This is a genomic window from Rhodobacter capsulatus (assembly GCF_052363185.1).
Lineage (GTDB): Bacteria > Pseudomonadota > Alphaproteobacteria > Rhodobacterales > Rhodobacteraceae > Rhodobacter > Rhodobacter capsulatus_E.
Window position 1 is genome coordinate 421,803 of record NZ_CP198955.1, and the last position, 55,478, is coordinate 477,280.

Annotated in this window: 51 protein-coding genes and 1 pseudogene (2 of these 52 cut by a window edge); 27 read left to right on the forward strand and 25 right to left on the reverse strand. The window is 67.2% G+C overall.

Features of this window, described 5'->3' with window-relative positions; translation table 11 throughout:
- A protein-coding gene (locus tag ACTTAG_RS02190; RefSeq protein ID WP_444463974.1) for an MBL fold metallo-hydrolase crosses the window boundary here: on the forward strand, positions 1-864 show its 3' portion. The gene continues 189 nt to the left of window position 1, outside the view; 864 of the gene's 1,053 nt are visible here — the last part of the coding sequence; its start codon lies beyond the left edge, outside the window; the stop codon is at positions 862-864.
- Between the two features lie 109 nt (positions 865-973).
- The gene (locus ACTTAG_RS02195) at positions 974-1,606 is read left to right on the forward strand and encodes a hypothetical protein (RefSeq protein WP_444463975.1); all 633 of its coding nucleotides are present in this window, start codon (positions 974-976) and stop codon (positions 1,604-1,606) included.
- 6 nt (positions 1,607-1,612) lie between these two features.
- Here the strand turns inward: ACTTAG_RS02195 and ACTTAG_RS02200 are convergent, their stop codons facing one another.
- Together ACTTAG_RS02200 and ACTTAG_RS02205 are read right to left on the reverse strand one after the other, a co-directional pair.
- A complete protein-coding gene (locus ACTTAG_RS02200; protein WP_444463976.1) occupies positions 1,613-1,954 on the reverse strand; it encodes an AzlD domain-containing protein in 342 nt (113 codons plus the stop codon).
- Entirely contained in the window at positions 1,951-2,670 is a 720-nt protein-coding gene (locus ACTTAG_RS02205) for an AzlC family ABC transporter permease (protein WP_444463977.1), read from the reverse strand. Before ACTTAG_RS02205 ends, ACTTAG_RS02200 begins: the two co-directional genes overlap by 4 nt.
- Positions 2,671-2,782: 112 nt before the next feature.
- On the opposite strand from ACTTAG_RS02205, the gene ACTTAG_RS02210 reads away from it, so the two are divergent.
- Positions 2,783-3,367, forward strand: a complete 585-nt coding sequence (locus tag ACTTAG_RS02210; protein WP_444463978.1) for a GNAT family N-acetyltransferase — start codon at positions 2,783-2,785, stop codon at positions 3,365-3,367.
- A 244-nt stretch (positions 3,368-3,611) separates the two neighbouring features.
- Here the strand turns inward: ACTTAG_RS02210 and ACTTAG_RS02215 are convergent, their stop codons facing one another.
- Positions 3,612-5,090, reverse strand: a complete 1,479-nt coding sequence (locus ACTTAG_RS02215; RefSeq protein WP_444463979.1) for an NAD-dependent succinate-semialdehyde dehydrogenase — start codon at positions 5,088-5,090, stop codon at positions 3,612-3,614.
- A gap of 88 nt (positions 5,091-5,178) precedes the next feature.
- Between ACTTAG_RS02215 and ACTTAG_RS02220 the strand changes: the two genes are divergently transcribed.
- Complete coding sequence (locus ACTTAG_RS02220; protein WP_444463980.1) at positions 5,179-5,952, forward strand: alpha/beta hydrolase; 774 nt, start codon at positions 5,179-5,181, stop codon at positions 5,950-5,952.
- Between the two features lie 63 nt (positions 5,953-6,015).
- Here ACTTAG_RS02220 and ACTTAG_RS02225 read toward each other — a convergent pair whose 3' ends face one another.
- A complete protein-coding gene (locus tag ACTTAG_RS02225; protein WP_444463981.1) occupies positions 6,016-7,002 on the reverse strand; it encodes a P1 family peptidase in 987 nt (328 codons plus the stop codon).
- A complete protein-coding gene (locus tag ACTTAG_RS02230) occupies positions 6,999-8,594 on the reverse strand; it encodes a GMC family oxidoreductase (protein ID WP_444463982.1) in 1,596 nt (531 codons plus the stop codon). Before ACTTAG_RS02230 ends, ACTTAG_RS02225 begins: the two co-directional genes overlap by 4 nt.
- A 109-nt stretch (positions 8,595-8,703) precedes the next feature.
- Between ACTTAG_RS02230 and ACTTAG_RS02235 the strand changes: the two genes are divergently transcribed.
- The 6 genes from ACTTAG_RS02235 (at position 8,704) to panC (ending at position 14,148) form a co-directional block, all read left to right on the forward strand.
- Positions 8,704-9,141, forward strand: coding sequence for a DUF1178 family protein (locus tag ACTTAG_RS02235; protein WP_444463983.1), 438 nt, complete (start codon positions 8,704-8,706; stop codon positions 9,139-9,141).
- Between the two features lie 56 nt (positions 9,142-9,197).
- Positions 9,198-9,842: an SDR family oxidoreductase gene (locus ACTTAG_RS02240; RefSeq protein ID WP_444463984.1), complete on the forward strand. Its 645-nt coding sequence runs from the start codon at positions 9,198-9,200 to the stop codon at positions 9,840-9,842.
- Positions 9,843-10,061: 219 nt separating this feature from the next.
- On the forward strand, positions 10,062-11,267 hold the full coding sequence (locus tag ACTTAG_RS02245; RefSeq protein ID WP_444463985.1) for an aminopeptidase P family protein: 1,206 nt from the start codon (positions 10,062-10,064) through the stop codon (positions 11,265-11,267).
- Between the two features lie 170 nt (positions 11,268-11,437).
- On the forward strand, positions 11,438-12,286 hold the full coding sequence (locus ACTTAG_RS02250; protein ID WP_444463986.1) for a L,D-transpeptidase: 849 nt from the start codon (positions 11,438-11,440) through the stop codon (positions 12,284-12,286).
- 201 nt (positions 12,287-12,487) lie between these two features.
- Positions 12,488-13,312 (forward strand): 3-methyl-2-oxobutanoate hydroxymethyltransferase, encoded by an 825-nt coding sequence (gene panB, locus ACTTAG_RS02255; RefSeq protein WP_444463987.1) that lies wholly within the window; start codon positions 12,488-12,490, stop codon positions 13,310-13,312.
- Complete coding sequence (gene panC, locus ACTTAG_RS02260; protein WP_444463988.1) at positions 13,309-14,148, forward strand: pantoate--beta-alanine ligase; 840 nt, start codon at positions 13,309-13,311, stop codon at positions 14,146-14,148. The genes panB and panC overlap by 4 nt, the downstream gene beginning before the upstream one ends.
- A gap of 104 nt (positions 14,149-14,252) precedes the next feature.
- Here panC and ACTTAG_RS02265 read toward each other — a convergent pair whose 3' ends face one another.
- Positions 14,253-14,504, reverse strand: a complete 252-nt coding sequence (locus ACTTAG_RS02265) for a hypothetical protein (protein ID WP_444463989.1) — start codon at positions 14,502-14,504, stop codon at positions 14,253-14,255.
- 126 nt (positions 14,505-14,630) lie between these two features.
- Here ACTTAG_RS02265 and ACTTAG_RS02270 point away from each other — a divergent pair, with 126 nt between their 5' ends.
- The 3 genes from ACTTAG_RS02270 to ACTTAG_RS02280 all read left to right on the forward strand — a co-directional run bounded on the left by ACTTAG_RS02270 (position 14,631) and on the right by ACTTAG_RS02280 (position 16,106).
- The gene (locus ACTTAG_RS02270; RefSeq protein ID WP_444463990.1) at positions 14,631-15,383 is read left to right on the forward strand and encodes a M48 family metallopeptidase; all 753 of its coding nucleotides are present in this window, start codon (positions 14,631-14,633) and stop codon (positions 15,381-15,383) included.
- A gap of 145 nt (positions 15,384-15,528) precedes the next feature.
- A complete protein-coding gene (locus tag ACTTAG_RS02275) occupies positions 15,529-15,846 on the forward strand; it encodes a DUF6455 family protein (RefSeq protein ID WP_444463991.1) in 318 nt (105 codons plus the stop codon).
- Positions 15,846-16,106, forward strand: coding sequence for a DUF6455 family protein (locus ACTTAG_RS02280; RefSeq protein WP_444463992.1), 261 nt, complete (start codon positions 15,846-15,848; stop codon positions 16,104-16,106). The genes ACTTAG_RS02275 and ACTTAG_RS02280 overlap by 1 nt, the downstream gene beginning before the upstream one ends.
- 30 nt (positions 16,107-16,136) lie before the next feature.
- Here the strand turns inward: ACTTAG_RS02280 and ptsP are convergent.
- A pseudogene (ptsP, locus tag ACTTAG_RS02285) lies at positions 16,137-18,379 on the reverse strand (phosphoenolpyruvate--protein phosphotransferase).
- A 41-nt stretch (positions 18,380-18,420) separates the two neighbouring features.
- Positions 18,421-19,680, reverse strand: coding sequence for an aspartate kinase (locus tag ACTTAG_RS02290; RefSeq protein WP_444463993.1), 1,260 nt, complete (start codon positions 19,678-19,680; stop codon positions 18,421-18,423).
- A 177-nt stretch (positions 19,681-19,857) separates the two neighbouring features.
- On the opposite strand from ACTTAG_RS02290, the gene ACTTAG_RS02295 reads away from it, so the two are divergent.
- Positions 19,858-21,366 carry a pyruvate kinase gene (locus tag ACTTAG_RS02295; RefSeq protein WP_444463994.1) on the forward strand — a complete coding sequence of 503 codons (1,509 nt, stop codon included), beginning with the start codon at positions 19,858-19,860 and terminating at the stop codon, positions 21,364-21,366.
- A gap of 36 nt (positions 21,367-21,402) precedes the next feature.
- Here the strand turns inward: ACTTAG_RS02295 and hpbA are convergent, their stop codons facing one another.
- Positions 21,403-23,439, reverse strand: a complete 2,037-nt coding sequence (gene hpbA, locus ACTTAG_RS02300) for an N-methyl-L-proline N-demethylase HpbA (RefSeq protein WP_444463995.1) — start codon at positions 23,437-23,439, stop codon at positions 21,403-21,405.
- Between the two features lie 115 nt (positions 23,440-23,554).
- Here hpbA and ACTTAG_RS02305 point away from each other — a divergent pair, with 115 nt between their 5' ends.
- Positions 23,555-24,187 (forward strand): TetR/AcrR family transcriptional regulator, encoded by a 633-nt coding sequence (locus tag ACTTAG_RS02305; RefSeq protein WP_444463996.1) that lies wholly within the window; start codon positions 23,555-23,557, stop codon positions 24,185-24,187.
- 25 nt (positions 24,188-24,212) lie between these two features.
- Here ACTTAG_RS02305 and ACTTAG_RS02310 read toward each other — a convergent pair whose 3' ends face one another.
- Both ACTTAG_RS02310 and ACTTAG_RS02315 read right to left on the reverse strand, forming a co-directional pair.
- A complete protein-coding gene (locus ACTTAG_RS02310; RefSeq protein WP_444463997.1) occupies positions 24,213-27,281 on the reverse strand; it encodes an efflux RND transporter permease subunit in 3,069 nt (1,022 codons plus the stop codon).
- A 10-nt stretch (positions 27,282-27,291) separates the two neighbouring features.
- On the reverse strand, positions 27,292-28,404 hold the full coding sequence (locus ACTTAG_RS02315; protein WP_444463998.1) for an efflux RND transporter periplasmic adaptor subunit: 1,113 nt from the start codon (positions 28,402-28,404) through the stop codon (positions 27,292-27,294).
- 288 nt (positions 28,405-28,692) lie between these two features.
- On the opposite strand from ACTTAG_RS02315, the gene ACTTAG_RS02320 reads away from it, so the two are divergent.
- The 3 genes from ACTTAG_RS02320 to ACTTAG_RS02330 all read left to right on the forward strand — a co-directional run bounded on the left by ACTTAG_RS02320 (position 28,693) and on the right by ACTTAG_RS02330 (position 29,994).
- The gene (locus ACTTAG_RS02320) at positions 28,693-29,055 is read left to right on the forward strand and encodes a hypothetical protein (RefSeq protein ID WP_444463999.1); all 363 of its coding nucleotides are present in this window, start codon (positions 28,693-28,695) and stop codon (positions 29,053-29,055) included.
- Positions 29,056-29,187: 132 nt separating this feature from the next.
- A complete protein-coding gene (locus ACTTAG_RS02325) occupies positions 29,188-29,370 on the forward strand; it encodes a CTP synthetase (RefSeq protein WP_444464000.1) in 183 nt (60 codons plus the stop codon).
- Positions 29,371-29,505: 135 nt separating this feature from the next.
- Positions 29,506-29,994 carry a cytochrome b gene (locus ACTTAG_RS02330; protein ID WP_444464001.1) on the forward strand — a complete coding sequence of 163 codons (489 nt, stop codon included), beginning with the start codon at positions 29,506-29,508 and terminating at the stop codon, positions 29,992-29,994.
- A 2-nt stretch (positions 29,995-29,996) separates the two neighbouring features.
- Here ACTTAG_RS02330 and ACTTAG_RS02335 read toward each other — a convergent pair whose 3' ends face one another.
- A complete protein-coding gene (locus ACTTAG_RS02335) occupies positions 29,997-30,779 on the reverse strand; it encodes an alpha/beta fold hydrolase (RefSeq protein ID WP_444464002.1) in 783 nt (260 codons plus the stop codon).
- Positions 30,780-30,861: 82 nt separating this feature from the next.
- Positions 30,862-32,154: a serine hydroxymethyltransferase gene (glyA, locus tag ACTTAG_RS02340; protein ID WP_444464003.1), complete on the reverse strand. Its 1,293-nt coding sequence runs from the start codon at positions 32,152-32,154 to the stop codon at positions 30,862-30,864.
- Between the two features lie 182 nt (positions 32,155-32,336).
- Between glyA and ACTTAG_RS02345 the strand changes: the two genes are divergently transcribed.
- On the forward strand, positions 32,337-33,098 hold the full coding sequence (locus ACTTAG_RS02345; protein ID WP_444464004.1) for an NAD kinase: 762 nt from the start codon (positions 32,337-32,339) through the stop codon (positions 33,096-33,098).
- Here ACTTAG_RS02345 and ACTTAG_RS02350 read toward each other — a convergent pair.
- The 4 genes from ACTTAG_RS02350 to ACTTAG_RS02365 form a co-directional block, all read right to left on the reverse strand.
- Positions 33,095-34,459, reverse strand: a complete 1,365-nt coding sequence (locus ACTTAG_RS02350; protein WP_444464005.1) for a sigma-54-dependent transcriptional regulator — start codon at positions 34,457-34,459, stop codon at positions 33,095-33,097. The two genes, ACTTAG_RS02345 and ACTTAG_RS02350, sit on opposite strands and share 4 nt — an antisense overlap.
- Positions 34,456-35,988 (reverse strand): hybrid sensor histidine kinase/response regulator, encoded by a 1,533-nt coding sequence (locus tag ACTTAG_RS02355; RefSeq protein WP_444464006.1) that lies wholly within the window; start codon positions 35,986-35,988, stop codon positions 34,456-34,458. The genes ACTTAG_RS02350 and ACTTAG_RS02355 overlap by 4 nt, the downstream gene beginning before the upstream one ends.
- A gap of 145 nt (positions 35,989-36,133) precedes the next feature.
- Positions 36,134-38,029 (reverse strand): propionyl-CoA synthetase, encoded by a 1,896-nt coding sequence (locus tag ACTTAG_RS02360; protein ID WP_444464007.1) that lies wholly within the window; start codon positions 38,027-38,029, stop codon positions 36,134-36,136.
- 202 nt (positions 38,030-38,231) lie between these two features.
- The gene (locus ACTTAG_RS02365; protein WP_444464008.1) at positions 38,232-40,511 is read right to left on the reverse strand and encodes an NADP-dependent malic enzyme; all 2,280 of its coding nucleotides are present in this window, start codon (positions 40,509-40,511) and stop codon (positions 38,232-38,234) included.
- 141 nt (positions 40,512-40,652) lie between these two features.
- Here ACTTAG_RS02365 and ACTTAG_RS02370 point away from each other — a divergent pair, with 141 nt between their 5' ends.
- The 5 genes from ACTTAG_RS02370 (at position 40,653) to ACTTAG_RS02390 (ending at position 45,978) form a co-directional block, all read left to right on the forward strand.
- The gene (locus ACTTAG_RS02370; protein WP_444464009.1) at positions 40,653-41,045 is read left to right on the forward strand and encodes a cytidine deaminase; all 393 of its coding nucleotides are present in this window, start codon (positions 40,653-40,655) and stop codon (positions 41,043-41,045) included.
- Entirely contained in the window at positions 41,045-42,364 is a 1,320-nt protein-coding gene (locus tag ACTTAG_RS02375; RefSeq protein ID WP_444464010.1) for a thymidine phosphorylase, read from the forward strand. Before ACTTAG_RS02370 ends, ACTTAG_RS02375 begins: the two co-directional genes overlap by 1 nt.
- The gene (locus tag ACTTAG_RS02380; RefSeq protein WP_444464011.1) at positions 42,364-43,575 is read left to right on the forward strand and encodes a phosphopentomutase; all 1,212 of its coding nucleotides are present in this window, start codon (positions 42,364-42,366) and stop codon (positions 43,573-43,575) included. Before ACTTAG_RS02375 ends, ACTTAG_RS02380 begins: the two co-directional genes overlap by 1 nt.
- 11 nt (positions 43,576-43,586) lie before the next feature.
- Positions 43,587-44,219 carry a uracil phosphoribosyltransferase gene (gene upp / locus ACTTAG_RS02385; RefSeq protein WP_444464012.1) on the forward strand — a complete coding sequence of 211 codons (633 nt, stop codon included), beginning with the start codon at positions 43,587-43,589 and terminating at the stop codon, positions 44,217-44,219.
- A gap of 79 nt (positions 44,220-44,298) precedes the next feature.
- Positions 44,299-45,978 carry an SPOR domain-containing protein gene (locus ACTTAG_RS02390; protein WP_444464013.1) on the forward strand — a complete coding sequence of 560 codons (1,680 nt, stop codon included), beginning with the start codon at positions 44,299-44,301 and terminating at the stop codon, positions 45,976-45,978.
- 52 nt (positions 45,979-46,030) lie between these two features.
- On the opposite strand, the gene ACTTAG_RS02395 is transcribed toward ACTTAG_RS02390, so the two are convergent.
- Entirely contained in the window at positions 46,031-47,056 is a 1,026-nt protein-coding gene (locus tag ACTTAG_RS02395; RefSeq protein WP_444464014.1) for a hypothetical protein, read from the reverse strand.
- 209 nt (positions 47,057-47,265) lie between these two features.
- Here ACTTAG_RS02395 and ACTTAG_RS02400 point away from each other — a divergent pair, with 209 nt between their 5' ends.
- Both ACTTAG_RS02400 and ACTTAG_RS02405 read left to right on the forward strand, forming a co-directional pair.
- A complete protein-coding gene (locus ACTTAG_RS02400; RefSeq protein WP_444464015.1) occupies positions 47,266-48,177 on the forward strand; it encodes a DMT family transporter in 912 nt (303 codons plus the stop codon).
- A gap of 9 nt (positions 48,178-48,186) precedes the next feature.
- Positions 48,187-48,834 carry a sulfotransferase family 2 domain-containing protein gene (locus ACTTAG_RS02405; protein ID WP_444464016.1) on the forward strand — a complete coding sequence of 216 codons (648 nt, stop codon included), beginning with the start codon at positions 48,187-48,189 and terminating at the stop codon, positions 48,832-48,834.
- 5 nt (positions 48,835-48,839) lie between these two features.
- Here ACTTAG_RS02405 and ACTTAG_RS02410 read toward each other — a convergent pair whose 3' ends face one another.
- The 7 genes from ACTTAG_RS02410 to ACTTAG_RS02440 form a co-directional block, all read right to left on the reverse strand.
- Positions 48,840-49,628 (reverse strand): amino acid ABC transporter permease, encoded by a 789-nt coding sequence (locus ACTTAG_RS02410; RefSeq protein ID WP_444464017.1) that lies wholly within the window; start codon positions 49,626-49,628, stop codon positions 48,840-48,842.
- The gene (locus ACTTAG_RS02415; protein ID WP_444464018.1) at positions 49,625-50,401 is read right to left on the reverse strand and encodes a transporter substrate-binding domain-containing protein; all 777 of its coding nucleotides are present in this window, start codon (positions 50,399-50,401) and stop codon (positions 49,625-49,627) included. Before ACTTAG_RS02415 ends, ACTTAG_RS02410 begins: the two co-directional genes overlap by 4 nt.
- Before the next feature lie 60 nt (positions 50,402-50,461).
- The gene (locus ACTTAG_RS02420) at positions 50,462-51,490 is read right to left on the reverse strand and encodes a HesA/MoeB/ThiF family protein (RefSeq protein ID WP_444464019.1); all 1,029 of its coding nucleotides are present in this window, start codon (positions 51,488-51,490) and stop codon (positions 50,462-50,464) included.
- 3 nt (positions 51,491-51,493) lie between these two features.
- On the reverse strand, positions 51,494-51,961 hold the full coding sequence (dut, locus tag ACTTAG_RS02425) for a dUTP diphosphatase (protein WP_444464020.1): 468 nt from the start codon (positions 51,959-51,961) through the stop codon (positions 51,494-51,496).
- Positions 51,962-52,047: 86 nt separating this feature from the next.
- Complete coding sequence (gene coaBC / locus ACTTAG_RS02430; RefSeq protein WP_444464021.1) at positions 52,048-53,244, reverse strand: bifunctional phosphopantothenoylcysteine decarboxylase/phosphopantothenate--cysteine ligase CoaBC; 1,197 nt, start codon at positions 53,242-53,244, stop codon at positions 52,048-52,050.
- A 51-nt stretch (positions 53,245-53,295) separates the two neighbouring features.
- Entirely contained in the window at positions 53,296-54,105 is an 810-nt protein-coding gene (locus ACTTAG_RS02435; RefSeq protein ID WP_444464022.1) for a ChaN family lipoprotein, read from the reverse strand.
- Positions 54,102-54,980, reverse strand: coding sequence for an RNA polymerase factor sigma-32 (locus ACTTAG_RS02440; protein WP_444464023.1), 879 nt, complete (start codon positions 54,978-54,980; stop codon positions 54,102-54,104). The genes ACTTAG_RS02435 and ACTTAG_RS02440 overlap by 4 nt, the downstream gene beginning before the upstream one ends.
- Positions 54,981-55,157: 177 nt before the next feature.
- Between ACTTAG_RS02440 and ACTTAG_RS02445 the strand changes: the two genes are divergently transcribed.
- Positions 55,158-55,478: the 5' end (the start) of a glutathione S-transferase gene (locus ACTTAG_RS02445; RefSeq protein WP_444464024.1), read on the forward strand. 366 nt of this gene lie beyond the right edge of the window; the window shows 321 of its 687 coding nt (coding positions 1-321); the start codon lies at positions 55,158-55,160; its stop codon lies off the right edge, out of view.

Below are 55,478 nucleotides of genomic sequence, written 5' to 3' on the forward strand. Positions count from 1 at the left end.
TGCCGGGCGGCGCTGCAACAGGCGCTGGATGGCCCGCTTTCGGGCAAGCCGGTGACGCGGGTCATCGTCACCCATTACCACCCCGATCACATCGGTCTGGCGGGCTGGCTGCAGACCCGCGGTGCCGAGCTTTGGACGACGCGGACCAGCTGGCTTTTCGCCCGCATGCTGATGCTGGATGAACAGCCCCTGCCGGTGCCCGAAACGCTGGCCTTCTGGAAGGCCGCGGGGATGGACCCCGACCTGTTGGCGCGGCGGGCGCAGGAACGGCCCTTCAACTTTGCCGATTGCGTGCATCCGATGCCGCTTGGCTTTCGCAACATGGTCGAGGGCGATCTGATCCATTCCGCCGGGCGGCGCTGGCGGGTGCGGATCGGGCAGGGCCATGCGCCCGATCACGCCACGCTCTGGAGCGAGGACGACGGGCTGATTCTGGGCGGCGATCAGCTTTTGCCCGGGATCTCGGCCAATCTGGGCGCCTATGCCACGGAACCGCTTGCCGATCCGGTGGCCGACTGGCTGGCCGCTTGTCGCACCTTCCAGCCGCTCGCGCGGGAAGATCAGCTGATCCTGCCCGGCCACAAGCTGCCCTTCCTGGGCCTGCCGCTGCGCCTGCATCAGATGATCGAGAACCACGAGGGCGCGCTGACCCGCCTCCGCGCGGTTCTGGCCGAAGCCCCGCGCAGCGCCACCGAGTGCTTCCCGGTGCTTTTCAAGCGCCCCGTCGGCGAAGCGGAATACGGCATGGCGCTGGTCGAGGCGGTGGCGCATCTCAACCACCTGTTCCTGCGCGGCGAAATCACCCGGCAGGCCCGCGACGGCGTCTGGCACTGGGCGGCCCCCCCGGCGCGTTGCAGCGAATAGACACCGGGGCGGAAAACGCCCCGCAAGGTTCCGACGCCGGTTGCCCTTGCCCGCGCCGCATGCTTAACCCCTTCGCGAGTGACGAATTTCCTGCTGCGGAGGTCCCCGGATGCGCCGTCTTCTTCTGTGTCTGGGCCTGCCGCTTGCGCTGGCGGCCTGTGGGGCCGAACCGAAATGGGCCCCGGACGAGGCCGTGCAGGCCGCGCGCTTCTCGACCGGTAATCCGCCTTCGGTCACGCTTTTCACGGTGATTTCCACCAACACCGGCTCGGGCGGGCATTCGGCGCTGATGATTGATGGCAGCCAGCGGGTGATCTTCGATCCGGCCGGGACCTGGTATCACCCCTCGGTGCCGGAACGGAACGATGTCGATTTCGGCATCACCGAGCGGATGTATAAATTCTACATCGACTATCATGCCCGGGAATCCTGGTATGTGCGCGAACAGCGCGTGGCGGTGACCCCGGCCCAGGCCGAGGCGCTGCTGGCGCGGGTGCAGGCGAACGGGGCGGTGCCCAAGATGATGTGCGCCAATGACACTTCGGCGGTGCTGCGCAGCATTCCCGGCTTTGAAAGCATCCCCGGAACCACCTCGCCGCTGAAACTGGCGAAAGCCTTCGGCCAGTTGCCGGGCGTGATCACCGAGGATCACTATGACAACGATCCCGACGACAATTCCGGCGTGCTGATGATCCAGCAGGCGCCGGTGCAGCATGGCACCGGGCTGCGCAAGACCGACTGAGCCGCCTCAGCCCAGCAGCCAGAGCGCCAGGTAAAGCGACGCAAGACCACCCAGGATCGCGGCCAGAGTGTTGCGGCTGGCAAGGCCCACGGCCAGCGTCGCCCCGGCCGCGATCAGCCGGGCCGGATCGGGATGGCCCCCCGTCGCCGCGGGCCACAGCACAAGCGGGGCGACAAGGCCGGGCAGCACCGCGACGGCGGTGTAGCGCAGATGCCGCAGCGCCCATTCCGGCAGGTGCCGGTTGCCGATCCAGCCAAGGAACGAATAGCGCAGCACGAAGGTGCCGACGCCCAGCGCCAGGATGATCAGCCAGATCTTCGGATGGCCGTAAAGCTCTGCCGGGGTCATCGCGCGGCCCTCCTGCGGATCAGCCAAAGCTCGGTCTGTGCGCCTGCCGCCATTGCGGCCAGCGCGGCGAGGATCAGCCCGGTGCCCGCGGGCAGGAAGGCCAGCGCCAGCGCCATGATGATCGAGACGGCGGCGGCGACCAGATGCGGCAGGGACCGCAGCATTGGCGCGATCATCGCCAGAAAGGTCACCGGCACGGCGAAATCCAGCGCGAAGGCGGGCGGGATCGCCTTGCCCAGCCAGGCCCCGGCAAGGGTGGATACATACCACAGCGGACAGACCGGCGTGCAGGCCCCGGCGTAATAGGCAAGCTTCTGGGCGAGGCTCTGTTTCGGGGCGCGCTCGTAATCGGCATTCGACAGCGCAAAGACCTGATCGACCATGAAATAGGCGACCAGCGCCCGCGCCCAGGTCGGCGCCGCCCCCAGATGCGGCGCCAGCGAGGCCGAATACATCGCCATGCGCAGATTCACCGCCAGCGAGGCCAGGATCACCATCACCGTGCTGGCGTGATCGGTCATCAACTGCACCGCGGTGAATTGCGAGGCGCCGGCGATGACCAGGATGGAAAAGCCCATGACTTCGGCCAGGGTCAGCCCGGCCTCGCTGCCCGCGACACCGAAGAGAAGGCCGAAAGGCAGGATGACCAGAATGAAGGGCAGGCTTTGGCGGCAGCCGCGCCAATAGGCGGCAGAGGGCGGGCTTTGGTCGGTCATCTCGGGGGCTTGTCTGCAAGGGGGCAATGCGCGATTCCTAGGGGCAGCTTTCGGCCGCGCCAAGCGGGCGATTGTATCGGAGGCAATTCACCGGGGGCGGGGGGACGCGCGGATGAAGGTGCGGCTGCACCAGGGGCTGACGGCGGCGCAGCGGCACGAGGCGGCGGCGCTCTACTGGCGGGCCTTCGGCGCGAAGCTGGGCCGGGTGATGGGGCCCGAAGCCAAGGCTCTGGCCTTCATCGAGCGGGTGATCGACCCGGGCCATGTGATCGCGGCGGTGGATGGGCGCGGCCATGTGCTGGGGGTGATCGGTTTTCGCACCACCAAGGGCGCCTTTGTCGGCGGCGACCGCGCCGATCTGCGGGCGGTCTATGGCCGGTTTGGCGCCTTCTGGCGGGGGGTTGCGCTGCAGGCCTTGGCGCAGGATCTGGCGCGCGAGACGCTTTGCGTCGACGGCTTTGCGGTGGCCGAGCCCTTGCGCGGCCAGGGGCTGGGCGCGGCGCTGATCGAGGCGCTGTGCGCCGAGGCGCAGGCGCGCGGCTACCGGATCGTGCGTCTTGACGTGGTGGATGAAAACCTGCGCGCCCGGGCGCTTTATGACCGGCTGGGCTTTGCTGTCACCGGCCGCGTCGATCGCTGGCTGACGGCGGTTGTCTTTGGTTACCGCACCGCGGTGGCGATGGAGCGGCGCCTGTGAACGGCCGGGCGAGGGGGGGGTATTTCGCCTCGGCTGCGCCGAGGCGACCCGCCGGGGGCTCCGCCCCCGGACCCCCGGGATATTTGGACCAAGGTGAAAGAGGGGGTGGGGCACAAGCCGGACAGAGCCGATCACGACTCTGCAAAGCCTTCTTTTTCTTGGCGCAAATACGCTGGGGGGTCCGGGGGGCTTCGCCCCCCCCGGCGGGTCGCCGCGCGCCAGCGTGGCGAAATCTGCCTGCCCGTCAGATCGACAGGCAGATGTATTTCAGCTCAAGGTAATCCTCGACGCCATGATGGCTGCCCTCGCGGCCAAGGCCCGATTGCTTGACGCCGCCAAACGGCGCCACCTCGGTCGAGATGATCCCGGTGTTCACGCCGACGATGCCATATTCCAGCCCCTCCTGCACCCGGGTGATCCGGCCGATGTCGCGGGCGTAGAAATACGACGCCAGACCGAAGATCGTGGCATTGGCCTTTTCGATCACCTCGGCCTCGGTCTCGAACTTGAACAAGGGCGCGACCGGGCCGAAGGTTTCCTCGGTCGCCACTTTCATCTCCTGCGTGACGCCGGTGACGACGGTCGGCTGGAAGAAGGTGCCGCCGAGTTCATGCCGCGCGCCGCCGGTGACGATGGTGCCGCCGCCCGCCACCACATCGGCGATATGCTCTTCGACCTTCTCGACCGCATCGGCCGAGATCAGCGGCCCGGTGGTCACGCCGTCCTTCAGACCGTCGCCGACGTTCAGCTTGCGCACCGCCGCCGCCAGTTTTTCCGCAAAGGCGTCATAAACGCCCGCCTGCACATAGATCCGGTTCGCGCAGACGCAGGTTTGCCCGTTGTTGCGGAACTTCGACATCATCGCGCCCTCGACCGCCGCATCCAGATCGGCGTCGTCAAAGACGATGAAGGGCGCGTTGCCGCCCAGCTCCATCGAGCATTTCATCACCTGTTCCGCCGCCTGCCGCATCAGGATGCGCCCGACCTCGGTCGAGCCGGTGAAGGTCAGCTTCCGCACCGCATGATTTTCGCAGAATTCCTTGCCGATATCCGAGGCGCGCGAGGAGGTGATGACCGAGAGAATCCCCTTCGGCAGACCGGCGCGCTCGCCCAGAAGCCCCATCGCCAGCGCCGAAAGCGGCGTTTCCGAGGCCGGGCGGCAGACGAAGCCGCAACCCACCGCGATCGCGGGGCCGGCCTTGCGCGCGATCATCGCATTCGGGAAGTTCCAGGGCGTGATACTGCCCACCACCCCGATCGGCTGTTTCAGCACGGTGATGCGCTTGTCGCGCATGTGGCCCGGGATCGTCTCGCCGTAGATGCGCTTGGCTTCCTCGCCGAACCATTCGATGAAGGAGGCGCCATAGGCGATCTCGCCGCGGGCTTCGGGCAGGGGCTTGCCCATTTCCGCGGTCAGGATCAGCGCCAGATCCTCCTGGTTCGCCATCATCAGCTCGAACCATTTGCGCATCACCGCGGCGCGTTCCTTGCCGGTGCGGGCAGCCCAGTCCTTCATCGCCACTTCGGCGGCCTTGATCGCGCGGGCGGTTTCCACCCGGCTCAGGTCCGGCACGGTGCAGATCACGTCGCCCCGGGCCGGGTTCGTCACCCCGAAGGTCTTGCCGTCATCGGCATCGACCCAGTCCCCGGCGACAAGCGCCTTGGTGACCAGAAGGCTCGGGTCCTTGAGCAGCGATTTCAGATTGGTGGCGGTGTCGAGCATGGCGCATCTCATGGTTTGAGGGATATGAGAGGGAAGCACGGGGCGGCGCGGATGTAAATTGGCCGCCGTGGAAAGAAAGGGTAAGGAAGTGACCGATCTGGACGATGCCTATGCCAATATGCCTTACATCCCCGGGGGCGCCGACTATCCGGCGCGCTGGGCCAGGGCCGCGGCCGAGTATCGCGACGAGGCGATGATGGTGCAGGTGGGCTACGGCCCCGGGGTGCGGCGGCAGATCGACCTGTTCCTGCCGATGGGGGCGCAAAAGGGGCTGATCATCTTCGTGCATGGCGGCTACTGGATGAAGTTTTCCCCGCAGGATTTCTCGCATCTGGCCAAGGGCGCGGTCGAGGCGGGCTGGGTCGTCGCGATGCCGGGCTATGATCTGGCGCCCGAGATGCGGATCGAGCAGATCACCGCGCTGATCGCGATGGCGGTGGCGGAGCTGGCGCGCCGCTTCAGCGGGCCGATCCGGCTGGTCGGTCATTCCGCGGGCGGGCATCTGGTGGCGCGGATGCTGGCGCCGGGGATGCTGCCTGAAGAGGTGGCGAAGCGGATCGAGAAGGTGGTGCCGATCTCGCCGGTCTCGGACCTTTCGCCGCTGTTGCGGACCTCGATGAACGAGACCCTGCGGCTTGATGCGGCCGAGGCCACCCGCGAGAGCCCGGTGCATCAGCCGGTGCCGGGGGTGCCCGTGCATGTCTGGGTTGGCGGGGACGAGCGTCCGGCGTTTCTGGATCAGGCGCGGGGGCTGGCCGAGGCCTGGGCCTGTCCGCTGACGATTGACCCCGGGCGGCACCATTTTGACGTGATCGAGGGGCTTGAAGGCGAAAGCCCGTTGCTGGCTGCGGTGATCGGTTAGGGGGGCTCTGCCCCCCGCTGCGCCCCCCCCCCGGGATATTTGCGCCAAGGTGAAAGGGCAGGGTCAGGAGAGATTTTGCCAGCTGGGTTGCCGGTCGCCCGGATGGGGCGTGGCGGCGAAGACCGCGCGGGCGATGGCGCGGGCAAGGCAGGCGCTGGCGGCATGGCCAAGCTGGAATGGATCGGTGAGCGGATCGGCGAGGGGCCGCGCGCCGGTTGCCGCGGCGAAGACCAGATCGCCATCGAGCGGCGTATGGCTGGGCACCAGCGCCCGGGCCATGCCGTCATGCGCGGCGACGGCCAGCCGATGCGCCTGTGCCTTGGTCAGCGCCGCGTCGGTCGCGACGATGGCGATGGTCGTGGCCTCGCCCATGCGTTTCATCGGCAAGGGGTCGGCTTGGGCGGGGTAACGGGGCGCGGGGCCGAGGCCGCCGAATTCGTCGCCGATTTCCCAGGGCGCGGCCCAGAAATGCCGGGTCTCGCCCACGGTGGCCGAGCCGAGCGCATTCACCGCGACCAGCGCGCCCACGGTGAAGCCGCTGTCGAGCACCGCCGAGGCCGAGCCGAGCCCGCCCTTGAGGTTCCCCGTCAGGGCGCCAAAGCCCGCCCCTGCCGAGCCGATCGCGAAATCTTCCGCCGCCGCGGCAAGGGCGGCGCTGCCCAGCCCCGCATAGGGGTTTTCCGACCAGCCCTTGTCGCCGCCATTCAGAAGGTCAAACAGGATCGCCGCGGGCACGATCGGCACCAGCGCCGGGCCGACGGCAAAGCCCCGCCCCATCGCCCGCAGCCCCGCCATCACCCCCGAGGCGGCATCAAGGCCGAAGGCCGAGCCGCCCGAGAGCACCAGCGCATCGACGCTTTCAACCAGCTTGTCGGGGGCGAGCAGGTCGGTTTCCCGCGTGCCCGGCGCGCCGCCCATCACATGCACGGCGGCGGTGAAGGGGCGGCCCGCCGTCAGAACCGTGACGCCCGAACGCAGCGCCGTGTCATGCGCATTGCCGACCCGCAGCCCGGCGACATCGGTGATCAGATTACGGGGTCCGGGTCTCATGCCTTTGAATCCTCCAAAATCATCCGTGCGGCTTTCTCGGCGATCATCATCACCGGCGCGGCGGTGTTGCCCGAGGGGATCGTCGGCATCACCGAGGCATCGGCGATGCGCAGCCCCCCGAGCCCGCGCAGACGCAACCGCGGATCGACGACGGCCGCCGCATCCGGCCCCATCCGGCAGGTGCCGACCGGGTGAAAGATCGTCGTGCCGATATCGCCCGCGGCTTTCACCAGATCGTCCTCGGTCTGGGCGGCCTCGCCGGGCAGGTATTCGCCGCGGGCGAAGCGGGCAAAGGCCGGTTGCGCCGCGATCTTGCGGGTCAACCGCAGGCTTTCGGCCGCCACGCGCCGGTCGGTTGCGGTTGACAGGTAATTCGGCGCGATCACCGGCGGGCTGCGGAAATCCGGCCCGCGCAGATGGCTTTCGCCGCGACTGTCGGGGCGCAGGTTGCACACGCTGGCCGTCATCGCCGGGAACGGATGCAGTGGATCGCCGAATTTATCGAGGCTCACCGGCTGCAGATGCCATTCCAGATCCGGGGTTTCCCGGTCGGGGAAAGAGCGGGCGAAGATCCCCGCCTGGCTGGGCGACATCGCCATCGGACCGGAGCGGAACGCCGCATATTCGGCCGCGATCTTCGCCTTGCCCCAAAGCGTCGCGGCCATGGTGTTGAGCGTCTTCACCCCCGCCACCTTGAAGATCATCCGCAATTGCAGATGGTCTTGCAGGTTCCGGCCCACCCCGGGGGCCGCAAGCTGCTGTGCGATCCCGTTTGCCGCCAGAATCGCGGGATCGCCAATTCCCGAAAGTTCAAGAATTTGCGGCGTGCCGATGGCGCCTGCCGCCAGCACCACCTCGGTCGCCTGAACCTGATGCGCCGCGCCGCCCAGATGATAGCGCAGGCCGGTCACCCGCCCCTCGGAGATCTCCAGCCGTTCCACCTGCGCGCCGGTCAGCACGCGCAGGTTCGGCCGCGTCCTCACCGGCTTGAGGAACGCCGAGGCGGCCGACCAGCGCCAGCCGTTCTTTTGCGTGACGTCGAAATAGCCCGCGCCCTCGTTGGTGCCGCGGTTGAAATCCTCGGTCCGGGGAATGCCCGCCTGTTCGGCCGCTTCCAGAAAAGCATCGAGCACGTCCCAGCGCACCCGCGCCCGTTCGACCCGCAGGGGACCGCCCGCGCCATGCAGATCATCGGCGCCGCGGTGGTAATCTTCGTGATCGCGGAAAAGCGGCAGCACATCCGCCCAGCCCCAGCCGGTGCAGCCCCTCTGCGCCCAGCCGTCGTAATCGCGCGCCTGACCGCGCATGTAGATCATGCCGTTGATCGCGGAACAGCCGCCCAAGATACGCCCGCGCGGGTAAAGCAGGCTGCGCCCGTTCAGCCCCGGCTCGGCTTCGGTGCGAAAGCCCCAGTCGGTGCGGGGATTGCCGATGCAGTAAAGATACCCCACGGGGATATGCACCAAGGGGTAGCTGTCGCGCCCGCCCGCCTCGAGCAGCAGCACCCGGTTGCGCGGATCGGCGCTGAGCCGGTTCGCCAGAACGCAGCCCGCGCTGCCCGCGCCGACGATGACGTAATCGTATCTTTCCATGCGCATTTCCCCCCGAGGTTGATCTTCTCAGCCGCGCTGCGCCCGCGCAAGGGCGCTTGCATTTTCCGGGCCAAGCCTGTCAGATGGGGCCTTCGAAACGGGCCCGATGATGATCCGCTACACCCTCAAATGCGACAAGGAGCACAGCTTCGACAGCTGGTTCGCCTCGGCTGCGGCCTTCGAGGCCCTGCAGGCGCGCGGCATGGTCAGCTGCACCATCTGCGGCTCGACTGCGGTGGAAAAGGCGCTGATGGTGCCCGCCGTGCGCCCCGCCCGCAAGGCGGCCAAGCCGCCCGCGACCGAAACGCCGCTGAGCGCGCCGCAAACCGGCATGGAGGAGGCCTTTGCCGCGATGCGTCAGGCGGTGGAGGCGAATTCCGATTATGTCGGCGTCAATTTCGTCTCCGAGGCGCGGGCGATGCACGAGGGCGCCAAGCCCGAACGCGCGATCCATGGCGAGGCCCGGCTCGACGAGGCCAAGGCGCTTCTGGATGACGGTATCCCCGTGATGCCGCTGCCCTTTTTGCCCAAAAGGTCGCGGAATTGATTCAGGTCCTTGCGCTTGCCTGAACGCTGGCCATGATGGCCGGACAGGAGGCGACCATGACAGTTCTCATCACCGGGGCGAACCGCGGCATCGGCGCCGCGCTTCTGGCCCATTACCGCCACACCGACACCGCGGCCTTCGGCACCGCGCGCAATCCCGAGGGCGATCTCTTGCCGCTCGACGTCACCCAGCCCGACAGCGTCAAGGAACTGGCGCGGCGGCTGAACGGGCTGCCGATCGGGCTTCTGGTCTGCAATGCCGGGGTCTATGCCGATCTGGGGCAATCGCTGGAAAACGGCTATGCGCCGATGCTTTGGGCGCGCAGTTTCTCGACCAACGTGATGGGCGTGTTCCTGACGATTCAGGCGCTGTTGCCGAACCTGCGCGCGGCGCATGGCAAGGTGGCGATCCTGTCCTCGGCGATGGGGTCGGATGCCCGCGCGCCCGGCGGCAGCTACATCTACCGCGCGTCGAAGGCGGCGGTGCTGAACCTTGGCCGCAATCTTGCCGCCGATCTGCGCCCCGAGGGGATCGCGGTCGGCATCTATCACCCCGGCTGGGTCAAGACCGACATGGGCGGGCCGAAAGCCGAGATCACCGTGGCGCAATCGGTGGCCGGTCTGACGACACGGTTCGATGCGCTGAACCTGACCAATTCGGGCTGTTTCGAAAGCTATGACGGGGCGGTGATTCCGTTCTGAGCCGCGATTCGAAAGGCGGACGGCCCTGCCCGCGGGCATCGGCCGTCCGCCCCGATCCGTCCGAAACGCCCTTGTCAGCCGTTGCCCCCTTTGGCATTCTTGCCCCGAGCCGTGGCGATGGCGTCGCCACAGGGCAGTGCCCGATGCTTGCGGGGTTCCCCCCGCTTACGTCCTGAACGCCGGGATCTTTCGGGGTCCCACGGGCCCAAAGGACAGATCATGCAACGACCCGAATTCTATACCTGCGAAAACGGCCCCAAGGCGGTGCTGCCTTTCGACGCCGCCGAATATGACGCCCGCCTTGCAGGGCTGCGCGACATCCTGGAGCTGCACAGCCTCGATGCCGTGCTGCTGACCTCGATGCACAACATCGCCTATTACTCGGGCTTTCTTTACTGCAGCTTCGGGCGCCCCTACGGTCTGGTGGTGACGCGCGACCGATCCGTGGTGATCTCGGCGGGGATCGACGCGGGGCAGCCCTGGCGGCGCTGCCATGGCGAAAGCCTGACCTATACCGACTGGGCGCGCGACAATTACTGGCGCGCGGTCGCCCATGTGATCGGCACCGGCAAGGCGGTGGGCTGCGAGGCCGATCATCTGACGATGCTGAACGCGGAGAAGTTCAGCCATTTCCTGAAACCGAAGCGCGGATTGGACATTGCTCCGGCGACGATGACGCAAAGGATGGTGAAATCGCCTGCCGAAATCGCCCTGATCACCCACGGCGCCGCGGTGGCCGATGTGGGTGGCTTTGCGATCCGCGACACGATCAAGGCAGGCCTGCGCGAGATTGACGTGGCGATGGCGGGCCGCGACGCGATGGAGGTCGAAATCGCCAAGCGCTTCCCCGAGGCCGAATACCGCGATACCTGGGTCTGGTTCCAGTCCGGGCTGAACACCGATGGCGCGCACAATCCGGTGACGGGGCGGGTGCTGAAACACGGCGACATTCTCAGCCTCAACTGCTTCCCGATGATCTCGGGCTATTACACCGCGCTGGAACGCACGATGTTCCTGGGCGCGGTCGATCCGGCCAGCCTGAAGATCTGGGAGGCGAACGTGGCCGCGCATGAATACGGCATGTCGCTTCTGGTTCCGGGCGCCGTATGTTCCGAGGTGACGCAGAAGATCAACGCCTTCTTTGCAGACCGCGACCTGCTGCAGTATCGCACCTTCGGCTATGGCCATTCCTTCGGCGTGCTGTCGCATTACTACGGCCGCGAGGCGGGGCTTGAACTGCGCGAAGATATCGACACCGTGCTGGAACCCGGCATGGTGATTTCGATGGAGCCGATGCTGACCCTGCCCGAGGGCCTGCCCGGCGCGGGCGGTTACCGCGAACACGACATTCTGGTGATCGGCGAAACCGGCGCCGAGGACATCACGAAATATCCCTATGGCCCCGGCTTCAACGTCATCGGCTGAACAAGGGGGCGGCGAAAGCCGCCCCTTTCGCCACAAGCCCGCGGAATCTTCACGATTTTTCACGGTCCCGTCAGCGCGGGGCTTGACCTTGCGGCGGTGCGGCCCCCTGATCGCGGTCAATACTCCGCGTTTGCGGGGGGATTCGCTCATTTCTCGACAGGTGCTGCCCCGTGTCCCGTCTACCGTTTCGATTCCATGCCCCGCTTGCGGGGGTTCTGGCCCTTGTCCTTCTGGCGGGCTGCGCGGCCGATCCCAAGGCCGTCGCCAATGCGCCGCTGCGGGGCGTGCCGCTGGAATATCAGGCCCGCCCCGATGGGGAGCGCGTCGTGCCCGCGGTCAACCCGGTCTATCTGACCGAACGCAACCGCCGTCGCTGGGTCGAGTATGCCGGGCCCGAGGGCAAGGACACGATCGTCATCGACCCCTATGCGCGGCTGCTCTATCACGTCGTCGAACCGGGCAAGGCGATGCGCTTCGGCATTGCCGTGGGCAAGGCCGGCCGGGGCTTTTCGGGCAATGCCGTCGTCGGCCGCAAGGAGAGCTATCCCTCCTGGCAACCGACCGCGCGGATGGTGCGTGCCGATCCGGCGCTGTATGGGCCGCTGGCGGGCGGGCTGCGCGGCGGGCTTGACAACCCCTTGGGCGCACGGGCGCTTTATCTCTATCGCAACGGCCGCGACACCTATTACCGCATCCATGGCACGATGGACCCGAGCTCGATCGGCAAGGCCACCTCGGCGGGCTGCATCCGGCTGTTCAACCAGGACATCATCGACATGTTCGACGAGGCGCCGATGGGCACCCGCGTCAAGGTCCGCAGCCGCGCCGAAAGCCTGGCGCTGGAAGGCCCGATGCACGAGCTGCACACCGGCTATGTCGTTCCCGAGGCCGAGGTCGAGCTGATCGCCGCCGATCAGGCCGCCTGGGAAGCCGGTCAGATCGTCGATCCGGCGGTGCTGGAGGCGCAGCAGCACGACGCCGCGGTGGCCGCTGCCCGGCTGGCGGGCGCCGGAAACTGAACGCAGGGGGCGACACCCGACCCCGGCGCGCCCGTGCTGCGGCGGCCGGGGCTCCGCCCCGGACCCCGGGATATTTGCACCAAGGTGAAACGGGCAGGCAGGCCCGGTTGGCGGCCTCGGCCGATGCTGCGTCGCGGCGTTGTCACTTTGCATTTACGGAAGGGAACGGGTAGGAAGCGTCCGAGGAAGAGGGAGGTGACCATGAGTGCGACCGCAAGCCTGAAACGGCTGATGCCTTCGGATATTCTGGCGCTGAAGGGCCAGGCGCCGGTGGTGGTGCTGACCGCCTATACGACGCCCGTCGCGCGGCTGGCCGATCCGGCCTGTGACGTGCTGCTGGTCGGCGATTCGGTGGGGATGGTGCTGCATGGCCTGCCCTCGACCCTGGGCGTGACGCTGGAGATGATGATCCTGCACGGCCGGGCGGTGATGCGCGGATCGGAGCGGGCGCTGGTGGTCATCGACATGCCCTTTGGCAGCTACGAGGAAGGGCCGGAGCAGGCCTTCCGCAATGCGGCGCGGCTGATGGCGGAAACCGGCGCCGGGGCGGTGAAGCTGGAAGGCGGCGTGCATATGGCCGAGACGATCGCCTTTCTGGTCGCCCGCGGCATTCCGGTGATGGCGCATATCGGCCTCACGCCGCAATCGGTGAACACGCTGGGCGGCTACAAGGTGCAGGGCCGCGGCGCGGGACGCGACCGGCTGAAGGCCGATGCGCTGGCGGTGACCGAGGCGGGGGCGTTTTCGGTGGTGCTGGAAAAGGTGCCCGCGGCACTGGCGGGCGAGATTTCGGCGATGATCGCGATTCCGACGATCGGCATCGGCGCCGGGGTCGATTGCGACGGTCAGGTGCTGGTGATCGACGACATGCTGGGCCTCTTCACCGATTTCCGGCCGAAATTCGTCAAACGCTACGCAGAGCTGGGCCAAACCGCCGCCGAGGCGGTCGCCGCCTATGCCAGCGAGGTCCGCGCGCGGACCTTCCCCACGCCGGACCATTCCTTTTTCGACGAGGTGAAGAAATGACGCAAGTGATCCGCACCTCGGACGAGCTGCGCGAGAAGGTGGCGACCTGGAAGCGCTCGGGGATGCTGGTCGGTGTCGTGCCGACAATGGGGGCGCTGCATGACGGCCACATGTCCCTGGTGCGCGAGGCCCGCAAGCAATCCGACCGGGTGATCGTGACGATCTTCGTCAACCCGATGCAGTTCAACAACAAGGACGATCTGGAGAAATACCCCCGCGACGAGGATCACGATCTGGCGCTGCTCGATGCCGAGGGGGTGGATGTGCTCTTCGCGCCGGGCGTGCAGGAGGTCTATCCGGATGGTTTCGCCACGGTGGTTTCGGTCTCGGGCGTGTCGGAACCGCTGGAAGGCGCCTTCCGCCCCGGCCATTTCGAGGGCGTGGCCACGGTGGTGACGAAGCTTTTCGGCATGACCCAGGCGGGCCGCGCCTTCTTTGGCGAGAAGGACTGGCAGCAGGTGCAGGTGGTCAAGCGGATGGTCGAGGATCTGAACGTGCCGATCCGCATCATCCCCTGCCCGACGATCCGCGAGGAGGACGGGCTGGCGATGTCGTCGCGCAATGTGCGGCTGAGCCCGGAGCAGCGCGCGCTGGCGCCGCGGCTTCATGCGGAGATGCAAAGGGCGGCGGCGGCGATCCGCGCGGGCGCCCCGGTGGCCGCGACGCTCGACGCGGCGAAGGCCGCGATCAGCGCGGCGGGTTTCGGCGCCTGGGATTACCTCGATCTGCGCAGCGCCGAGGGGCTGCGGCCGATGACCGAGCTTTCCGAACCGGCGCGGATGCTGGCCGCCGTCTATCTGGGCGATGTGCGGCTGATCGACAATATCGCCGTGTGACAAAGGCCGGGGGCGCTGCCCCCCGACCCCCGGCGTATTTGCACCAAGAAAAAGACCATGGCTTTTCCTGGTCCAAATACGCCCTTGCGCGGGCGGGGACGGGCTCAGGCCTTTGTTCTGGATTGCAACCGATAGACGCCTTCGGGCAGGTCGAGCGCGGCCGCCAGTTCGCGCAGCTGCGCATGCGAAAAGACCACCCGCATCACCGTTTCCGTGGTGTCGTCCATCTGCTCGACCACCACGCATTCCTCGAAGGACTGGATGGTGATGTCTTCCTGCAGATAGTCGCGCGGATCGTCGCCCTCGTCGACGAGGGTGATCACGGTGGCGTCGAATTCGTGCTCGATGGTGAACATGCGATCATGCTAGCGCGGGCGGCGGCGCGGGAAAAGGGCAAACATTTCGGTGATCGGGCCGAAGGCGATTGCGCCCGGACGCCGCCCCGCTAGTATCGGCGCATGCCCGTTCTGGTCCCGCGATCCATGCTGCGTTCCCTGTCTGTCCTGCTTGCCCTGCCGCTGCTGCTGGCCGCCTGCGAGGCCCCGCAACCGGGGAGGGGCGGCGCGTCTTTGCCGCGCCCCAAGGCGCCGGTGGTGACGGTCGAGGCCGGTCCCGATGCGCATACGGCGGCGGTGAATTTCCTGGCGGTGGCGCGGGACATGGAACCGCGGATCGAAACCGAATGTCTGGCCCGGACCCGGGGGCGGATGAATTGCGACTATCAGGTGATGGTCGACGAGGGCCGCGACCCGCAGCCGAATGCGTTTCAGACCCTGGATGACCGGGGCCGCCCGATCGTCGCCTTCAACCTGGCGCTGATCGCCGAGGCGCGCAACCGTGACGAGCTGGCCTTTGTCATGGGGCACGAGGCGGCGCATTACATTCTGGGCCATCTGGAGCAGAAAAGCTCGGATGCCTCCAAGGGCGCGCTGATTCTGGGGGCCCTGGCGGCGGCCCCGGGGGCGGATGCCGATGGCGTGGCCCAGGCGCGCGATTTCGGCGCGGAAATGGGCGCGCGGGCCTATTCGAAGGATTACGAACTGCAGGCCGACGCGCTGGGCACGGTGATTGCCTGGAACGCGGGCTATGACCCGGAACGCGGCGCGCTGTTCTTTACCCGGCTGCCCGATCCGGGGCACAGCTTCCTGGGCACCCATCCGGCAAATGGCGAGCGCATCGCGGTGGTGCACCGGGTCGTCACCGCGCTGCGCCGGGGCACGTTCCGCGGGTTTTGACCCCGGGCGGCGCCCAAAGGGCGGGCATCTCCTCCCGCACGCGCGGGAACACCGGCAGCCTCGCGCAAAGATTGATCTGAATCATGGCAATGCGACGCCCGCAGCGGATGCTTGATGCGACCCTGCCCGGAACAAGGAAGTGCCCATGCTCGGACGCAAGACCCTCAATCGGCATGCCGCCCTGATGAACCGCATGGCGCAGGCCCTTGGCGTCAATCTCACCGAGATGATGCTGCAGGGCAAGCTGGGCGGCGAGGACTGGCGCGAGGCGGTGGTGCGCTGTGCCGGATGTGCCGAGCCGACCGAATGCCTGCACTGGCTTTCGGCGCGGGACGACGACTCCGGTCGGGCCCGGCAGGCGGCAGAGGCGCCGGACTATTGCGCCAACCGCGAGATGATGGCCCGCCTGCGCGCGGCCTTGACGACGGAACAGGTTCTTGCAGATGCCGAAGGAGGCAAGTGATGGGCATTCAGGGCAATATTGATCTCTATTTCTGGATCGCCCGTGGCATGGCGCGGCGGATGGGGGTGAACCTGACCGATGCGATGCATGACGGTCTGCTGACGCAGGCGGATTTCGCGCAGATGATCAACATGTGCCGGTCCTGCGCCGGGTCGGACGGCTGCCTGACCTTCCTGTCGGAACCGTCCGAAGAGCGCGGCTCGGCGCCGGACTGGTGCGGCAATGGCAATGTGCTGCGCGAATTGAGCGGGATGTGCTGAGCCCGGCAGGCGATCCCGCCGCCGGATCGCCTATTGGCTGGCCAGATAGGCCGTCACCGCCGGGCGCACGGATTGCGCGCCGCCGTTGCGGGCCGCGTCGATCACCGCTTTCAGCTCGGTCAGATCGGCGCGGCGCAAAAAGATGCTTGACCGGCCCGATCGAGGCCGGGCGCATCGAGAGCGTGCGGATGCCCAGCGCGGCAAAGGTCAGCGCCTCGATCGGGCGGCCCGCATCCTCGCCGCAAAAGCTGAGCGCGGTGTCATTGGCGACGCAGCGCGCGATGATCTTTTTCGATGAAGCGCAGGAAGCTGGTGTCCAGCGTGTCATAGCGCCGCCGCACCCGTTCGTTTTCGCGGTCGGCGGCAAAGAAGAACTGCTTCAGGTCGTTGCCGCCGATCGAGATGAAATCGCAGCCGGCAAAGAAACTGTCGGGCGCAAAGGCGAGCGAGGGCGTCTCCAGCATCGCCCCCACCCGCAGATCCGAGGGCACAGGCCGGCCAAGCGTCGCCTCGCGGTCGATTTCGCGCAGAAGCGTGGCTTTCGCCGCGTTGAATTCGTCGGGCGTGGCGACAAAGGGGAACATGACCGACAAGGGCCGCCCCTCTGACGCGCGGATCAGCGCCTGCAGCTGCATCCGCAGCACGCCGGGCTTGTCCAAGCCCAGCCGGATCGCCCGCCAGCCCATTGCCGGGTTCGGTTCCTCCTGCGGCTTCATGTAGGGCAGAACCTTGTCCGAGCCGATGTCGAGGGTGCGGAACTGCACCTTCGCCCCCTGCGCCGCGTCGATCACCCGCTTGTAAAGCGCCGCCAATTCCCCCCGCCGCGGCACGCGCGAGCGGATCAGGAATTGCAATTCGGTCCGGAACAGCCCGACGCCATCGGCGCCCGAACCGCGCAGCGAGGGCAGATCGGCCATCAGCCCGGCGTTCATCATCAGGCTGACGCGGTTGCCCGCCCGGTCCACCGCGGGCTGGTTGCGCAGATCGGCGTAGCGTTTCTGCGCCTCGGCCTGCATCGCGATCTTGTCGCGAAAGGCGGCGGCCACGCTTTCCTCGGGGCGCAGGTGCACGATGCCCTGATCGCCATCGACCAGAATCGCATCGCCGTTCAGCGCCTCGTTGGTGAGGCGCGCCGCATGGATCACCAGCGGAATCGCCAGCGCCCGGGCGACGATGGCGGCATGCGAGCCGACCGAGCCTTCCTCCAGCACCACACCCTTCAGCTTGCGGCCGTAATCCAGCAACTCGGCCGGGCCGATGTTGCGCGCCACCAGCACCGGGTTTTCCGGCAGTTCGGCGCCGGTGTCCTTGCCCTGCCCGGTCAAAAGCCGCAACAGCCGGTTCGACAGGTCGTCCAGATCATGCAGCCGTTCGCGCAGGTAAGCATCGGTGGATTGCTCCAGCCGCGCCCGCGCCGTCGATTGTTCCTTTTCCACCGCGGCTTCGGCGGACAGGCCAAGGTCGATGTCCTCGCTCATCCGGCGGACCCAGCCGCGCGAATGGGCCAGCATCTTGTAGGCTTCCAGAACCTGCCGCTGTTCCTTGTCCATGCTGGCCGAGCCGATCAGCATGTCGTCGATCTGCGCCTGCAGCGTCGAGACCGCCTCGTCCAGCCGGGCCTTTTCCGCATCGGGATCATCGCCGACCGGGTTCGTCACCACCACGCGCGGCTCGTGCAGCCAGACCCGGCCCTCGGCCGCGCCCTCCTGACCGGTCGAGCCGCGGAACATCACGGGGAAGCGATGCGCCGCGCCGATGCCGCCCTGATCGCCGGTAAAGGCGCCCAGTTCGGTCATTTCCGCCAGCACCATCGCGACGACTTCCAGCCCGTAGACCTCGTCGTCGGAGAAAAGCCGCGCCTCGCGCGATTGCACGACCAGAACCCCCAGCTTCTCGCCGACGCGCTGGATCGGCACGCCAAGGAAGCTGGAATAGATCTCTTCGCCGGTTTCCGGCATGTAGCGGAAACCGGGCTCGGCGGGGGCATTGGCGGTATTCGCGGGCTGGCCGGTGCGGGCAACGCGGCCCACCAGACCCTCGCCCAGCCGCATCCGGGTCTTGTGCACGGCCTCGGGGTTCAGCCCCTCGGTCGCGCAAAGCTCCAGCGTTTCGGGATCGCGGAACAGATAGATCGAGCAGACCTGCGTGCGCATCGAATGGGCGATCAGATGGGTGATCCGGTCCAGCCGGTCCTGTCCGTCGCCGGGGGTGGCCAAAGTATCGCGCAACCGGCGCAACAGCGTGCGGCTGTCACTTTCGCTGCGATCCACCATGGCCTAGACGCCCCCGTTTCCCAGAGGCCTGATCCTTCGGGTCAGGCCTTCTCCAACTCGAACGCATCATGGAGGGCCTGCACGGCCAGTTCCATATATTTCCGATCAATCAGCACGGAAATCTTGATCTCCGAGGTCGAGATCACCTTGATGTTGATGTTTTCCGCGGCAAGCGCCTCGAAGGTGCGCGCGGCGACGCCCACTTGCGACCGCATGCCGATGCCGACGACCGAGACCTTGGCGACATCGGTGTCGATGATCAGCTCGTCATATTTGATCTTGCCCGCGGTCCTGGCATCTTCCAGCGCCTTTTGCGCCCGGGCCACCTGATTGATCGGGCAGGAAAAGGTCATGTCGGTGACGGCGCCCGGGTGGTTGTCGTCATAATCCTTTTCCGAGATGTTCTGCACGATCATGTCCACGTTCACGCCGGCTTCGGACAGCGGCCCGAAGATCGCCTGCGCGACGCCGGGGCGGTCTTCGATGGTGAAGAGGGTGATCTTGGCCTCGTCGCGCGAATAGGCGACCCCCGAGACGACTTTCGATTCCATGATTTCATCCTCCCCGCAGACAAGGGTTCCTGAAGTTTCGTCGGTTTCCTCGAAGGAGGACAGCACCCGCAGCCGCACGCCAAAGCGCATCGCCAGTTCCACCGACCGCGTTTGCAGCACCTTGGCGCCAAGGCTGGCGAGTTCCAGCATTTCCTCGAAGGCGATCTTGTCAAGCTTGCGCGCCTTCGAGCTGATCCGCGGATCGGTGGTGTAAACCCCATCCACATCGGTGTAGATGTCGCAGCGTTCCGCGTCGAAAGCGGCGGCAAAGGCCACCGCCGTCGTGTCGGACCCGCCACGGCCCAGCGTGGTGATGCGGTTTTCCGCCGACAGGCCCTGGAAGCCCGCGACGACCGCGACCTTCATGCCTTCGGCGAATTTCGTGTCGATATTCTCGCGCGGGATCGACTTGAACCGGGCCGAGCCATGCGCCGAGGTGGTGTTGATCGGCACCTGCCAGCCCTGCCAGCTGCGCGCCGGGATGCCCATTTCCTGCAGCCGCAGGGCCATCAGACCGGCGGTGACGTTTTCGCCGCTGGCCACCACGGCATCATATTCGCGGGCGTCATACAGGGGCGAGGTGCCCTCGACCCAGCCGACCAGCTCGTTCGTCTTGCCCGACATCGCCGAGACGATCACGATGACATCGTAGCCACGGTCGACCTCGCGCTTGACCTTCGTCGCCGCATTCGCGATGCGGTCGAGATCCGCCACCGAGGTGCCGCCGAATTTCATCACGAGAAGCGGCATCTTCCCCCCCAATTCTGGTCCGGACCCTGCGCCCGGCGTCGCGCTTCTGCTATCGGAAGGGGGCGAAGCTTGCAAGGGTTTGCCTGCGGCCAAACGCCCGCGGGCCTGTCATGGCCGCGTCATTCCCCTGTCATGCGCGCCGGGCAGACTTGCGACCGAACAGGGCAGGAGGATGTGATGAGTCTCGATGAGGTTGAATACCGCGAAAGGCGGGCGCAGGCGCGCGGATTGCAACGCGCGCTGGAGGCTTTGCGCGACGATCTGGTGCGGCGCTCGGATGCGACGATGGAGGGCTGGGAGGGGCTGGTGCGGCGCCCGGAATTCCTGCCCTCGGCGCGCAATCTGGCCGATTATCTGGCGCTGCGGCGCGGCGATCTGGTGCCGTTTCAGGCGCCCTTGGCCTCGCTTGGCCTCTCGTCGCTTGGCCGGGCCGAGGCGCATGTCCGCCCCTCGATCGACGCGGTTCTGGCGTCCCTTGCGATGATCGGCGGCGAAGGCGTGGCAAGCTATCCTACCGTTGAAACCTTTGCCGCGGGCCCGGCGCGTCTGGCCGCCCGGCGTGATGCGCTGTTTGGGGCCCGGCGCGAGGCGCCGCGCTCGCGCGTGATGGTGACGCTGCCGACCGAGGCCGCGGTGAACCCCGATCTGGTCGGCGCGCTGATTGCCGCCGGGGCGGATTGCATGCGGATCAACTGCGCGCATGACAACCCCGATGTCTGGGCGGCGATGATCGGTCAGGTCCGCCATGCGGCGATGAAGGCCGGGCGGCGGGTGCCGGTGCAGATGGACATCGAAGGCCCGAAGCTGCGGGTCGAGGCTTTGTCGGAAAGCGTCGAGGAGACCGGGCGTCTGTTCGAGGGCGACCGGTTCGAAGTGGTCGAGACGCTGGCCCATGACGCCGATCTGCCGCAGGTGCGGCTTTCGCATCCGGCGCTGATGGAGGCGATGGCCGAGGGCGGCGCGATCTGGATCAACGATGGCAAGCTGCGGGCGAAGATCCTCAAGGTGCGGCCGGGCAAAGTGCTGGCCGAGGTGACCTCGACCCCGTCGAAAGGGGCGAAGATCAAGGTCGAAAAGGGGGTGAACCTGCCCGGCGTCGATCTGCGCGTGCCCGCGCTGACCGAGACCGATCTGGGGCATCTCGATTTCGTGCTGGGTCACGCCGACATTCTGGGCTTTTCCTTCGTGCAGACGGGGGGCGATCTGCGCGCGCTCTTTGCCGAGCTTGACGCCCGGTCCGATGGCGGCACCGCGCGCGACTGGCCGGCGCTGATGCTGAAGATCGAGACGCCGCTTGCGCTGCGCAACCTGCCCGCGCTGATCGTCGAGGCCGGTGGGCGGGTGCCGGTGGGCGTGATGATCGCGCGCGGCGATCTGGCGGTGGAAATCGGTTTTGAACGGCTGAGCGAGATTCAGGAAGAAGTCCTGTGGCTCTGCGAGGCGGCCGAGGTTCCGGTGGTCTGGGCAACGCAGGTGCTGGAAGGCATGGTCAAGGAGGGTCAGGCCAGCCGGGCCGAGATGACGGACGCCGCGATGAGCCAGCGCGCCGAATGCGTGATGCTAAACAAGGGCCCACATCTGGTGCAGGCGGTGACCTTCCTCCGCGATGTGTTGATGCGGATGGACCGGCACACGTCGAAGAAATCGCCCCGGCTGGGGGCGCTGGGGCTCTGGCACGACCTTTGAGGGGACGGCCTGCCGGGCAGGCAGGCCGCGCCCGGCTCACACGTCCTTCATCAGCCGCAGCGCATCATAGATCGCCGCATGGGTGTTGCGCGCGGCCACCGCATCGCCGATCCGCACCAGCCGGAACCGGCCTTCTGCGTTCGCCACCACGGTCTGCGGCTGGCCCGTCGCCAGGGCCTCGTAATCGACACGGCCCAGGTTCGACGAGAGCGGCTTCAGCGCGAAATAAAGGTCATCAAGCGGCCTTGTGCCGTGGTTCACCACCACCTGATCGACCTCGCGCAGCCGCGTCACCGGGCCGTAATCGCTGCCCAGAACCGCCTGCAGCCGGTTGCCCGCGCGGGCGACCGAGACCAGCCGCCAGGTCACGGTGAAGGTCGTGTCCCGCCCTTGCAGCGCGCGCATGTAGGGCACAAGGTTCATCGCCATCACCTCGGGCGCAAAGGCGCGGTCGGGGGTGACGATCTCGACCTTCGCGCCGCTGGCCGAGATCAGATCCGCCGCCATCAGCCCGGCATGATCGCCCGCATCGTCAAAGATCAGCACCTCGCGGCCGGGCTTCACCGCACCGGAAAGAATGTCCCAGGTGGACACCACCAGATCATTGCCCGCCGACAAGACCTCGGTATGCGGCAGGCCGCCCGTGGCGATCACCACCTCCTCGGGGTTGGTCGCCAGCACATCCGCCACCTCGGCGAAGCTGTTGAAATGAAACGTCACGCCGTGCTTGAGGCATTGCTGATAGCGCCAGTCGGTGATCGCCGCCATCTCGCGCCGCCGCGGGTCGAGTGCGGTCAGCCGCACCTGCCCGCCGGGCTGATCGGCGGCCTCGAAAACGGTGACTTCATGGCCGCGTTCCGCCGCGACGCGCGCGGCCTCAAGCCCACCCGGACCGGCGCCGACGATGGTGACCCGCTTTTTCGTCAAGGCAGGCGTGATCACCTGCGGCTCGGTCAATTCGCGCCCCGTCGCCGGGTTGTGCAGACACAAAGCCATGCCGCCCTGATAGATCCGGTCAAGGCAATAATTCGCGCCGACACAGGGGCGAATGTCGTCTTCCTTGCCCGCGATCAGCTTCGCCACCAGATGCGGATCGGCCAGATGCGCCCGGGTCATGCCGACCATGTCGAGCTTGCCCGACGCGATCGCATGCCGCGCCGTCGCGATATCGGGGATCTTTGCGGCGTGGAAGGTCGGGAACCCGGTCGCGGCCCGGATCTCGCCCGCGAAATCCAGATGCGGGGCGTTGCGCATCCCTTGAATCGGAATGAGGTCCGTCAGCCCCGGATCGGTGTCGATATGGCCGCGCACGACGTTCAGGAAATCAACGAGCCCCGAGTCACGCAGGGTTTTCGACAGCGTGATCCCCTCGGCCTTGTCCATGCCGCCGGGCAGGCCCTGATCGCCGGTATAGCGCAGCCCGACGATGAAATCCGGCCCGCAGCGGCTTCGGATCGCGCCCAGAACCTCCATCGTGAAGCGCAGCCGGTTTTCCAAGCTGCCGCCATAGGGGGCGTCGAGATCATTCGTCAGCGGCGACCAGAATTGTTCCAGCAGATGGCCGTAAGCCTCCAGCTCGATGCCATCGACGCCCGCGGCCTTCATCCGCTCGGCGGCATCGGCGAAATCGCCCTTGATCCGGTCCAGATCCCAATCTTCGGCCCGCTTCGGAAAGGCCCGATGCGCCGCCTCGCGCTCGTGGCTCGGCGCCACCACCGGCAGCCAGTCTGCCTTGTCCCAGCGGGTGCGACGGCCAAGGTGGCTGAGCTGGATCATCACCGCCGCGCCGTGATCGTGGCATTCATCGACCAGCTGGCGCATCCAGCCCACCACCTCGTCCTTCCAGGCCAGGATGTTGTTGAAGACCGGCGGGCTGTCGCGCGAAATCGAGGCCGAGCCCGCCGTCATCGTCAGCGCCACCCCGGCCCGCGCGCGTTCGACATGGTAGGCGCGGTAGCGGTCCTTTGGCATGCCGTCCTCGGCATAGGCGGGCTCATGCGCGGTGATCAGGATGCGGTTGCGAAGCGTCAGGTGGCGCAGCTGGTAAGGCTGCAAAAGCGGGTCGTTCGACATCGGGGCCTCCGGGGTTCCTGACCGCAGGATTTGCGAATTGTGCACATATGTCAAGTTTGCATTCACCCATGAACATTTTCTTGAGCCCGGCCGCGGTCCGGGCTAGGGTCGATTGATGACAGAGACAAAGGACAGCGGTTGGCGCGGCTCGCGCGAAGGGTGGCTGGAGGCCGCCTGCGAGGCCTTGATCGCGGGCGGGGTCGAGGCGGTGAAGATCTTGGCCCTGGCGAAGAAACTGGGCCTGTCGCGGACCTCGTTTTACTGGTTTTTCACCGACCGCGAGGATCTGCTGGCCGCGTTGCGGGCCCGCTGGCGGGACGTCACGACCGAAGTTCTGCTTTCTGCGACAACGGCTTATGCCGAGACCGAGACCGAGGCGATGCTGAACCTGCTCGCCTGTTTCCTGTCGGGCCGCTTCGATGCGCGCTTTGAATTCGCGTTGCGCAGCTGGGGTTTTGCCGATCCCGCGGTGGCGGCCGAATTGCACGCGGCCGATGCCGAGCGGCTGGCGGCGCTTTCGGCGCTGTTGCGGCGCTGGGGGCATGCGCCCGACGATGCCGATGTGCGGGCGCGGACGATCTATCTGGTGCAGATCGGCTATATCTCGATGCAGACGCGCGAAAGCCTGGACACAAGGCTGGCGCGGATCGCGCATTATGTCGAGGTTTACACCGGCAAGCCGCCGACGGCGGCGGAACTGGCCCGGTTCGAGGCCGGGCTGCGCGCGATGCCGGGATCTGGCGGGTAAGCCGCGCCGGGAAGGCGGGCGGGGATCACCCCGCCGCCAGCCGTTTCGCCTCGGCCGCCTTCATCGCCGCATCCGAGGGCGCGATGAAGGTGTAGAACATCGGCACGACGAACAGCGTGAACATCGTCCCGATCAACAGGCCCGAGAACATCACGATCCCCATCGCCTGCCGCGCCGCCGCCCCCGCGCCATCGGCGATCACGAGCGGCACCACCGCCAGCGCCATCGCCGCCGTCGTCATCAGGATCGGCCGCAACCGGGTTTTCGCCGCCACCACGATCGCCTCGGTCCGGCCCAGCCCGTGGCTCTCGCGTTGCTGGTTGGCGAATTCGACCATCAGGATGCCGTGCTTGGTGATCAGCCCGATCAGCGTGATCAGCCCGACCTGGCTATAGATGTTCAGTGTGCCAAGCCCCAGGTTCAGCGGCAGCACCGCGCCGAAGATCGTCAGCGGAACCGACATCAGGATGATGAAGGGATCGCGGAAGCTCTCGAACTGCGCGGCCAGCACCAGATAGATCACCAGCACGGCCGCGGCAAAGGCGATCATCAGCGTGTTGCCCTGGGTCTGTTCCAGCCGTGACTGGCCGGAATAATCGAGGAAGAAGCCCTCGGGCATCACCTCGTTCGCGATCTGGATGATCGCCGCCAGACCGTCGCCCGAGGATTGCCCGGGGATCGGCAGCGCCGAAATCGTCGCCGAATTGAGCTGGTTGAACTGCTCCACCTTCGCCGCCATCGAGCCGGTGTCGATCCGCACCACGGAAGACAGCGGCACCATCTCGCCGCTGGCCGCGCGGACGAAATAGCGGCCCAGATCTTCGGGATTGCCACGGAATTCCTTGGGCACCTGCAAGATGATGTCGTAGCTGTTGGAATCGCGGTCGAATTGCGCCACCGCGCCGCCGCCGACCAGAAGGCCCAGCGTCGCCCCGATGTCCGAGACCGGCACGTTCAGCGCCGCCGCCCGGTCGCGGTCGATGGTCACGCGGATTTCGGGCGCGTCGAAGCTCAGCGAATTCTGCACGAAGATGAACTTGTGCGTGGCCTGCGCCCTTTGGCGGATTTCCTCGGCCACTTCGGCGACGCGGTCCGGCCCGTAGATCGACTGCACCACCACGGAGATCGGCAGCCCGCCCCCGGCGCCGGGCAGGGTGGGGGGGGCAAAGGCGAAGCCCTCCATGCCGGTCGAGCTGTCGATCGCCTTCTGGATGTCCTTTTGCACCTCTTCCTGAGAGCGGTCGCGGTCCGCCCATTTGTCCAGCGCCCAGATATAGATCCCCATGCTGTCCGAGCCGCCGAAACCGGCGATCGAAAAGGCGGTGCGGACCTCGGAGATGTCCTTGGTGGCCTGCCCCAGCTGGTCGATGTAATGCGCGGTGTAATCGGCCGTCGCATAGCGCGGCGCCTGCACCATGGCGATCACCGCGCCCTGATCCTCGTCGGGGGCGAGTTCGGTCGCGGTGCGCTGGAACATGAAGCCCATCGTGCCGACCAGCACCACCACGACCAGCAGCGTCACCGGCCGGTAATGCAGCGACCCCGCGACGCGGCGTTCGTAAAAGGCGGCGAAGCGGTCGAAGGTGCGGTCGACGAAGGCGGCAAAGCCGGTCGCGTGCCCCTCTTTCAGGATGCGCCCGGCCATCATCGGCGTGATCGTCAGCGCGATCACCCCCGACAGGATCACCGAGCCCGCCAGGGTGAAGGCGAATTCGCGGAACAGTGCACCCGTGACGCCGCCGGTAAAGGCCAAAGGCGACAGCACCGCGGCCAGCGTGATCGTCATCGCGACGACGGCGCCGGTGATTTCCTTCATCCCCTGCACGGCGGCGGGGATCGGTTTCATCCCCTCCTCCATGTGGCGGTGGATGTTCTCGACCACGACGATGGCATCGTCGACCACCAGCCCGATCGCCAGCACCATGGCGAGCAGCGTCAGCAGGTTGATCGAATAGCCCAGCGCCAGCAGCACCGCCATCACCCCCACCAGCGAGAGCGGAATGGTGACGATCGGCATCGCCACCGACCGGATCGAGCCAAGGAAGAGCAGGATCACCACGACGACGATGGCGACGGCCTCGGCGATGGTCTTGAACACCTCGGTGATCGAGGCCGAAATCTGCTCGGTCGTGTCATAGACCAGTTCGATCGTCATCCCCTCGGGCAGGGTGTCGGCGATCTTCGGCAGTTCCGCCCGCACCGCGGCGGCGGTGTCGAGCGGGTTGGCCGAAGGCGTCTGCGACAGGCCGATAAAGGTCCCCCGCGCGCCGTTGAAGGTGACGATCTCGCCGCTGTCATCCGAGGCAAGCTCCACCTTCGCCACGTCGCGCAGCCGCACCACCGCGTCGCCCTCGGCCCGGATCGGCAGGGCGCCGAAGGCCTCGGGGGTCTGCAGCGTCGATTTCAGCGTGATCGACTGCGTCACATATTCGTTTTCGGTCTTGCCCGGCGCGGCCAGATAGTTCGAGGCCCGGATCGCCGCCAGCACTTCCGAGGCCGTCACCCCGCGCGCGGCCAGCTTCATCGGGTCAAGCCAGACCCGCATCGCGTAGTTCGCCGCGCCGATCACCTCGATTTCCGCCACGCCCGGAATCGTCGACATTCGCGGCCGCACCACCCGTTCCAGATATTCGGTCAGCTGTTCCGTCGTCATGTTCGGGTTCAGCGCCGCCAGATACATCAGCGCGAAGGTCTGGCCGGTGCCCTTGACGATCACCGGATCCTCGGCCTCCGAGGGCAGCTGCCCGCGCACCTGCTGCACCTTCGACAGAACCTCGGTCAGGGCGGTGTCGGGGTCGGCCCCCAGCTTCATGTTGACCGAAACCTGCGACACCGAGGGCATCGAGCTCGAGGTCACATAGTCGATGTTTTCCGTGGTGGCGACCGCGGCCGAGATCGGCGCGGTGATGAAGCCCTGGATCAGCTCGGGGGCGGCGCCGGGATAGGTGGTGGTGATGGTGACGACGGTCTCGTCCACCTTCGGATATTGCCGCACCGGCAGGCTCATGAAGGCCTGAAAGCCCAGAAGCAGCATGAAGGCGCCCAGCACCATCGACAGGACGGGGCGACGGATGAAGAGTTCGGAAAAATGCATCCCGCGGCCCTCAGTTCCCGCCCGCCGAGGGCAGGGCTTGCGACGTGTCAAGGGTGACCAGCGCGCCCGAGGACAGCTTGTTCTGCCCCGCGTTCACCACCTGATCGCCCGGCTCAAGACCGGTGCGGATCTCGACCTTGTCGTCGAAATGCCGCCCCACCTTGATGAAGACCTGCCGCGCCCGCAGCTCTTCCGTCTCGGCACCCTCGGGTTTTTCCTTGCGCACGACAAAGACGCTGTCGCCGTAAAGGCTGGACGAAACGACGGTTTGCGGCAGCGCGATCACGTCCTTTTCGACCGGCAGCGCCACGCGCACCCGCAGGAACTGGCCGGGCGTCAGCTTTTCGCCCTCGTTCGGCACATCTGCGCGCAACGTCACCAGCCGCGAATTCGGGTCGATCTTCGGTTCGATGCCGGTGATCTTGCCCACGGCCGAGACATCGCCCACTTCCGAGGTGACGGTGACCGCCATTCCGGGCGTGACCAGCGCGGCATCGCTTTCGGTCAGGGTGAAATCGACCCGCATCCCCGAGCGGTCCTGCAGCGTCGCATAGGTCGTGCCCGCGGCGACGTAAGAGCCGACCTCGATCTTCGGAATCCCGATCGTGCCCGCAAAGGGCGCGGTCAGCTGCTTGGTCGACAGCGTCGCTTCCAGTTTCGCCACGGTGGCGCGGGCCTCGATCGCTGCGGCTTCCGCCTCGTCCAGTGCCGAGGTCGCCGAAACGCCCTTCAGCCGCAATTCCTTGGCGCGGGCCAGCGCGGTTTCCGCCAGCGTCAGCGCCGCCCGCGCGGCCTCCAGATCGGCGCGTTCCTGCCGGTCGTCGATCTGCACCAGCGCCTGACCCTTTTCGACGCGGTCATTCGCGGTGAAGCGGATTTCGCGCACGATGCCCGCGGCTTCGGTGGCCAGATCGGTGCCCCGCACGGCGGCGGCGGTGCCGATGGCCTCAAGCCCGGGCTGCCAGTCGGCCGCCGTCACCTCGGTCACCGAAACCGCGACCGGCGGGGCCTTCATGTTGGCGAAGATGCCGGCGATCATCTTTCCGACGAACAGGTTGTAGCCGATGATGCCCCCGGCCACGATGACAAGGGCGACGATGGCGATGAGCAGGCGTTTGATCATGGGCGGCTCCGCAGGCGCGACGTGGGATGGCGCGACGAAAGCCACGCCAACCCCGCCCGGGCAGCGGCCGGAGCGGGGTCGTTTTCAGCGCTCAAGATGTGGTGCGCAGGGCCGAAAGACAAGCCGCCCGATCCTTGCATTTCCGCACAGTTGCAGCGCGGCCCCGGTTCGCGGCCCGCGGCGCGGAAACTGCGTGCCAGCCGTGCCGAATCTGCTGCCCCAACGGGTGACATTAACCAATGCTTAACCATGACCGGAGATGCTGGGCCAAGCCGAAAGGAGGCTGCGATGCAGGCCGATCCGATTGCCCCCGCCCCGTTCCTGTCAACGCCGGTGCTGTTCGTTCTGGTGCTGGCGGTGCTGCTCTCGGCCTGCGGGGTCTCGCCCGCGCCGCCGTTCTTCGGGGCCACCCGGCATGATGTCACGCTGCAGGGCTATCGCTTCGCCGTTCTGGTGAAAGGCGAAAACGCCGAGGTGATCCGGCTGGGCTATCTGACGCGCGCCCAGCGCCGGGCGGTGCCGGGGCTGATGATCGTGGCGGCGGAACAGGCCTCGGGCTGCAAGGTCACCGGGCCCGCGGTGGGGATCTACCGCTCGCCCTCGCTGCCGGGCGACACTGGCGAGGCGCGGTTTGCGCTGAAATGCCCCTGACCGAGAGGGTGGACTGCGGCGTTGCGCCGACCCGGGCGCAGCGTCCACGGCGCCGGACATGACCCAGATCAAGGCCGGATCACCTGCAAACATATCTTCCTTTGCATGAAACGCGCTGCACCGGAGGAACTCATGACCCGCCTTTTCGGCATCATCTATGCGCTTGTCGGCCCGACCGTGGCTGGCGTCCTCATCGTCGTGGCGCTGACCATGAACATGTATGACATGAAAACCATGATCTATGCCGCCGTCATCGGCTTTGTCGCGGCCCTTCCCGTCGCCTGGATCGTGGCGGCGAAGATCAACGACGCGTGATCCCGGAGAGATCGGGCGTGGCGCGGGGTTGGGAAGGCACCGCGCCTGCGCTGATCTATCCGCTTGCGGGGCAGGATGGGCTGTGCAAGCCTTTCCTGCCCCGTTTCATTTCCGGAAACCCGCCAGGAGGTCCCCATGCCCGTTTCCCAAGGATACACCCGCACCCAGATCCTGCTGCACTGGGCGGTTGCCGTGCTGATCATTCCGCAATTCCTGCTGGGCGAGAACATCGCCGAGGCTTTCGGCAAATGGATGTCGAGCGAGCCCACCCCCTTCAACCCGGCCGTGGTCTTTCACGTCATGACCGGCATGACGATCTGCGCGCTGGTGATCTGGCGTCTGGTGCTGCGCCTGCGCCACGGCGCCCCTGCGGCGCTTGATTCCGGCAGCCCGGTGATGAACAAGGTCGCCTCGGGCGTGCAGCACATGATGTATCTGGTGCTGATCCTGATGGTGGTCAGCGGCGGCACCGCCTGGTTCGGCCTGATCGGCCCGGCGGCGGGCGTGCACAATGTGCTGAAGCTCGTGCTGCTGCTGTTGATCCTGATCCATGTCGCCGGTGCGGTGAAGGGTCAGTTCATGCTGAAGAATGGCATCATCCGCCGGATGATGAAGGCCGAATAAGCCTATCGGCTCAGGAAGCTTTCCACGGCGGCTTCCACCTCGCGCGGGCGCTCGGCATGCAGCCAGTGGCCCGCGCCCTGTATGGCTTGCAGATCCGCCTGCGGGAACAGCGCGCGGATCTTTGCGTGGCTTTTCGGCCGGACATAGGTCGAGGCCGCGCCATAGAGGAACAGCGCAGGGCCGGGGAAGGGTTTTGCCCCCGCAGGCAGCGGCTCGGGCCAGTCGAGGATCGCGGGCAGGTTCGCAGCCAGCGCCGTCAGGTTGAACTTCCAGCGCACCGGCCCGTCGCGCAATTCCAGCGATTGCAGCAGGAAAGCCCGGGTGCCGGGGTCTTGCACCGTCTCGGCCAGACGCTTGTCGGCCTCGGCGCGCGTCATCAGATCGTCAAGCTTCATCGCCTGCATCGCCGCGATCAGCCCGCCATGCGCGGCGCCGTGGCCATAAGGCACCGGGGCCATGTCGGCCACCACCAGCCGTTCGACCAGACCGGGACGGGTCAGCGCAAGCATCATCGCCGCCTTGCCGCCCATCGAATGGCCCATCACGTCGCAGGCGCGGCCCTGCGCCTCGATCACCGCGGCCAGATCGGCGGCCAGATCGGGGTAGGTGTGACGGTCGTCCCAGAAACTGTCGCCGTGATTGCGCAGATCCAGCGCCAGCACCTTCCGCCCGGCGGACAGCCGCTTGGCGATCACGCCCCAGTTCCGGCCCGAGCCGAACAGACCCGGGGCAATCAAGAGCGGCGGCAGGGCGGTGTCGGGGCCATGGGCGATGAAACTCAGCATGGGCCCGATCTAGCGCGCGCGCCGCCCCCGGACAATGAAAAAGGCCCCCGAACCCGGGGGCCTTTCCGATCTGGTGAACCGCTCAGAGCGCCGGATAAAGCGGGAAGCGCGCACAAAGCGCCGAGACTTCCGCCCGCACTTCGGCCTCAATGGCGTCATTGCCCTCTTCGCCATTGGCGGCCAACCCGTCGACGACCTTGATGATCATCCGGGCGATCTGGCGGAATTCTTCTTCCTTGAAGCCGCGGGTGGTGCCCGCGGGCGTGCCCAGACGGATGCCCGAGGTCACGGTCGGCTTTTCCGGGTCGAAGGGGATGCCGTTCTTGTTGCAGGTGATATGGGCGCGGCCCAAGGCCTTGTCGGTGGCGTTGCCCTTCACCCCTTTCGGGCGCAGGTCAACGAGCATCACATGCGTATCGGTGCCGCCGGTGACGATGTCGAGACCGCCCTTCATCAGCTCATCGGCCAGCGCCTGCGCGTTGGAGATGACCTGCTGCGCATAGACCTTGAACTCGGGGCGCAGCGCCTCGCCAAAGGCCACGGCCTTGGCGGCGATCACATGCATCAGCGGCCCGCCCTGAATGCCCGGGAAGATCGCCGAATTGACCTTTTTCGCGATGTCTTCGTTGTTGGTCAGGATCATGCCACCGCGCGGACCGCGCAGCGTCTTGTGCGTGGTGGTCGTCGCCACATCGGCATAGGGGAAGGGCGAGGGATGCGCACCGCCCGCCACCAGACCGGCAAAGTGGGCCATGTCCACCATCAGATACGCGCCGACACTGTCGGCGATTTCGCGGAATTTCGCGAAATCGATCTGCCGCGGAATCGCCGAACCGCCTGCGATGATCAGCTTCGGATTGTGCTCTTTCGCCAGACGGGCGACCTCGTCGTAGTCGATCCGGCAGTCTTGCTGACGCACGCCATATTGCACGGCGTTGAACCATTTGCCCGACTGGTTCGGCGCCGCGCCATGGGTCAGGTGCCCGCCCGAGGCAAGGTTCATCCCCAGGATGGTGTCACCCGGCTTCAGCAGCGCGTTGAACACGCCCTGGTTCGCCTGGCTGCCCGAGTTCGGCTGCACGTTGGCAAAGGAGCAGCCGAACAGCTCGCAGGCCCGCGAAATCGCCAGATCTTCGGCGACATCGACGAACTGGCAGCCGCCATAGTAGCGCTTGCCCGAATAGCCCTCGGCATATTTGTTCGTCATCACCGAGCCCTGCGCTTCCATCACTGCGGCAGAGACGATGTTTTCCGAAGCGATCAGCTCGATCTCGTCGCGCTGGCGGCCAAGTTCGCCACGGATGGCGGCGAAAAGCGCGGGGTCACGGCTGGAAAGGGTCTCGGTAAAGAACCCGGCGTCGCGTTGATCGGTCATGGGCAACTCCAAAGGCAAAGGTCGTCGCCCGTTTATCGCAGAATTCCCCGCCCCGAAAGCGCCCAAAGCGACAAACGGGCATTTTGGCGCGTCACCTGCGGCGGGCGCAAGCCGGGGTGGCCGGAAACGGGCTTGTCATTCCGGCCCCGGCTTGTCACACCAAGGGGAACCGGAGGCAGGCCGTGAACCGACCCAGCAAGATCCATTTCGCGGCCTCGCAGGCCGACAGCGCCCAGGAGGCGCTGGAAGATCTGGTCGCCCGTTACGGTCAGGCGCCGCTGGTTGCGGCCGATGTGATCGTGGCCTTGGGCGGCGACGGCATGATGCTGCAATGCCTTCATGCCGGATCGGGGCTGCCGGTCTATGGAATGAACCGCGGCTCGGTCGGTTTCCTGATGAACGATTACCGCGTCTTCGACCTGCCCGACCGGCTGGCCGCGGCGGAAGAGGCGCTGATCAACCCTCTGGCGATGCGGGCGAAGACCGCCGACGGCGTGATCCGGGAAGAACTGGCGATCAACGAGGTCTCGCTGCTGCGTGCCGGTCCGCAGGCGGCGAAGCTGCGGATTTCGGTCAATGGCCGGGTACGGATGGAGGAGCTGATCTCGGACGGGGCCATCGTCTCGACGCCCGCCGGATCGACCGCCTACAATTATTCCGCGCATGGGCCGATCCTGCCCATCGGCTCGGATGTTCTGGCGCTGACCGCGATTGCGCCGTTTCGGCCGCGGCGCTGGCAGGGCGCGATCCTGCCCAACTCGGCCACGGTGCGCTTTGACGTGCTGGAACCCGACAAGCGCCCGGTGATGGCCGATGCCGACAGCCGCTCGGTGAAGCCCGTCCTGTGGGTCGAGATCCGGTCGGAACCGACGATCACCCACCGCATCCTGTTCGATCCCGGTCACGGGCTGGAAGAACGGCTGATGCGGGAACAATTCGCCTAATCAGCCCGCCAGCCCTCCAGCTTGCGGTAAAGCGTCGAGGCGGCGACGCCCAGATCGGCGGCGGCTTTTTGCACCGCGCCCTCATGGCGGGCCAGCGCCGTCTCGATGGCCGCGCGTTCGACCTCGGCCAGCGTCAGCCCCGAAAGATCCGGCGCCGCCTCCCCCCGCCGAGCGGTGACGGGGCGCATCTCGGCCTGCAGCATCGCGGCGGTCAGGTCCTCGCCCTCGTGCAGCACCGTCACCGCACGCAGCAGATTGGACAGTTCCCGCACGTTGCCGGGCCAGGGATGACCGCGCAGGACCGCCATCGCCTCGGCGGAAATCCGGGTGAAGCTGCGCCCCTCGATCGCGGCGAACCGGGCAAGGAAGGTTTCGGCCAGCGGCTGGATATCCTCGATACGGGCGCGCAGCGGCGGCATCTGCAGCCCCACGACCTGCAGCCGGAAGAACAGATCCTCGCGCAGGCGGCCCGCCCGCACCGCCTCGGCCAGCGGCAGGGTCGAGGCGGAAATGATGCGCAGATTGACCCGCCGCGCCGCTTCCGCGCCCAAGGGATGCACAAGCCCGCTTTGCAGGAACCGCAAGAGCCGCGGTTGCAGCGTCGGGTGCAACTCGCCCACCTCGTCCAGAAACAGCGTGCCGCCATCGGCCAGTTCCGCCGCGCCAAGCCGGTCGGAGACCGCGCCGACAAAAGCGCCGCGGCGATGGCCGAAGACCTCGGATTCAAGCCGGTCGGGGGGGATCGCGCCGCAATCAAGGGTGATGAAAGGCCCGCCCGCCCGCGCCGAAAGCCGGTGGATCGCCAGCGCCGCCAGTTCCTTGCCGGTGCCGCTTTCGCCGCTGATGCAGACCGGCGCCATCGAGCGGGCGGCGGCGCGGATCCGGTCATAGACCGCGCGCATCGGCGCGGACTGGCCGATGAAATCGGGCAGCGGCGCGCAGGCCGCGTCGGAATGCGGCGGATGGGCAAGGCTTGCCGCGCGCCGCGCCGCCTCGACCGCCTCCATCAGCCGCGATTCCGTGACCGGCTTGACCAGATAATCCAGCGCGCCGCGCCGGATCGCGCTGACGGTGCGGTCGGTCGAGCGTTCCGCCGCCACCACCACCACCGAAGTTCCGGGCCGCATCTGCAGCAGATCGACCAGCAGGTCGAGCCCGTCGCGGTCGGGCAGCATCAGATCGAGCAGCACCACCGAAACCGGATGCACCCGGAACATTTCCAGCCCCTCGGCCGCGGTCCCCGCCGAGACGGTCCGGTAGCCCGCCCGGCGCAGATGCGATTCATAGATCGTCCGCATCGAGGCGGTGTCTTCGACCAGCAGGATGTCGGGGGCATCGCGCGCGGGCAGGGGCAGGGTCATCTGTCTTGCGCCTCGAAGCGCCGCTGCCGCCGCCCGGCAAAGGCGATCAGCCGGTCGATCTGCGTCAGCACGGAACGGCCGATCAGCTGCATGGCCAGGATATCCTCGCGCCGGGCGCAGGCGCAAAGCTCTTCGGCCAGTTCCTGCAGCCGCACCGCGCCGACCGCGCCCGCCACCGACAGGAGCACATGGCTGTCCGCCCGCACGATGGCCAGATTGGGCTCCGACAGGCCCGCCACCAGACCGCGTTCGACCCGGCTCAGATCGGCGATCAGCCGGTGCAGCAGTTCCTGTGCCGCGCCGGGACCGGCGACGCCCAGAAGCCCCTCGAACACGGTCTCATCGACGACGGGCGGGCAGGGACGACGGGCGGGGTCCGCGGGATCGGCGCTGTGCCGCTCCAGCGCCTGGCGGATCGCCTCGGCCAAGGGTTCGATCGCCGTCATCGGCTTCGAGACGATCGCATCCGCCCCGGCGGCGATGATCGCCTCGCGGTGGGCGCGCAGCACATAGGCGGTGCAGACCACGACCGGAATCGCATGATGCCGCCCGCCGCTGGCGCGCAGCGTGCGGATCAGGTCGATGCCCGACAGCCGCGGCATCTCGGCATCGACCACGGCCAGATCGTAGCTGCCGTTGTCGAGCATTTCCAGCGCCTCGACCCCGTCGGCGGCACTGTCGCAGCGCGCCCCCATCGCCGAGAGCATATGCCCCAGAACCGCCTGATTGAGGGCGCTGTCCTCGGCCACCAGCACGGTCATCCGGCTCAGGTCGGGCAGGGGGGTCTCGATGGCGATCTCGGGCGGCCGCAGCCCGTCGAGCGGCAGCGACAGCGCCACGCAGGCCCCCCCCTCGGGGCGGTTCGACAGCTCGATCCGGCCGTCCAGCCGTCGCGCCATGTCGCGCGAGATGTAAAGGCCGAGCCCGTTGCCCGCCTTGCCCGGCACCGCCCCGCGCGAGCCTTGCCGGAACAGCCGCGCCCGCAGCTTCGGATCGAAGCCCGGCCCGTCATCCAGAACCGAAAAATGCAGCCGCGCATCGGCCTCGACCGTCAGCGACAGCCGCACCGTGCCCCGGTCGGTGTATTTCAGCGCATTGGAGAGCATGTTCGACAGCACCCGTTCCAGCGCGATCCGGTCAAGCCGCACCAGCACCGGCACATCGGGGGCCATGGCGACGTGAAAGCCGAGCCCCTTTTCCTGCGCCCGCCCGGTCCAGCGCATTTCCAGATCGTACAGCAGCCGCGCCAGTTGCACGGTCTGGCGCAGCGGCCCCACCGTCTGGTCGGTGACGATCTCGAAGCCCTCTTCGATCAGCCGGGCCATGTCCTCGCCCGCCGCGCGCATGCGTTCGAACTGCATCCGCATCGCGGGGCTCAGCTCTTCGTCGGCCAGCAGGTGAAGCCCGCCCAGAATGTCGGAGACAGCCGCCCTCAGGTCATGTCCAAGGAGCATGATCCGTGCAATCTGGGCCTTGTTGTCGGACGGTTCGCCATGGGCGTCGTCTTCGGGGGGAACAATTTCATTCATGACTTTACCTTGCCGGAACATCTTCCAGCCCGGCGTTTGCAAATCAAGTCCCTAGAATCCGGGTCATCGAAAAGAAAAGGGAAAACGCACGCTATGCAGGAATGACGGCAAGGCCCCGCACGCGCAGGGCCTTGCCGGTGTCAGTTCAGGCGGCGGTGGCCGGATAGCCAATCGCTTTCAGCGCCGCGGTGATCTCGTCGAGAATCGCCGGATCGTCGATCGTGGCGGGCATCTTGTAGTCCTGCCCGTCGGCGATCTTCGCCATCGTGCCGCGCAGGATCTTGCCCGAGCGCGTCTTCGGCAGACGGTCGACGACGACCGCCAGCTTGAAGGCCGCAACCGGGCCGATCTGGTCGCGCACCAGCCGCACGCAGTCCTTGATCACCTCGGCATGCGGACGGGTGCAGCCCTTGGTCAGGCACAGGAAGCCCATCGGAAGCTGGCCCTTCAGCTCGTCGGCCACGCCGATGACGGCACATTCGGCCACATCCTTGTGCGAGGCCAGAACCTCTTCCATCGCCCCGGTCGAGAGACGGTGCCCCGCGACGTTGATCACGTCATCGGTGCGGGCCATGATGTAGACATAGCCGTCCTCGTCGATATAGCCCGCGTCGCCGGTTTCATAATAACCGGGGAAGTGCGACAGGTAGCTTTTCTTGAAGCGGTCGTCGGCATTCCACAGCGTCGGCAGTGTGCCGGGCGGCAGCGGCAGCTTGATCGCGATGGCGCCCAGCGTGCCCGGGGCCACCGGATGGCCGCCCTCGTCCAGCACCTGCACGTCATAGCCCGGCATCGGTTTGGTGGGCGAGCCGACCTTGACCGGCAACAGCTCGATGCCCAGCGGGTTGCCCGCAATGGCCCAGCCGGTTTCGGTCTGCCACCAGTGGTCGATCACCGGCACGCCCAGATGTTCCTGCGCCCATTTCACCGTTTCCGGGTCGGCCCGTTCGCCCGCGAGGAACAGCGCCTGCATCTCGTGCAGCTTGTAGCGCTTGATATATTCGCCGTTCGGGTCCTCGCGGCGGATCGCCCGCAGCGCGGTCGGCGCGGTGAAGAAGCTCTTGATGCGGTGGTTCTGGATGATCCGCCAGAACACGCCCGCATGCGGGGTGCCGACCGGCTTGCCCTCGAACACCACGGTGGTCGCCCCGGCCAGAAGCGGCGCGTAGCAGATATAGCTGTGGCCGACGACCCAACCCACGTCCGAGGCGGCCCAGAAGCGGTCCCCGGCCTCGATGTTGTAAATCGCCTTCATCGACCAGTTCAGCGCCACGAGATGCCCCGCGGTCGGCCGCACGACGCCCTTCGGCGCCCCGGTGGTGCCCGAGGTGTAAAGGATATAGGCCGGGTGGTTGCCCTCGACCGGGACGCATTCGGCCGGTTTCACGCCATACTGGAAGCCGTGCCAGCTGAAGTCGCGGCCCTCGACCAGCTTCGCAACCTCTTGTTCGCGCTGGAAGATGACGCAGAACTCGGGCTTGTGGTCGGCCATTTCGATGGCGGCGTCCAGAAGCGGCTTGTAATGCACGACGCGGCCCGGTTCCAGACCGCAAGAGGCCGCGATGATCGCCTTCGGCGTGCAGTCGTCGATCCGCACCGCCAGTTCGTGCGCCGCAAAGCCGCCGAACACGACCGAGTGGATGGCGCCGATCCGGGCGCAGGCCAGCATCGCCTCCAGCGCCTCGGGGATCATCGGCATGTAGATGATGACGCGATCGCCCTTTTCGACGCCGCGCATGCGCAGCGCGCCCGCAAGGCTCGACACCCGGGCCTGCAGTTCCTTGTAGGTGATGCCCTTGGTCGCATGGGTGATCGGGCTTTCATGCATGATCGCGATCTGATCGCCGCGACCGGCCAGAACGTGGCGGTCCACCGCGTTGTAGCAGGTGTTCACCATCGCATCGGCGAACCATTCCCCGGCCGGACCCTGCTCGAAATAGGCCTTGGAGGGGCTTTGCACCCAGTCGATGCCCTTGGCCGCATCCATCCAGAACCCTTCCGGGTCCGCCTGCCACGCGGAATAGACTTCCTTGTATCCCATGGTATCCCTCCTCCAAACTTGCAAGCTTGTTACGCAGGCGGAAAGGTTTGTGCAAGAATGTTACCGCCGCAGCTGCACGGTTGGCCCGAAAATTTGCAGAATGCGGCGGGGATTCCGCCGCAAACTTTTGCAAATGGTGTGCGTTTTTGAAGGCGGCCGCGAAAGCGAAGCGCGTTTTGCAAAGTCGCTTCACTTTGCAGCTTCAGCCGTAGGCGGCCACCGGGGTTCCGGCCAGCACGGCGACGTTCAAAAGCCCCCGCGTGGTGATCGAGGGGGTGACGATATGGGCGCGGTTCCCCATGCCCATCAGAATCGGCCCGACCTCCAGCCCGTTCGCCTTTGCCTTCAGGATGTTGCGCACCCCCGAGGCAGCATCGGTATTGGCAAAGACCAGCACATTCGCCGCGCCCTCAAGCCGCGATTCGGGCAAGAGCCGGGCGCGAATCTGCGGCTCCAGCGCGGCGTCGATATGCATTTCGCCCTCATAGACGAAATCGGGTTCGCGGGCATCGAGCCGTTCCAGCGCCGCGCGCATCCGCCGCCCGGAATCGGTGTCAAGGTTGCCGAACTGGCTGTGCGAACACAAAGCCACCTTGGGGGCCAGACCAAAGCGGCGCACATGCCGCGCCGCCGCCATCACCGTGGCGGTGATCTCCTCGGGCGTCGGCTCGTGATGCACATGGGTGTCGGCGATGAACAAGGGCCCGTCTTCAAGGATCATCAGGCTCAGCGCTCCGACCGGATGCAGCCCGCCCCGCGCCAGCACCTGCCGGACATAGTTCAGGTGCCACAGATATTGCCCGAACGTGCCGCAGATCAGGCTGTCGGCATCGCCCTGATGCACCATGATCGCGCCGATGGCGGTGGTGTTGGTGCGCAAGATCGCCCGGGCCAGATCGGGCGTCACGCCGCGCCGCGCCATCAGGCCGAAATAGGTCTCCCAATAGCTGCGATAGCGGGGGTCATGTTCGGGGTTCACCACCTCGAAATCGCGCCCGGGCACCAGCGAGAGCCCCGCCCGTTCCGCCCGCCGCTCGATCACCTCGGGGCGGCCGATAAGGATCGGTTTCACCGTGGTTTCCTCGATCATCGCCTGAGCCGCGCGCAGCACCCGCTCATCCTCGCCCTCGGCAAAGACGACGCGGCGGGCGGCGGTGGCGGCGGCTTCGAAGACCGGCCGCATGAGCAGCGACGAACGCACGACCGAGCCTTCAAGCTTGCGCCGATAGCCATCCAGATCCGCAATCGGCCGGGTGGCAACGCCGGTCTCCATCGCCGCCTTGGCGACGGCGGTCGAGACGGTGGCGATCAGGCGCGGGTCGAAGGGTTTCGGGATCAGGTAATCGGGTCCGAAGGTCAGCTTTTCGCCGCGATAGGCTGCGGCGGCCTCGGCCACGGTGGTGGCGCGGGCCAAGGCCGCGATCCCCTCGATGCAGGCGATCTGCATTTCGTCATTGATCGTTGTCGCCCCCACATCCAGCGCGCCGCGGAAGATGAAGGGGAAACACAGGACGTTGTTGACCTGATTGGGAAAATCGCTGCGGCCGGTGGCGATGATCGCCTCGGGCGCCACCGATCGCACGGCATCGGGCAGGATCTCGGGCGTCGGATTGGCCAGCGCGAAAACGATCGGCCGGGGCGCCATCCGCGCCACATGATCGGGGGTCAGCACGCCCGGACCGGAGAGGCCCAGAAACATGTCCGCCCCCTCGATCACGTCATCGAGCGTCCGCTTCGTCGTCGGCTGCGCGTAAGCGGCCTTGAGCGGGTTCATGTCGACCTCGCGGCCCTGATAAACGAGGCCGTGAATGTCGCAGAGCCAGACGTTTTCGCGCCGCACGCCCAGTTTCACCAGCATGTTCAGACAGGCGATCCCCGCCGCGCCGCCGCCGGTCGAGACGATCTTGATCTGATCGAACCGCTTGCCCGCGATGCGCAAGGCGTTCGTCGCCGCCGCGCCGACGACAATCGCCGTGCCGTGCTGATCGTCGTGAAAGACCGGGATCTTCATCCGCTCGCGGCAGATCCGCTCGACGATGAAACAATCCGGGGCCTTGATGTCCTCAAGGTTGATGGCGCCGAAACTCGGCTCCAGCGCGCAGACGAGATCGGCCAGTTTTTCCGGGTCGGGCTGGTTCACCTCGATGTCGAAAGCGTCGATATTGGCGAATTTCTTGAAGAGAACCGCCTTGCCCTCCATCACCGGCTTCGCGGCCAAGGGCCCGATATTGCCCAGCCCCAGAACGGCGGTGCCATTCGTCACCACAGCGACCAGATTGCCCCGGGCGGTGTAGCGCGCGGCCTCGGCCGGGTCGGCCTTGATCTCAAGGCAGGCCTCGGCCACGCCCGGCGAATAGGCGCGGCTCAGGTCCAGCCCGTTGGCAAGCGGCTTCGTGGCGCGGATTTCCAGCTTTCCGGGCTTCGGATATTCGTGATAATCCAGCGCCGGATGGCGCGCGGGCGGGTGACGTTCGTCGGTCATGAGCCTCTCCCTGAAGATGGTTCAGCCTTAAACCAATTCCAGATTGGCGGAAAGCGCTGATAGCGCAAGCAGGCACCCCCCTTGCGCTGCCCGGCGGCCCGGCGCAGGATCACCGCCGGAACCCTTTGCCGGAGGCGGATGATGTCGCTGCTCGATGCCGCGCGCGCGGTGCGCGAAAATGCCTATGCGCCCTATTCGAAATTCAAGGTGGGCGCGGCGGTGCGGGGGGCCTCGGGCACCGTTTACCGCGGCGTGAATGTCGAAAACGTCGCCTACCCCGAGGGCACCTGTGCCGAGGCGGGGGCGATTGCCGCGATGGTGGCGGCGGGCGAAACCGAACTGATCGAGGTGGCGGTGATCGCCGACAGCCCTTCGCCGGTGCCGCCCTGCGGCGGCTGTCGGCAGAAACTGGCCGAGTTCGGGCGGGCCGACGTGCCGGTGACGCTGGCCACCACGGCGGGGGCGCGGCTCGACACCACCATTGGCGATCTGCTGCCCGGTCGGTTCGACGCGCGCCACATGGACAATGTCTGATGGATGCCCGCACGATCATCATGGCGGTGCGTGACGGCGCCGGGCTTGCGCCCGAGGCGGCCGCATGGTTTGCGCGCGGTCTGGCCGATGGCACGGTGTCCGATGCGCAGGCCGGGGCTTTCGCGATGGCGGTCCTGTGCCGCGGCATCGGTCCTGCGGGCCGGGTGGCGCTGACGCAGGCGATGCGGGACTCGGGGCAGGTGGTGCGCTGGGATCTGCCCGGCCCGGTCGTGGACAAGCATTCGACGGGCGGCATCGGCGATTCCGTCTCGCTGCTGCTCGCCCCGGCGCTGGCGGCCTGTGGCGTCTATGTGCCGATGATCTCCGGGCGGGGGCTGGGCCATACCGGTGGCACGCTGGACAAGATGGAGTCCATTCCCGGTTACAAGTCGCTGCCCGGCATCGACGTTTTGCGCAAGGTCGTGGGAGAGGTCGGCTGCGCCATCATCGGCGCGACCGACGAAATCGCCCCCGCCGACAAGCGGCTTTACGGCATCCGCGACATCTCGGGCACGGTGGAAAGCATCGACCTGATCACGGCGTCCATCCTGTCGAAAAAGCTTGCCGTCGGGCTTGATGCGCTGGTGCTGGATGTCAAGGTCGGCTCCGGCGCCTTCATGGCAACGGTGGAAGACGCCCGGGCGCTGGCCGAAAGTCTGGTGAAGACGGCCAATGACGCGGGCTGCCGCACCTCGGCCTTGATGACCGACATGGATCAGAGCCTTGGGCAATCGGCGGGCAATGCGTTGGAGGTGCTGGAGGTGATGGAGACGCTGACCGGCACCTCGGTCAACGAGGCTTTGTGGGATGTGACCGCGGCTTTGGGCGGCGAGGTGCTGATGCTGGCGGGCAAGGCGGCAAGCCTTGACGACGGCGCGGCGCTGATCGACGCGGCGATCGAAAGCGGCCGGGCGGCCGAGAAATTCGGGCAGATGGTGGCGGCTTTGGGCGGGCCGTTCGATTTCGTCGAACGCTATCCCGACCGGTTGCCCGCCGCGCCGGTGATCCTGCCGGTGGCGGCGCCGCGGGCGGGTTATGTCGCGCGGGTGAATGGCCGGGCTTTGGGCGAGGCGGTGGTGCGGCTGGGTGGCGGTCGGCTGGTCGGATCGGACCGGATCAACCCCTCGGTCGGGCTGAGCGGGCTTGTGATGATCGGCGCGGATGTCGGCCCCGGCGAGGCTTTGGCGCTGGTCCATGCCCCCGATCAGGCCCGGGCCGAGCGGGCGGCGGCGGCGGTGCTGGCGGCCTATCAGCTGTCGGAAACCCCGCCCGAGGAACCGCCGCTGATCCACTGCCGGATCGGACCGGAGGACATGTGATGGCCCGTGCCTTTCTGATCGTGATGGATTCCGTGGGTATTGGCGGCGCCCCGGATGCAGGGTCGTTTTTCAACGAAGAGCGCCCGGATACTGGCGCGAACACGCTTGCCCATATTGCCGAAGCCTGTGCCGAGGGCCTGGCGGAGGAGGGTCGGTCAGGTCCGCTCAAGCTGCCGCATCTGGATGCGCTTGGCCTTTCGGCGGCGGTGGAGCTGGCCAGCGGCACGCGTCCGGCCGGGCTTGGGGCGGCGCCGCAGGGCCTGTGGGGCGCCGCGACGGAAGTTTCGCGCGGCAAGGACACGCCTTCGGGCCATTGGGAGCTGGCGGGCGTGCCGGTGCCCTGGGACTGGCATTATTTCCTTGAAACGAAAGACAGTTTTCCGCACGATCTGGTGGAATTTGTCGCCAAGGCCGCGGGCACCGAGGGCATTCTTGGCAACTGCCACGCCCCGGGAACGGCGATCATCGAGCGGCTTGGGGCAGAGCATCTGCGCACGGGTTGGCCGATTTGCTACACCTCGGCCGACAGCGTCTTTCAGATCGCTGCCCACGAGGAAAGCTTCGGGCTCGACCGCCTCTTGCAGCTGTGCCGCGACGTGGCCCCCCGCCTGCATGCGATGAAGGTGGGCCGCGTCATCGCGCGGCCCTTCACCGGCACCCCCGGCGCCTTTCTTCGCACCCCGAACCGACGCGATTTTGCCATTGCCCCGCCCGCGCCCACGCTGCTGGATTGGGTCGAGGGCGCGGGCCGCATCACCCATGCCATCGGCAAGATCGGCGACATCTTTTCCCATCGCGGCATCACCCATCTGCACAAGGGCAAGAACGATGCCGATCTGATGGAGCATCTGATCCGCCTGGGCGATCAGGCGGAAGAAGGCAGCCTGACCTTCGCCAATTTCGTCGAATTCGACAGTCTCTGGGGGCATCGGCGCGACGTGTCGGGCTATGCAAGGGCGCTCGAATGGTTCGACGCCTGTCTGGGCCGCTTCCTGCCCGCCCTGCGCCCGGGCGATCTGGCGCTCTTCACCGCCGATCACGGCAACGATCCCACATGGTCGGGCACCGATCACACCCGCGAACGGGTGCCGGTGCTGGGTCACGGGCTTGGCTTGCGTCCGGTGGGGCAGGTCGCCTATGCCGATATCGGCGCCTCGGTCGCGGCGCATCTGGGGGTGGCCTCCCAAGGCCCCGGCCGCAGTTTTCTTTGAAAGGACAGACCATGGATCAACAGGTCACCGTCGTCGATCATCCGCTGGTGCAGCATAAATTGACGCTGATGCGGGAAAAGGACACCTCCACCGCCTCCTTCCGCCAGCTTCTGCGCGAAATCAGCCTGCTTCTGGCCTATGAGGTCACGCGCGGCCTTGATCTGACCACGAAGCGGATCAACACGCCGCTGTGCGAGATGGACGCGCCGATCCTTGAGGGCAAGAAGCTGGCGCTGATCTCGATCCTGCGGGCGGGCAACGGGCTTCTGGATGGCATTCTGGAGCTGATCCCGGCGGCGCGGGTGGGGTTTGTCGGGCTTTACCGCGATCCCGAGACGCTGCAGCCGGTGCAATATTACTGCAAGGTGCCCGCGGAACTGGAAGACCGGATGGTGATCGTCGTCGATCCGATGCTGGCCACGGGCAATTCCTCGGCCGCGGCGGTGCAACTGATGAAGGACAAGGGCGCGAAGAACATCCGCTTCCTGTGCCTGCTTGCCGCCCCCGAAGGCATCGCGCGGATGCGCGAGGCGCATCCGGATGTGCCGATCGTCACGGCGTCCATCGACAGCCATCTGAACGATCACGGTTATATCGTGCCGGGTCTAGGGGATGCGGGCGACCGGATGTTCGGCACCAAATAGCCGAAGAGGCCGCGGCCGATTTTCCTTTACTCTGCAACAATTGTGCTGCAGTTTTTCCGAAAGATCATCGGGGGATGACATGCGGCGGTATGGTTGGTTGATGGCGGCGACGGCAGTCGTGGCCATGATGGGTGGCACGGCCGCCTTTGCAGAGATGGATATCAACGGCCCGGCCGATGTGCCGCCCCTGTCCTACAAGGGGCGGCAATATGTCGACAGCGCCGGCTGCGTCTTCGTGCGCGCGGGCTATGGCGGCACGGTGAATTGGGTGCCGCGGGTCGATCGGGCGAAGAAACAGCTGTGCGGCTACAAGCCCACCTTCCAGAACGGCGAGCCGGTGCTGGATGTGGCCCGGGTTGCCCCGCCCGCAACCCCCGCCCCGGCTGTGCCGCCGGTGAAGCCCGCGGTCCTTGCCGCCGCGCCTGCGCCGGTGACGCCGCCCGCCCCGGTCGTGCCGGTGCGGCGGTCGCAATCGCCGTTCGAGCCGACACCTTTCGTCGGCAAGCCGATGGAGACCATCGCCACCACCGACACCCCGCCGCGGATCGGGCGCGCCGCCGCCGCACCGGTGCAAAGCCCGAAACCTGCCCCGGTCGCCGCGCCGCCTTTGCAGGTTGCCGTCGCCCCGGCGCCCGCGCAGCCCTTGCGGGTCGCGGCCGCCCCGGCGCCCGCTCCGGTCGCTGCCGCGGCAGCGGCGCCGACACGTTCGGCCTATGTCTCGCCCTATGCGCTGGACGGCGGCTTCGCGCCCGCCACGCCTGCGGCGGCGCCGGGCGCCGTGCGCTATCACAACACCCTGCCGTTGCCGACGCCGGTTGCCATCACCGGCACAAGCCGCGCCGATGTCGCCACCACCGCCTGCCCGGCGGGCACCGTTTCGGCACAGCGCTATCTGCTGTCGGACGGGCGTTCGGTGGTGCGCTGCGGCGGGGCGGCGGAAAATCCGGCCGATTTCATCAATGCCGCCGCCGTACCCGGGCTGGTCGTGAGCTCGGCGCCGATGGTGGGGGGCGCGGGCTATGGCGCCTCTGTCGGCGCGCCGGGCGGCGCTCCGGTTTCTGTCACCGCGCCGATGATCGGTGGCACCGGCTATGGCGTCGGCGCGACGCCGCAACAGGCCTATGCCGCCGCAAGCCCCTATGCGCTGGGCGGCGGGGCGATGGCGGTTTCCGGGCGGGCCTCTTCGGGCGGTTATGACCCCGGACCGGTGGCGCTGCGCATGCCGTCGGGCCAGACGACGCTGACCCCGATCGCCGCGGCAACGCAGATCGGCCCGACCGGCTATGCCCCGGCCTTCGAGGACGGGCGGCTCAATCCCTTCCGCGGGCCGCGCACGGCGATGGGCGATGCCGAACAGGGCGTGATGTGGACGAACGAGGTTCCGGCGCGGCGGGTGACCGAGCGCACCCCGGACCGTAAACGCATCGTTCCGGCCGAAGCTGGCGTGACCCTTGCCCCCGCCTATGCCGCCCCCTATCTGCCCGTCACGGCCGCGGTGCGGGTGTCGTCGAAATCCACCCCCGCAGCCGTCAGCGCGCAGCCACAGGCCGCCGGGCCGCGCTATGTGCAGGTGGGCGTTTTCGCCGTGGCCGAGAATGCCGCCGCCGCCAAGGCGCGTCTGGCCGCGGCCGGTCTGCCGGTGGCGTCGTCGACGAATGGCCGCGGGCGGACGATGGTTCTGGCCGGTCCCTTCGCCGATGCGCGTCAGGCGCTGGCCCAGGTGCGCGGGGCGGGCTTCGGGGATGCGATCCTGCGCTGAAGAGTGTCGGCGTAGGGTTCAGGGGCGGTCCCTTGGGCCGCCCTTTTCCGTTTCAGGAACAGATATCCTTCAGTGCCAGCCATTGATCGTCGGCCAGAACCGGTTCGGGCGCGGGGGCGCCGCGGAACGGGTCCGCCTCGATCAGGCCCAGCGCCGCCTCGCCGGTCGGGTCGATCGCATAGGCATAGGGCGTCGAGGACACGCCCGCCGCCCGGAACGCTTCCAGCAGCGCCTCGGTCTCGGTCTCGCTGCGCGCGGTGGCCGTGGGCGCGGCCAGCACCACCTCGCCATAGCCGCGCAGCCGGTCGGCGGGCAGATCCCCCGTCGTCAGCAATGTCAGCGCCGCGCGGCTGCCCGCCCAGTGCAGCGCCGCATGCAGCGGATTTTCCACCGCCTGCGCCTGCTGGGCCGACAGGATCGCCCCGGCGGCCACCTCGGGCGTGTCGGGGCCGCTCAGCGTGTCGGTGCCCAGCGCCACCACCCCGCCGGGCAGGATCCGCGCCCCCGCCAGCCCGCGCGGCAGCACCGCGATTTCGGTGATCCCCTGCAGCCGGGCCGCCAGCGCCTCCAGCGCGGCATCCCCCCCGGTCGAGTGACAGGCCACCCCGGTCGTGCGTTCCATGTCGCGCAGCACCATCCGGCCGATATCGGTGCGCTTGGCCCCCGGCACCACCCGCGCCGCCTGATCGACCAGCGCGCCCGGCAGCCACAAAGGCCCCCCAAGCGCCAGCGCCACCAGTGACAGGCTCCAGCCGATCCGCCGCAGCCGCCCCGGATGCGGGCGCCGGGCCTCAAGCACCGCCTGCACCTTTTCGATCGCCTCGACCATCAGATCGTCGCCGATTTCAAGCTCTTCGCCCGGCTCCTCGGAGGCGCCGTAAACCGCAGGCTTCGCCCCCGGATTGCGCCGGATCAGCGCGGCCAGCGACCAATGCGCCAAAGCCCGGTCGGAAAGATTGTCGCGGATCACCAGCGTCGCATCGCCCAGCGACAGCAGCACCAGCCGCCGCTGCGCCTGCGGCGTGTCCCGCCACAGACCCTGCGCGGTAAGCATTTCATATTGCGGCAGCGCGGTCATGTCTGGCTTCGACTATGGCTAGAGGCTTTTACACTCGTCACCTCAAAGAATAGCGAAAGGGGCCCCGGGGTCAATCGCGTGATTCGCCGCCCCGGGCCGCGGCCGCAAAAGGTCGTTTCCGTGCCGAATGTCGCTTGCGGTGTCGGGATTGGACGCGCCAAGCCGGGGCCGGGGCGTCACAGATTGGGCAGGGACAGGGAGCAGCCGCAATGACGGGCAAGAACCACACCGCGCAGGCCGCGGCGGCGATATCGGCCTATGCGCTGATCATCGGCTTCACCGACAATTATGTGCGCGTCATCGCCGCGGAAATCGGTCTGTGGCAGTTCCATCTGACGCGCTCGCTGATGGTGGCGGGGCTGCTTTTGGCGGCGGTGCCGCTGTTCCGGCTGGATCTGCGGCCGCGCAACTTTCGCGCCGTCGCCGCGCGCTCGATCGTGCATGGGGTGGCGATGCTGTGCTATTTCGGCAGCCTCGGCTTTCTGCCGGTGCCGCAGGTGGCGGCGGGGCTTTTCACCGCGCCGATCTTCGTTCTGCTGATCACCCGCTTCGTCTATGGCGAGCGCATCGGTCTGGTCCGCATCCTTGCCGTCGCGGTGGGTTTTGCGGGCATCTTGCTGGTGCTGGGCCCCGAGGCGGCGCGGCTCGGCCCGGCCGCGGCCATTCCGGTTCTGGGCGGCGCGCTTTACGCGCTGGGCAATATCGCCACGCAGCGCTGGTGCCCGGGCGAGGGGGCGGTGACGCTGACCGCCGGCTTCTTTGCCATGCTGGGGGTGCTGGGCGCGGCCGGGCTGGGGTTGCTGACGCTTTTCCCAAGCCTTGGTGCGGCGGCGGGAGAGGGGCCCTTGACCTTCATCCTGCGCGGCCCGGCGCTGCCCTCGGGCACGGTCCTGTTCTGGGTCTTCGCGCAGGCTTTGGGCTCGCTTGTGGCGGTCAGTCTGATGGTCCGGGGCTATCAGCTGGCCGATGCCACCCGCGCCGCCGTCTTCGAATATGTCGTGCTGCCCGCGGCGGCGCTTTGGGGCTTTCTGCTCTGGGGCGAGGTGCCCGGTCTGCGCGAATGGGCGGGGATGGGGCTGATCTGGCTGGCAGGGGTCGCGATTGTCCTGCGGGGGCGCTAATCTGTCTGCATGATCGTATCCCCGGGCCGCCGCTTCATCTTTGTCCATATCCCGAAGACCGGGGGCACGGCGCTGGCGCTGGCGCTGGAGGCGCGGGCGAAGGCCGATGACATCCTGATCGGCGACACGCCGAAGGCGCGGCGGCGCAAGGCTCGGCTTGCCGGGGTGACGACGGCGGGGCGGCTTTGGAAACATGCGACGCTGGCGGACGGGATCGGGCTTTACACCGAAACGCAGGCGCGGGATTGGTTCACCTTTACCCTGGTGCGCAACCCCTGGGACCGGATGGTGAGCTATTACCACTGGCTGCGGGGGCAAGGCTTTGCCCATCCGGCGGTGACTTTGGCGCAAAGGCTTGATTTTGCGGGTTTTGTGACCCATCCGCAGATTGCCGCCTCGATCGCGGCAACGCCCTATGGAAGCTATCTGCGGCTCGCCGACGGGACCGAGGCCGCCACCGCCTTTTTGCGGCTGGAACATCTGCAGGAGGACGGCGCCGCGCTGGAGGCGCATCTGGGCTTTCGGCTGTTTCCGCTCGCCCGCGCCAATGCCTCGGACCGGCGGGCGGATTGGCGTTTCTATTACGACGACGACACCGCCGAAGCGGTGGCAAGGATCGCCGCCGCCGATATCGCCCGTTTCGGCTATGCGTTCTGAACCGCTCAGTCCCGCTCGGGGGCGCCGCGCTTGCGCAGATGCGCTTCAAGCTTGCGCAGCAGCAGCGACAGGGTGATGGTCATCGCCAGATAGATCAGCGCGACGACATTATAGGTCTCGAAATAGCGGAAATTCCCCGCCGCCGTGACCTTGCCCAGCTGGGTGATATCGGCCACGCCCAGCACCGAGACCAGCGAGCTGTCCTTCACCATCGCCACGAAATCATTGCCCAAAGGCGGCAGAACGGTGCGGAAGGCCTGCGGAAAGACGATCAGCCGGAACCGCAGCCAGCCGCCCAGACCCAGCGCCTTGGCCGCCTCGATCTGCCCGCGCTCGACGGACAGCAGACCGGCGCGGAAGACCTCGGCCAGAAAGGCGGCATAGGCGAGGATCAGCGCCAGCACCGCCCGGGCCAGCAGCGGGAAATCCCGCACCGAAATCTCGGGCAAGCCCAGCGCATTCCAGCCCGCTACCACCGCAGGCACCAGCGCGAAGGCGACGTAAAGCAAAAGCACGATGATCGGAACGCCGCGGATCACCTCGGTGTAAAACCGCGCCAGTTGCCGCCAGATCAGTTGGCGCGAGAGCGAGGCGACGGCGAGGAGAAGCCCCAGCACCAGCGCGCCCGCAAAGGCCACAAGCGTCACGAAAACCGTGACGCCGATGCCCTTTGACAGGGTGGCAAAGATCTTCGCATGCAGCGGATCGGCGGCGACCGCCCCGCCCACCCCAAGGGCGGCAACGCCCAGCGCCACCAGCCACCAGGGAAAATCGCGGTCAGGGGCCGAGCTCATTCCCCCATCTTGTAGTCAAGGAACCACTTCTTGTTCAGCGCCGCGATCGTGCCATCGGCCTGCATCTCGGCAATCGCCGCATTGACCGGCGCCACAAGATCGGAGCCCTTGGGGAAGATGAAGCCGAAATCCTCGGCCCCGAGTTTCTCGCCCACGATCTTCAACGCGCCGTCCGAGGCCCGGGCATAGCCCTCGCCCGCGGTGGAATCGGTCAGGACCAGATCGACATCGCCGCCGCGCAGCGCCTCGACCCCCGCGCCGAAGGTCTCGAACATCTTGATGCGGGGGTTCGCTTCGTTGCCGTCCAGAACCTCGTAGACGCCGACGTAAAACGGCGTCGTGCCCGGCTGCGCCGCCATCAGCAGATCGGGATTGGCGGCGAAGCTTTTCGCATCGCTGAAGCGGGTCTCGTCGCCGCGCACCAGCATGATCATTTCGGACCGCATATAGGGATCGGAGAAATCCACCGCGGTCTTGCGGTCGTCGCGAATGGTGATGCCGGTCATGCCGATGTCATATTGCCCGGCGGAAACCCCCGGGATCATCGCATCCCAGCTGGAATGTTCATAGCTCACGGTCATGTTCAGCCGCTTCGCCATCTCGGCCATGGCGTCATATTCCCAGCCGACATGGGCGCCCGCGGCATCGACGAATTGCAGCGGCGGATAGGCGTCCTCGGTCACCACGGTCACAGTTCGGCCCGCCAGATCGGGCAATTGGGCAAGGGCAGGAGAGGCGGCAAGAAGCGCAGCGGCAAGCAGGGGCAGTTTCATCGGAAAGCTCCGGTTGAGGGATCGGTTCACGCTATTCCTGGGGCCGGGGGCTGTCCAGCCTCAGCCGCCGCAGACCGGGCAGGCGGGATCGCGGCACACCGCGATGGTGCGGTTTTCGCCATGCAACGCGTCGATCAGCTGCAATTTGCCGCGCAGGGGGGTGCCCGCCCCGGTGATCTCCTTGATCGCCTCGGCCGCCATCTTCGTGCCCAGAATGCCGGGCAGGGCCGCCATCACGCCGCCCTCGGCGCAGGTGGGGGCAAGGCCGGGGCCGGGGGCTTTCGGGAAGAGGCAGGCCAGACAGGGGCCTCCGGTCGCGGGGTGATACAGGCTGATCTGCCCCTCCCATTGCGAGATCGCGGCGGAAATCAGCGGCTTGGCGGCGGCGACACAGGCGCGGTTGACCAGCTGCCTTGTCTCGAAATCGTCGCAGCCATCGAGCACCAGATCATACTCCGCGATCAGATCCGCGGCGATGTCCTCGGTCAGGCGGCGGTGATAGGGCTTGACGGTGATGAAGGGGTTCAGCGCTTTCAGCGCCGCCTCGGCCGCGAAAACCTTCGGCTTGCCGATATCATCGTCGCGAAACAGAACCTGCCGCTGCAGGTTCGAATTGGAGACCGCGTCATGGTCGATCACCCCCAGCGTGCCGACGCCCGCGGCACTCAGGTAAAGCAGCGCGGGCGATCCCAGCCCGCCCGCCCCCACCACCAGCACGCGGGCGGATTTCAGCCGCCGCTGCCCGGTGCCGCCGATCTCGCGCAGAAGCAGATGGCGGGAATAGCGGCCCAGTTCGGCCTTGGAAAACGGTCCTTCGGCGGGGGCATCGGGCACCACCGCGCGGGCGCGCAGCCGCGCCAGAGCCCAGCGATAGGCCTGCACCAGCGCGGCCACGACCCCAAGGCCGATCCAGCCGGGCAGAGAGCCGCCGATCAGCGCGGGCAAGGGATGCGCCGGGTCGGGAAAGAGCAGATGCACCAGCACGAAGGCGCCCCAAAGCACCGCGAGCGTTCCCCACAAAAGCCCCGCGGGGGCGCGCAGTTTCCAGCCAAGGGCGGCGATCACGGCCAGCAGGATCAGCCCGGTCATCGCTCAGCCCTTGCCGGTGGAGCCGAAACCGCCCGTGCCGCGCGCCGTCTCGCCCAGATCCGTGGCGGCCTCATAGCGGGCCTGCACAACGGGGGCGATGATGGCCTGCGCCACCCGCTCGCCATGCCGGATCGTGTAAGCCTCGGCGCCGAAATTGATCATCAACACGCCAAGGGGGCCGCGATAATCGCTGTCGATGGTGCCGGGCGCGTTCGGCATGCCCATCCCGTGCTTGAAGGCCAGCCCGGAGCGCGGCCGGATCTGCATCTCGAACCCCTCGGGGATTTCGACGCGCAGCCCGGTCGGCACGATCGCGCGGCCCATTGGCGCCAGCACCAGCCCGTTCGCGCGGATCTCGGGCGGCAGGTTGGCGCGAATATCCGCCCCGGCGGCGCCATGGGTTTCGTAGCTCGGCAGCGCCACCTCCGGGTCGGCCCAGTCCTCGCGCAGCACCTTGATGATCGGCGTCATGCCTGCCCCTTCCGTTTTCTTTCGCGTATTTGGACCAAGAAAAAACCCGTTGCTTTTTCTTGGCGCAAATACGCCCTTTCGCCCTGTCAGCTTGCGCCAAGCGCGGTTGCAATGCGCAAGGCCAGCCTGCGGGCCACCTCGTCCTTGCCCATCCGCGGCCAGGTCTCGGCGCCGGTGTCGTCCAGAATCGTCACCGCGTTTTCACTGCCGCCCATGATGCCCGTGGCCGGGCTGACGTCATTCGCCACGATCCAGTCGCAGCCCTTGCGGGCGCGTTTCGCCGTCGCATGGGCTTCGACATTCTCGGTCTCGGCGGCAAAGCCCACCACCAGCCGCGGCCGCCCGGTCGCCAGCTTCGACACGGTGGCCAGAATGTCCGGGTTTTCGGCAAAACTCAGCGTGGGCGCCTGACCCGAGCCGTCCTTCTTCATCTTCTGAAGGCTCGCATTTTCCACCCGCCAATCGGCGACGGCCGCGGCAAAGATCGCCGCCTCGGCGGGCAGGGCACTCTGCACCGCGGCCAGCATCTCGCGCGCGGTTTCAACCCGCACCACCCTTACCCCCGCGGGCGGCGGCACGGTCGCCGGGCCGGTCACAAACGTCACATCGGCGCCCAGATCGCGCAGCGCCGCCGCCAAGGCCGTGCCCTGCGCCCCCGAGGAGCGGTTGGCGATATAGCGCACCGGGTCGATCGGCTCATGTGTCGGGCCCGAGGTCACCAGCACATGCCGCCCCTTGAGCGGCCCTTCGGTCAGCGCGGTTTGAATGGCGGCCAAAATCTCGGCCGGTGCTGCCATCCGGCCCATCCCGTATTCGCCGCAGGCCATGTCGCCCGCATTCGGGCCGACAGTCAGAACGCCATCGGCCTGAAGCTGCTTCAGGTTCCGCTGCGTCGCCGGATGCTGCCACATCCGCACATTCATCGAGGGCGCGATCAGCACCCGCTTGTCCGTCGCCAGCAGCAGCGTCGAGGCCAGATCGCCCGCCAGCCCCGCCGCCATCTTCGCCATCAGATCGGCGGTCGCAGGCGCCACCACCACCAGATCGGCGGCGCGGCTGAGCTGGATATGGCCGATCTCGGCCTCATGCGTCAGATCGAACAGCGCCGTATGCGCGGCCTCGCCCGCGAGCGACGACACCGACAGCGGCGTGACGAATTCCGCCCCGGCTTTCGTCAGGACCGGGGTCACGGCAAAGCCCGCGCCGCGCAAGAGCCGGATCAGTTCCGGCGCCTTCACCGCCGCGATGCCGCCGCCGATGATCAGCAGAATCCGTTTTGCCATGCGCCCCTCCGGTTTTGCCAAGCTGTAGGGCGGCAGGGCCCGTCGCGCAAGTTACTGGAAGGCCTTGCAGGGGTCTTCGCGCGGCGCGGGATCGGTGACGATCCACAGATCGAAGGGCTGATCGCCCGCGGCCGGGCGTTCCAGTTGGCCCAGCGACAGGACTTTCACCCCCGGATCGGCATGGGCGATCAGCGCGGGCACGGCGCGGTCGGCCCGCGCATGGCCCGAGCCGGTGATCAGCGCCACCGGCCCGCCGGTGTCCGAAAGCGCCGTCAGCGTCGTCTGCGCAAAGGCCGCGTCGCGCAGGCGTTGCGCCGCCACCATGCCGGGCAGCATCTCGACCGGCAGGGCATTGCAGTGATCGGCCTGCGTTTCGGCTTCCAGCCGCGCCTGCAGGTCCGCGGGATAGGGGGTGTCGAGGCCGAAGCGCGCGGCCTCGGGGAAGACCTGCGCCAGCGGCTCCTTCATCGCGCGGCGCACCTGATCGCGGGGCAGGGCGGCGCCATAGATCCGCGCTGTGGGAGCCGCGGCAAAGATCGGCGCATAGATCGCGAAATCGGGCCAGCCGGAGGCTTCCCAGCCCAGAACCTTGGCCAGCTTGTCGGGCGTGGCGATCAGATCGGGCGTCACCTTGGCCGCTTGCGCCGGGTCGAGCATCTCGAAAACCAGCGCTTTCGGTTTCAGCGCCGCCACCGCCGCGGCTTGCGCAAGGTGGTGGTCGGCATTGTCATGCACCTCGCCCAGAACCGCGACCTGCGGCGCAGCCGAAACGATCCGACCGGGCAGGTCGGCGGCCGAGATTTCCTCGGCAACGACCGGCCCTGCCAGCGACAAGGCCACAAGACTGACGAAAATCCTCATGCGAAGAAGCCTATCACCTCTTCGCTGCGGCTTTCCAGAGACTTGCGCATCTTGGCGAAGGCCTGCGCCTCCAGCTGGCGGATCCGTTCCTTCGACAGGCCCAGCTCCTCGCCCAAGGATTCGAGCGTCCGCGGCTCGTCGATCAGGCGGCGCTGCGCCACGATGTAGCGTTCGCGCGCCGAAAGCTGCCCCATCGCCTGACCCAGCCAGTCGCGCATCTTCGCGCCGTCATGCGCCTCGGTCACCCGCGCTTCGGGGCTGCCGCCCTCGTCCTCCAGCGTGTCGACCCATTCGCGGCCGTCCTCGTCAGACGACTGCGGCGCGTTCAGCGACAGGTCCGAGCCCGAGAGCCGCCCCTCCATCATCTCGACATCGGCCATGGAAACACCGATCGAGATCGCCACCTTTTCGCGCAGCTGCGCGCTGTCCAGCACCACCCCCTCGGCCTCGGCCTCGCGCTGGATCTGCGCCTGAACGCGTTTGAGATTGAAAAACAGCGCCTTTTGCGACGAGGTGGACCCGGTGCGCACCATCGACCAGTTGCGCATCACGAATTCCTGGATCGAGGCCTTGATCCACCAGACCGCATAGGTTGAAAACCGCACGCCGCGATCGGGGTCGAACTTGTCGGCGGCCTTCATCAGGCCAAGCGACGCCTCCTGGATAAGGTCGTTCATCGGCGCCCCGTAGCGGCGGAATTTCGAGGCCATCGAAATCGCCAATCGCATATAGGCGCTGACAAGGCGGTGCAGGGCCGCCTCGTCGCGGTGGTCGCGCCAGGCGCGGGCCAGCCGTGCTTCGGTCTCGGCGTCCAGATATTCCGCCCGCATCGCCTGCCGAGGAAGCGTGTCGTCGGTCATTCCATCGAGTGCCATGTCAGTCTCCCCGGGTCTCCCAACCCGCTGTTAGGCGTGCTCACTGCACCTACACTGACAGAAACGATCTGGAATGTCTCCAAGTTGCATTGTGCATCACAAAAAAATCACTGTGCAGGATTCACCATTGCGAAACCGCGCCCGGACCTTAGCATTCGCGCCAAAAGGGAGGCCAAGATGGGCTATGAGCTGGCGATCGGGGATCGGTCCTATTCAAGCTGGTCGCTGCGCGGCTGGCTGGTGTTCGCAAAGGCGGGCGTGCCGGTGAAGACTGTTTCGGGACGGCTTTACAGCGATGATTTCAAACGGCTTTTGTCGGAGTTTGCGCCCGCGACCCTGGCCCCGGCCCTGCGGCTGCCCTCGGGCCTTGTGATCGGCGAGACGCTGGCGATTGCCGAAACCATCGCCGAGCGGCACCCCGAAGCCGGGCTGTGGCCCGAAGATGCGGAGGCCCGCGCGATGGCGCGCTGGCTGGCCGCGGAAATGCATGCGGGCTTT

Excerpts from the sequence above, each read along its gene's own strand:
- ACTTAG_RS02410 (WP_444464017.1), bottom strand. The coding sequence starts at position 49,628 with ATGAGCTCGGCCCCTGACCGCGATTTTCCCTGGTGGCTGGTGGCGCTG.
- ACTTAG_RS02265 (WP_444463989.1), bottom strand. The coding sequence starts at position 14,504 with ATGTTCACCATCGAGCACGAATTCGACGCCACCGTGATCACCCTCGTC.
- ACTTAG_RS02395 (WP_444464014.1), bottom strand. The coding sequence starts at position 47,056 with ATGACCGCGCTGCCGCAATATGAAATGCTTACCGCGCAGGGTCTGTGG.
- ACTTAG_RS02365 (WP_444464008.1), bottom strand. The coding sequence starts at position 40,511 with ATGACCGACGAACGTCACCCGCCCGCGCGCCATCCGGCGCTGGATTAT.
- coaBC (WP_444464021.1), bottom strand. The coding sequence starts at position 53,244 with ATGGCAAAACGGATTCTGCTGATCATCGGCGGCGGCATCGCGGCGGTG.
- ACTTAG_RS02390 (WP_444464013.1), top strand. The coding sequence starts at position 44,299 with ATGCGGCGGTATGGTTGGTTGATGGCGGCGACGGCAGTCGTGGCCATG.
- ACTTAG_RS02280 (WP_444463992.1), top strand. The coding sequence starts at position 15,846 with ATGGGCATTCAGGGCAATATTGATCTCTATTTCTGGATCGCCCGTGGC.
- ACTTAG_RS02305 (WP_444463996.1), top strand. The coding sequence starts at position 23,555 with ATGACAGAGACAAAGGACAGCGGTTGGCGCGGCTCGCGCGAAGGGTGG.
- ACTTAG_RS02215 (WP_444463979.1), bottom strand. The coding sequence starts at position 5,090 with ATGCTCGACACCGCCACCAATCTGAAATCGCTGCTCAAGGACCCGAGC.
- ACTTAG_RS02350 (WP_444464005.1), bottom strand. The coding sequence starts at position 34,459 with ATGACCCTGCCCCTGCCCGCGCGCGATGCCCCCGACATCCTGCTGGTC.
- ACTTAG_RS02415 (WP_444464018.1), bottom strand. The coding sequence starts at position 50,401 with ATGAAACTGCCCCTGCTTGCCGCTGCGCTTCTTGCCGCCTCTCCTGCC.
- ACTTAG_RS02370 (WP_444464009.1), top strand. The coding sequence starts at position 40,653 with ATGTCGCTGCTCGATGCCGCGCGCGCGGTGCGCGAAAATGCCTATGCG.
- ACTTAG_RS02195 (WP_444463975.1), top strand. The coding sequence starts at position 974 with ATGCGCCGTCTTCTTCTGTGTCTGGGCCTGCCGCTTGCGCTGGCGGCC.
- ACTTAG_RS02320 (WP_444463999.1), top strand. The coding sequence starts at position 28,693 with ATGCAGGCCGATCCGATTGCCCCCGCCCCGTTCCTGTCAACGCCGGTG.
- ACTTAG_RS02330 (WP_444464001.1), top strand. The coding sequence starts at position 29,506 with ATGCCCGTTTCCCAAGGATACACCCGCACCCAGATCCTGCTGCACTGG.
- ACTTAG_RS02335 (WP_444464002.1), bottom strand. The coding sequence starts at position 30,779 with ATGCTGAGTTTCATCGCCCATGGCCCCGACACCGCCCTGCCGCCGCTC.
- ACTTAG_RS02295 (WP_444463994.1), top strand. The coding sequence starts at position 19,858 with ATGAGTCTCGATGAGGTTGAATACCGCGAAAGGCGGGCGCAGGCGCGC.
- ACTTAG_RS02245 (WP_444463985.1), top strand. The coding sequence starts at position 10,062 with ATGCAACGACCCGAATTCTATACCTGCGAAAACGGCCCCAAGGCGGTG.
- panB (WP_444463987.1), top strand. The coding sequence starts at position 12,488 with ATGAGTGCGACCGCAAGCCTGAAACGGCTGATGCCTTCGGATATTCTG.
- ACTTAG_RS02240 (WP_444463984.1), top strand. The coding sequence starts at position 9,198 with ATGACAGTTCTCATCACCGGGGCGAACCGCGGCATCGGCGCCGCGCTT.
- ACTTAG_RS02400 (WP_444464015.1), top strand. The coding sequence starts at position 47,266 with ATGACGGGCAAGAACCACACCGCGCAGGCCGCGGCGGCGATATCGGCC.
- ACTTAG_RS02290 (WP_444463993.1), bottom strand. The coding sequence starts at position 19,680 with ATGCCGCTTCTCGTGATGAAATTCGGCGGCACCTCGGTGGCGGATCTC.
- ACTTAG_RS02310 (WP_444463997.1), bottom strand. The coding sequence starts at position 27,281 with ATGCATTTTTCCGAACTCTTCATCCGTCGCCCCGTCCTGTCGATGGTG.
- ACTTAG_RS02315 (WP_444463998.1), bottom strand. The coding sequence starts at position 28,404 with ATGATCAAACGCCTGCTCATCGCCATCGTCGCCCTTGTCATCGTGGCC.
- ACTTAG_RS02435 (WP_444464022.1), bottom strand. The coding sequence starts at position 54,105 with ATGAGGATTTTCGTCAGTCTTGTGGCCTTGTCGCTGGCAGGGCCGGTC.
- ACTTAG_RS02230 (WP_444463982.1), bottom strand. The coding sequence starts at position 8,594 with ATGGAAAGATACGATTACGTCATCGTCGGCGCGGGCAGCGCGGGCTGC.
- ACTTAG_RS02205 (WP_444463977.1), bottom strand. The coding sequence starts at position 2,670 with ATGACCGACCAAAGCCCGCCCTCTGCCGCCTATTGGCGCGGCTGCCGC.
- ACTTAG_RS02380 (WP_444464011.1), top strand. The coding sequence starts at position 42,364 with ATGGCCCGTGCCTTTCTGATCGTGATGGATTCCGTGGGTATTGGCGGC.
- ACTTAG_RS02225 (WP_444463981.1), bottom strand. The coding sequence starts at position 7,002 with ATGAGACCCGGACCCCGTAATCTGATCACCGATGTCGCCGGGCTGCGG.
- ACTTAG_RS02405 (WP_444464016.1), top strand. The coding sequence starts at position 48,187 with ATGATCGTATCCCCGGGCCGCCGCTTCATCTTTGTCCATATCCCGAAG.
- ACTTAG_RS02440 (WP_444464023.1), bottom strand. The coding sequence starts at position 54,980 with ATGGCACTCGATGGAATGACCGACGACACGCTTCCTCGGCAGGCGATG.
- ACTTAG_RS02360 (WP_444464007.1), bottom strand. The coding sequence starts at position 38,029 with ATGGGATACAAGGAAGTCTATTCCGCGTGGCAGGCGGACCCGGAAGGG.
- ACTTAG_RS02210 (WP_444463978.1), top strand. The coding sequence starts at position 2,783 with ATGAAGGTGCGGCTGCACCAGGGGCTGACGGCGGCGCAGCGGCACGAG.
- ACTTAG_RS02270 (WP_444463990.1), top strand. The coding sequence starts at position 14,631 with ATGCTGCGTTCCCTGTCTGTCCTGCTTGCCCTGCCGCTGCTGCTGGCC.
- ACTTAG_RS02235 (WP_444463983.1), top strand. The coding sequence starts at position 8,704 with ATGATCCGCTACACCCTCAAATGCGACAAGGAGCACAGCTTCGACAGC.
- ACTTAG_RS02325 (WP_444464000.1), top strand. The coding sequence starts at position 29,188 with ATGACCCGCCTTTTCGGCATCATCTATGCGCTTGTCGGCCCGACCGTG.
- panC (WP_444463988.1), top strand. The coding sequence starts at position 13,309 with ATGACGCAAGTGATCCGCACCTCGGACGAGCTGCGCGAGAAGGTGGCG.
- hpbA (WP_444463995.1), bottom strand. The coding sequence starts at position 23,439 with ATGTCGAACGACCCGCTTTTGCAGCCTTACCAGCTGCGCCACCTGACG.
- ACTTAG_RS02355 (WP_444464006.1), bottom strand. The coding sequence starts at position 35,988 with ATGAATGAAATTGTTCCCCCCGAAGACGACGCCCATGGCGAACCGTCC.
- upp (WP_444464012.1), top strand. The coding sequence starts at position 43,587 with ATGGATCAACAGGTCACCGTCGTCGATCATCCGCTGGTGCAGCATAAA.
- ACTTAG_RS02375 (WP_444464010.1), top strand. The coding sequence starts at position 41,045 with ATGGATGCCCGCACGATCATCATGGCGGTGCGTGACGGCGCCGGGCTT.
- ACTTAG_RS02275 (WP_444463991.1), top strand. The coding sequence starts at position 15,529 with ATGCTCGGACGCAAGACCCTCAATCGGCATGCCGCCCTGATGAACCGC.
- ACTTAG_RS02200 (WP_444463976.1), bottom strand. The coding sequence starts at position 1,954 with ATGACCCCGGCAGAGCTTTACGGCCATCCGAAGATCTGGCTGATCATC.
- dut (WP_444464020.1), bottom strand. The coding sequence starts at position 51,961 with ATGACGCCGATCATCAAGGTGCTGCGCGAGGACTGGGCCGACCCGGAG.
- glyA (WP_444464003.1), bottom strand. The coding sequence starts at position 32,154 with ATGACCGATCAACGCGACGCCGGGTTCTTTACCGAGACCCTTTCCAGC.
- ACTTAG_RS02420 (WP_444464019.1), bottom strand. The coding sequence starts at position 51,490 with ATGACCGGGCTGATCCTGCTGGCCGTGATCGCCGCCCTTGGCTGGAAA.